This window comes from Pseudomonas sp. BTN1, from assembly GCF_001907715.1.
In the GTDB taxonomy this organism is placed as follows: Bacteria; Pseudomonadota; Gammaproteobacteria; order Pseudomonadales; family Pseudomonadaceae; genus Aquipseudomonas; species Aquipseudomonas paracarnis.
On the sequence record NZ_MPBM01000071.1, the window covers coordinates 56313 to 112770 of the forward strand.

Sequence of the window (56458 nt, forward strand, 5' to 3'; positions counted from 1 at the left end):
TCCTATGCAAAACCGCATGATGATCACTGGCGCCGGGTCTGGCCTGGGTCGCGAAATCGCTCTGCGCTGGGCCCGTGAAGGCTGGCAGTTGGCGTTGTCTGATGTCAGCGAGCCCGGTTTGCAGGAAACCCTCAAGCAGGTTCGCGAAGCCGGGGGGGATGGCTTTATCCAGCGCTGTGACGTGCGTGACTACAGCCAGCTCACGGCCTTCGCCCAGGCCTGTGAGGTGAAGCTCGGGGGCATCGATGTGATCGTCAATAACGCCGGCGTGGCCTCGGGCGGGTTCTTCGCTGAGCTGTCCCTGGAGGATTGGGACTGGCAGATCGCAATCAACCTGATGGGCGTCGTCAAAGGCTGCAAGGCGTTCCTGCCGCTGTTGGAAAAGAGCAAGGGTCGGATCATCAACATCGCGTCAATGGCAGCGCTGATGCAAGGCCCGGCCATGAGCAACTACAACGTGGCCAAGGCGGGCGTGGTGGCGTTGTCCGAGAGCCTGTTGGTGGAGCTCAAGCAACAGGAAGTGGGCGTGCATGTGGTGTGCCCGTCGTTTTTCCAGACCAACCTGCTCGACTCGTTCCGTGGGCCAACCCCAGCCATGAAGGCTCAAGTGGGCAAGTTGCTTGAGAGTTCGCCCATCTCGGCGGCGGATATTGCCGACTACATTTACCAGCGCGTGGCCGAAGGCGAATTCATGATCCTGCCCCACGAGCAAGGCCGCATGGCTTGGGCGTTGAAACAGAAAAATCCGCAGTTGCTGTATGACGAAATGACCCTGATGGCCGATAAGATGCGCGCCAAGGCGCAGGCTGTTAAGGCCTGATTTGGCTGGGGTCTGTCAGGCAAGTTACCTACCTGTGTAGGAGATGCCTGATTTGCCCGCAAGCCATTGTCGGTCCAGCGCGAAGGGGGCATGGTCGAGGTCCTGTTACTGGAAAAGGACTACCGCCATGCTGGTCTTAAGCCGTGCCATAGGCGAAGCCATCGCCATTGGCGATGACATCACCGTGCATATCCTTGACGTGAACGGCACTCATGTGAAGTTTGGCATCGAGGCGCCGATGGGCGTCAACGTGTACCGCTCCGAGGTGTACCGCAAGATTCTCAAAGGCGAGGGCCAGGCTACTCATCCCGTGCCGGTGCCCAACCCTTAGGCGCAGCTTTCAGTCGAACAGATGCTTGGGCACATCGTGCTTGAGCATCAACTGGCATTGCTCGCTCTCGGGGTCGAAGACGATCAGCGCCTGGCCTTTGGTCAGCGCCTGGCGCACGCGCAGCACGCGGGTTTCCAGGGGCGTGTCGTCGCCATTGTCGGTGCCGTCGCGGGTGACGAAGTCTTCGATGAGGCGGGTCAGGGTGTCGACTTCAAGTGCATCGTAGGGAATCAGCATACAAGCCTCAGGTGTCAGGTCCCGGCGATGCTACTGTGCCGGGACTTTTGTTGCCAGTATTCACTCACCCCGCGTCAGGACTTCTGGCCGACCAGGCTGTCCACCGACGGCACGCGGGTGTCGCTCTCCATTTGCGTTTCATGCTCGATCTGATGACTGAACCGATCCAGTGAGCCCTGGGCCGGTTGCGCATCGCTGGCAAATACCGGCGGGCTGAGGATGTAAGCGCCCAGCAAGCGGCTCAGGGCGGCGAGGCTGTCGATATGGGTACGCTCGTAACCATGGGTGGCGTCACAACCGAAGGCCAGTAATGCAGTGCGAATGTCATGGCCGGCGGTGACCGCCGAGTGCGCATCGCTGAAGTAATAGCGGAACAGATCGCGGCGTACCGGCAGGTCGTTGTCCGACGCCAGGCGCAGCAAGTGGCGGGACAGGTGATAGTCATAGGGCCCGCCGGAGTCCTGCATGGCCACGCTCACCGCATGTTCGCTGGAGTGCTGGCCGGGGGCGACCGGGGCGATATCGATGCCGACAAACTCACTCACATCCCAGGGCAGGGCGGCCGCTGCGCCACTGCCGGTTTCCTCGGTAATGGTGAACAGCGGGTGGCAGTCGATCAGCAAGGGTTCGCCACTGTCGATGATGGCCTTGAGCGCGGCGAGCAGGGCGGCGACGCCGGCCTTGTCGTCCAGGTGGCGAGCGCTGATATGCCCGCTCTCGGTGAACTCGGGCAGTGGGTCGAACGCCACGTAGTCACCCACACTGATTCCCAGGGAGTCGCAGTCGGCACGCGTGGCGCAGTAGGCGTCCAGGCGCAGCTCGACATGGTCCCAGCTCACCGGCATTTCATCCACGGCGGTGTTGAATGCGTGCCCGGAGGCCATCAGCGGTAATACGCTGCCGCGAATCACGCCGTTGTCGGTGAACAGGCTGACCCGGCTACCTTCGGCAAAGCGGCTCGACCAGCAGCCCACCGGCGCCAAGGTCAGGCGCCCGTTGTCCTTGATCGCACGCACGGCGGCGCCGATGGTGTCCAGGTGGGCGGAGACGGCGCGGTCAGGGCTGTTTTTCTGGCCCTTGAGGGTGGCGCGAATGGTGCCGCGCCGGGTCATTTCAAACGGGATGCCGAGTTCTTCCAGGCGCTCGGCGACGTAGCGCACGATGGTGTCGGTAAAGCCGGTGGGGCTGGGAATGGCGAGCATTTCCAGCAGCACTTTTTGCAGGTACGCGAGATCGGGTTCGGGAATGGTTCGGGTCATGGAAACTCCTGATGAGTTGAGGGCATCGATGGTTTCGATGAGGGGTAGAGCTTCGTTGCCTGTGCCGGCCTCTTCGCGAGCAAGCCCGCTCCCACATTGGAATGCGGTCAACTGTGGGAGCGGGCTTGCTCGCGAAGGCGCCGGTACAGGCGACACATCACTCAGGTAGCCGGCTGACTGTGTGGGAACAACAAATCCACAAACTTCTCAGCCGTGGGTTGCGGTTCATGGTTGGCCAGGCCGGCCCGTTCGTTGGCTTCGATAAACACATACTCTGGCTGGTCGGCCGCAGGTACCATCAGGTCCAGGCCGACCATAGGGATATCCAGGGCACGGGCCGCACGTACGGCTGCATCCACCAGTGTCGGGTGCAGGATCGCCGTGACATCTTCCAGGCAACCCCCGGTGTGCAGGTTGGCGGTGCGTCGCACGGCCAGTTGCACGCCACGGGGCAGGATGCTGTTGTAGTCGTAACCTGCGGCTTTGAGGGTGCGCTCGGTTTCTGCATCCAGCGGGATTTTGCTCTCGCCATCGGTGGCCGCCTGGCGACGACGGCTTTGCACCTGGATCAACGCGCGAATTGAATGTTGGCCGTCGCCGATCACTTCGGCAGGGCGACGAATCGCAGCCGCGACCACTTCAAAACCGATCACCAGAATCCGCAGGTCCAGGCCTTCGTGGAAGCTTTCCAGCAACACGCGGCTGTCGAACTGGCGCGCCGCTTCGATCGCCTGCTGCACGTCTTCGATGCTGCGCAGATCCACTGCGACGCCATGGCCTTGCTCGCCATCCAGCGGCTTGACCACGATGCGCTGGTGTTCGTCGAGAAACTCCAGGTTGTCGTCAGCACTGCCCGCCAACTGTTGCACCGGCACCTGCAGGCCCGCCGCCTTGAGCACCTTGTGGGTCAGGCTCTTGTCCTGGCACAGGGTCATGCTGATGGCGCTGGTCAGGTCGCTCAGGGACTCACGACAACGCACGCGACGCCCGCCGTGGCTGAGGGTGAACAGGCCCGCATCGGCGTCGTCAACGTGCACATCAATACCGCGTCGGTGGGCTTCTTCGACAATGATGCGCGCGTAAGGGTTGAACTCCGCCTGAGGCCCCGGGCCCAGAAACAGCGGTTGATTGATGCCGTTCTTGCGCTTGATTGCAAAGGTGGTCAACGCCCGAAAGCCGAGCTTGGCGTAAAGGCTCTTGGCCTGGCGGTTATCGTGCAGCACCGACAAGTCCAGGTAGCTCAAGCCTCGGCTCATGAAGTGCTCCACCAAGTGGCGCACCAACACTTCACCGACGCCAGGGCGGGTGCATTGAGGGTCGACGGCCAAACACCAGAGGCTGCAACCGTTCTCCGGGTCGTGGAAGGCCTTGTGATGGTTGAGGCCCATCACGCTGCCAATCACCGCGCCGCTGTCTTCATCTTCGGCCAGCCAGTACACCGGGCCGCCTTGATGACGTGGGGTGAGGCGTTCCGGGTCGATGGGCAGCATCCCGCGGCCCTGGTACAAGTGGTTGACCGCTTGCCAGTCGGCCTCACTCTGTACCCGGCGAATACGAAAGCCGCGAAATACACGGGTGGCCGGGCGGTAGTCGGTGAACCACAGGCGCAGGGTGTCGGACGGGTCGAGGAACAGTTGCTGCGGGTCAATGCCCAGGATTTGCTGGGGCGCTGCCACGTACAGGGCGATATCGCGCTCCCCGGGCTGCTCGTTGAGCAGTTCCTGGGCCAGGCTTGCCGGGTCGGGAAAGGTGTGGCCGATCAACAAACGGCCCCAGCCGCAATGCACGGCAATCGGGTCGGCGGCCAGTGCGCTGCCATCTTCGGCCAGGCGCGCTTGCAGGCGCTCGTAGGTCGGCGCCTGGCCCTTGAGTAAGCGTTGGCTGTAAGCCGCGGCATTCGGTTTCATGGATCAGATTCCTTGTTCGCTCAGCCACAGGTTCAGCGCTGCCAGCTGCCACAGCTTGGAGCCGCGCAGCGGGGTCAATTGGCCTTGTGGGTCGGTGAGCAAGCGGTCGAGCATGGCCGGGTTGAACAGCCAGCGGTCCTGGCTCGGGTCCAGCAGCAACTCGCGCACCCAGTTCAAGGTGTCGCCCTGCAGATGCTTGAGGCCGGGCACGGGGAAGTAGCCTTTCTTGCGGTCGATGACTTCGCTGGGGATCACCCGGCGCGCCGCTTCCTTGAGCACCTGTTTGCCGCCGTCGGGCAGCTTGAACTGGGCCGGCACACGGGCCGACAGTTCTACCAGGCGGTAGTCGAGGAACGGTGTGCGCGCTTCCAGGCCCCAGGCCATGGTCATGTTGTCGACGCGTTTGACCGGGTCGTCCACCAGCATCACCGTGCTGTCCAGACGCAGGGCCTTGTCCACCGCCGCGTCGGCGCCCGGCATTGCAAAGTGCTCGCGCACGAAATCGCCGGCAGCGTCGTTGGCGGTCAGCCATTGGGGCGCGACGGTCGCCGCGTAGTCGTCGTAGCTGCGGTCGAAAAACGCCTCGCGGTAGGCCGCGTACGGGTCGCTGGCACCGTCCACTTGCGGGTACCAGTGGTAACCGGCGAACAGTTCATCGGCGCCCTGGCCGCTCTGCACCACTTTGCAATCCTTGGCCACTTCCCGCGACAGCAGGTAGAAGGCGATGCAGTCATGGCTGACCATCGGCTCGCTCATGGCGCGGAAGGCTGCTGGCAGTTGCTCGATGATCTCGCTTTCGGCGATGCGCAGTTGGTGGTGATGGGTGCCGTAGTGTTTGGCGATCAGGTCTGAGTACTGGAACTCATCGCCACGTTCGCCGCCGGCGTCTTCAAAGCCGATGGAGAAGGTCGACAAATCCTCCACGCCCACTTCACGCAGCAGGCCGACGAGCATGCTCGAATCGACGCCGCCTGACAGCAGCACACCCACATCCACCGCCGCACGTTGGCGGATGGCCACGGCTTCGCGGGTGCTGTCGAGCACGCGGTCGGTCCAGTCTTCCAGGGTCAGGTGTTTTTCGTCCTCATGGGGGCCGTAGGGCAGGGTCCACCAGGTTTTCTGTTCAGTCTTGCCGCTGGCGTCGATGCGCATCCAACTGGCGGGCGGCAGCTTTTCGATGCCGGCCAACAGCGTGCGCGGCGCGGGGACCACGGCGTGGAAATTCAGGTAGTGGTTGAGGGCGACCGGATCGAGGATCGGGTTGATATCCCCACCCTTGAGCAACGCTGGCAACGCCGAGGCGAAACGCAGGCGCTGGCCGGTGCGCGACAGGTACAAGGGCTTCACACCGAGACGGTCACGAGCGATGAACAGACGCTGGGCATCACGCTCCCAGATGGCGAAAGCGAACATGCCGTTGAGCTTGGGCAGCAGCGCTTCGCCCCAGGCGTGATAACCCTTGAGCAACACTTCGGTGTCGCCACCGGAATAGAAGGCGTAACCCAGGGCTTCCAGCTCTTGGCGCAGCTCCGGGAAATTATAGATAGCGCCATTGAACGCCAGGGACAGCCCCAGATGGGCGTCGACCATCGGTTGGGCAGAGCCGTCCGACAGGTCCATGATCTTCAGGCGGCGGTGGCCCAGTGCAATCGGCCCTTGGGCATGAAAGCCCCAGGCGTCGGGGCCTCGGGGGGCGAGGTGATGGGTGATGCGTTCTACGGCTGCCAGGTCGGCAGGTTGATGATCAAAGCGTAACTCGCCAGCTAGTCCACACATAAGTTCCTTACCGGTTTTTCCGTTGGGGAGGGGTCAACACTCAATACGCCCAAAAGGGCGCGTACCCAGAAACTGACCCAGTGCTATGCGTGGAGTTTTAGACCGATAAGTTATAAGCCAGATCGCCGCCTTGCCTTTAATCCGGCTTTTTTTGTGCAGCGCCCTGGCCTCGCACCAGCGCGCGCAGGGCAAATCGATTGGGGTGGCAAGCCTCGGCCACGCTGGTGGGCACGGGCAGGGGCTCATCACTCAGCCACGCAGCCAATAGTTCGCCGCACAACGGCGCGGTGATCAATCCACGCGAGCCATGGCCGCTGTTGAGAAACAGCCCCGGCAGCCACGGACATGGCGTTTGCGGCACTTGCCGCGCGTCTTTGCCCAGTACCGCATAAGCCTGCTCAAACGCCGCATGGTCAGCCAGTGGCCCAACGATGGGCAGGTAGTCGGGGCTGGTACAACGAAACGCGGCACGGCCCTCCAGCTGTTCGGGTGTCAAGCGATCAGCACCCAGGCGTTGCAGCAGGTCGGTAGAAATCTCACCCAGCATCTGCAGGTTGCCATGGTGTTCGGCGGGCGTGGGCGTGAGGTCTTGATTGTTGAAGTCGAAACTCGCGCCCAGGGTGTGTTCGCCAAGCCGGGCCGGCGCGACGTAGCCTTCGGCACAGACCACCGTGGCCAGCGCTTTACTCGCGCAGGTTTGCGCCAGCCGAGTGATCTGCCCACGGATGCGCTTGAGCGGTATGTCTGCACTGAAGGGGAAACGCTTGATCTCCGCAGCCCCGGCGAGCACCACGACACTGGCGCTGGCCAATACGCGGTCACCGGCGCGGGCTTGCCATTGGTCGTCGAGCCGGCGCAGTTCCAGGGCCTCGTGGTGGGTGAGCACTTCAATCAGTGGATGTTTCGCCTGCCACTGGCACAGCGCGGGCGGATGCACCCAACCGCCCTGTGGAAAAAACAACCCGCCGTGGGCCAGTTCGATTCCCGCCTTTTGCTGCGCTTGCTCGCGGTCCAGCAGATGCAGCAGGTCCGGAGCAAAGGCGTTGGCCAATTGAGCCTGACGCTGGATCTCTTTGGCGTCAAACGCCAGTTGCAACACGCCACAGCCGTCCCAATCGACACCTCGGTGCAAATGTTCCAGCAGGCGTCGGGTGTGGCCAAAACCGCTGACTATCAGTTGGGACAAGGCCGTGCCATGGGCCGAAAGCTTGAGGTACAACACACCCTGTGGGTTGCCCGAAGCTTCCTGTGCCAGGCCGGCATGGCGCTCCAGAAGGCTGACACGCCAACCCCGGGCGGCCAGGCTGGCGGCGGTCGCGCAACCGGCCAGGCCACCGCCGATGACCAGGGCATGACGTTCTCCCTCGATGGCGGGTGGCCGGGCGAACCAGGGTTTACGTGGGGCCGGCGCGGGTAAGTCGGCGGGCCAACCGACAAACTCCCCACGCAGGATCTCCCACTTATGGCCGATGCCTGGCGTGCGTTTCATCTTGAACCCGGCGGCATTGATCAACCGCCTTACCCAGCCGGTGCTGGTGAAGGTGCTGATGGTCGAGCCCGGTGCCGCCAGGCGCGCCAGTTGGGCGAACAGCTCAGCGGTCCACATGTCGGGGTTTTTCGCCGGGGCGAACCCGTCGAGAAACCACGCATCGACCTGGGCGTCCAGTTGCGGCAATTGTTCCAGCGCATCACCGATCAACAGGGTCAGGGTCACGCGGCCATTGTCCAATACCAGGCGCTGAAAACCCTGGTGGATGGCAATGTATTGCGCCAGCAATTGCTCGGCCAAGGGTTGCAGTTCGGGCCAGAGGGCGAGGGCGCGTTGCAGGTCGGCATGGCTGAGGGGGTATTTTTCCACGCTGACAAAGTGCAGCCGCGCACCGGCGACTGCGTGCTGTTCGAACAACTGCCAGGCGCAGAGGAAGTTCAAACCGGTGCCGAAGCCGGTCTCGCCAATCACCAGGCGCCCACCTGTTGGCAAGGCGGCGAAGCGTTCCTGCAAGCGGTTCTGCTCCAGGAACACGTAGCGGGTTTCTTCCAGGCCCGACTGGTCGGAGAAATACACGTCGTCGAATACCCGCGAATGCGGGCGGCCTTGGTCATCCCAGTCGAGCTGGGCGTGGGTGATGGGGTTCATGGCGGCTCATAAAATGAAAGCGGGCAAAGGCAAGGCGGCCATTCTAGCCGATCAACCGGCGTTGAATTGATCCATGGCAAGGCTGGGTTGTATTTCCTTGCGCGTGTCGGGGCCCAATCCGCTAGTCTTGAGCCATCTTGAAACGGAGCTGCCCATGTTCGAATCCGCCGAAATCGGTCACGCCATCGACAAAGACACCTACGACGCCGAAGTGCCGGCCTTGCGTGAAGCCTTGCTGGAAGTTCAGTACGAGCTGCAACAGCAGAAACGCTTCCCGGTGATCATCCTCATCAACGGCATCGAGGGGGCGGGCAAGGGTGAAACCGTCAAGCTGCTCAATGAATGGATGGACCCGCGCCTGATCGAAGTGCGCACCTTCGACCAGCAGACCGACGAAGAACTGGCGCGTCCACCGGCCTGGCGCTACTGGCGGCAACTGCCGGCCAAGGGCCGCATGGGCATTTTCTTCGGCAACTGGTACAGCCAGATGCTGCAAGGCCGCGTGCATGGGCAGATCAAGGATGCGCGCCTGGACCAGGCCATCGCCGGCGCCGAACGTCTGGAAAAGATGCTCTGCGATGAAGGTGCGCTGATCTTCAAGTTCTGGTTCCACCTGTCCAAAAAACAGATGAAGGCGCGCCTCAAGGCCCTGGCCGACGACCCGCTGCACAGCTGGCGCATCAGCCCATTGGACTGGCAGCAGTCCAAGACCTACGACAAGTTTGTGCATTTCGGTGAGCGTGTACTGCGCCGCACCAGCCGCGATTACGCGCCGTGGCATGTGATCGAAGGCGTCGACCCCCATTACCGTGGGCTGACCGTGGGCAAGATCCTGCTGGATGGGCTGCAAAGTGCCCTGAAGCAGGCCAAGGTCAAGGCCAGCGGCATGAACCCGGCGCCGTTGCTTGCCTCGGTGGACCAAAAGAGCCTGCTCGACAGCCTCGACATGACCCTGCGCCTGGACAAGGATGATTACGAAGAACAACTGATTACCGAGCAGGCGCGCTTCTCTGGGCTGATGCGCGACAAACGCATGCGCAAGCACGCGTTGGTGAGTGTATTCGAGGGCAACGACGCGGCAGGCAAGGGCGGGGCGATCCGCCGTGTGGCGGCAGCACTGGACCCACGCCAGTACCACATCGTGCCGATTGCCGCGCCCAGCGAAGACGAACGGGCCCAGCCTTATCTGTGGCGGTTCTGGCAGAAGATCCCGGCGCGCGGCATGTTCACCGTGTTTGACCGCTCCTGGTACGGTCGCGTGCTGGTGGAGCGCATCGAAGGCTTCTGTACCCCAGCGGACTGGATGCGCGCCTATGGCGAGATCAATGACTTCGAAGAGCAACTGCGCGATGCGGGCGTGATCGTGGTCAAGTTCTGGCTGGCCATCGACAAGGAGACGCAGCTGGAACGCTTCCAGGCCCGTGAAGAAATCCCCTTCAAGCGCTTCAAGATTACTGAAGACGACTGGCGCAATCGCGACAAGTGGGACGACTACCGCGCGGCGGTGGGCGACATGGTTGACCGCACCAGCACCGAGGTGGCGCCTTGGACCCTGGTAGAAGCCAACGACAAACGCTGGGCGCGGGTCAAGGTGCTGCGCACCATCAACCGTGCGCTGGAAGAGGCGTTTGATAAAAGCGACAAGCACGACAAAAAGAAAAAGAAATAGCCTGTAGGAGCGAGCTTGCTCGCGAAAAACGTCAACGATAACGCGTGCTTCCTGAGTGAACGCGGCGCCTATTAGTTTTTCGCGAGCAAGCTCGCTCCTACAGAGAACCATAGAGGCCCCATGCTTTTGCATCCACGCAGTGAATGATCATCGCAGTCGGCCCGGCCCGGCTCTATCCTCGACCCACAACCACAAGATTGAGGTAGCCCATGCGTGAAGTAGTGATCGTCGACAGCGTGCGAACCGGCCTGGCCAAGTCCTTTCGCGGCAAGTTCAACCAGACCCGCCCCGATGACATGGCGGCCCATTGTGTCAATGCGCTGCTGGCCCGCAACGGTATCGACCCTGCGACGGTAGAAGACTGCATCGTCGGTGCCGGCTCCAACGAAGGCGCCCAGGGCTATAACATCGGGCGTAACGTGGCGGTGCTCTCGCAACTGGGCACCGGTACGGCGGGCATGACCCTCAACCGCTTCTGTTCGTCGGGCTTGCAGGCGATTGCCATTGCCGCCAACCAGATCGCTTCGGGCTGCAGCGACATCATTGTTGCCGGTGGCGTGGAGTCCATCAGCCTGACCATGAAGAGCGTCAACACCGATAACCTGATCAACCCGCTGCTTAAGGAACAGGTGCCGGGCATTTACTTGCCCATGGGCCAGACCGCCGAAATCGTTGCGCGCCGCTATCACGTCAGCCGCGAAGACCAGGATCTTTACGCGCTGCAAAGCCAGCAGCGCACCGCCCAGGCCCAGGCTGATGGCTTGTTCAACGATGAAATCGTGCCGATGGCGGTCAAGTACAAGGTGGAGGACAAGAACACTGGCGCGGTGCAGATCCTGGATGGCGTGGTCGACCGTGACGACTGCAACCGCCCGGACACCACCCTGGCCAGCCTCAGCGGCCTGAAGCCGGTATTTGCCGAGGATGGCTCGGTAACGGCAGGTAACTCCTCGCAGCTTTCCGACGGTGCGTCGATGACCCTGGTGATGAGCATGGAAAAAGCCTTGGCATTGGGGCTCAAGCCCAAGGCGTTCTTCCGTGGCTTTACCGTGGCCGGTTGCGAGCCGGATGAAATGGGCATTGGCCCGGTGTTCTCGGTGCCCAAGTTGCTCAAGGCCAAGGGTTTGCAGGTGGCGGATATCGACGTGTGGGAACTCAATGAAGCCTTTGCTTCCCAGTGCCTTTACGCACGCAATCGCTTGGAGATCGATAATGCCAAATACAATGTCAACGGCGGCTCGATTTCCATCGGGCACCCGTTCGGCATGACCGGCTCGCGGCAGGTGGGGCACCTGGTGCGCGAGCTGCAACGGCGCAACCTGCGTTACGGGATTGTCACCATGTGCGTGGGGGGCGGGATGGGCGCCACCGGACTCTTCGAAGCCGTACGCTGAGTCGGGTTGGAATACGGCCAATGTGGGAGCTGGCTTGCCTGCGATAGCGGTGGGCCAGCGACAGATTGGGCACAAATAAACCGCCATCGCAGGCAAGCCAGCTCCCCCATTCAAGACTGTGACGTATCCGAACTCAGTGACTTGCCCCTAGAATGCCTGTTCCACTTCCTCTGGCATCTGGGGCATTCATGCACATTTCTTCCGGCCGCTGGGTCTACGGTTTTTTCCTGACCCTGCTGACCGCGTTTCTGTGGGGCATTCTTCCGATCAAGCTCAAGCAAGTGTTGCAGGTGATGGATCCGATCACTGTGACTTGGTTTCGCCTCATGGTAGCGGGCACGTGCCTGTTCGTTTACCTGGCCGCCACCAAACGCCTGCCCAGCCGCAAAGTGCTTGGCCCCAAGGGTGGGTGGCTGGTGGGCATGGCGGTGTGTGGCCTGGTGGGCAACTACGTGTTGTACCTGGTGGGCCTGAAAATGCTCAGCCCGGGCACGGCGCAGTTGGTGGTGCAGATGGGGCCGATCTTTCTGATGGTAGCCAGTGTGTTTGTGTTCAAGGAGCGCTTCAGCCTGGGGCAGGGAGTGGGGTTGTTGGTGCTGATCGCAGGCTTTGGTTTGTTCTTCAACCAACGTCTGGTGGAATTGCTGACGTCCATGGGCACCTACACCGCCGGTGTGCTGACGATCCTGCTCGCCACCACCATCTGGGTGTTCTATGCACTGGGTCAGAAGCAGTTGCTGACGGTGTGGAATTCGCTGCAGGTGATGATGGTGATCTATCTGTCGTGCGCGCTGTTGCTCACCCCTTGGGCACATCCGCTGGAGGCGTTGCAGTTGAGCCCGCTGCAAGGCTGGCTGCTGCTGGCGTGCTGCATGAATACGCTGGTGGCCTACGGCGCATTTGCCGAAGCCCTGGCGCATTGGGAAGCCTCGCGGGTCAGTGCGACCCTGGCGTTGACGCCGTTGGTGACCTTTGTGGCGGTGGCAGTGTCGGCCTGGCTGTGGCCGGACTATGTGCAAGCCGAAGAGATCAATGCCTTGGGGTATGTGGGGGCGCTAGTGGTGGTGACGGGCTCGGCGATGGTGGCGCTGGCGCCTTCGCTGCTCGCCGGGCTCAGGGCCCGGCGGCTGCGGATGTCAGTTTAAGCGCCGAGCATGTTTTCCGGGCGTACCCACTGGTCAAACTCGGCATCGGTAAGATAGCCGAGTTCCAGTGCAGCCTCACGCAGTGTCAGCCCTTCGGCGTAAGCCTTCTTGGCGATCTCGGCCGACTTGTCGTAGCCGATATGCGGGTTGAGTGCAGTGACCAGCATCAGCCCACGCTCCAGGTGCTGGGCCATTTGCTCGGCGTCGGGTTCGAGGCCGGCAATGCAATGCTCCTGGAAATTGTTGCAGCCATCGGCCAGCAGGCGAATCGACTCCAGCAGGTTGTGGATGATCACCGGTTTGTACACGTTCAACTGCAAGTGCCCTTGGCTGGCGGCCATGCCGATGGTCACGTCGTTGCCCAGTACCTGGCAGGCCAGCATCGACAGCGCTTCGCACTGGGTCGGGTTGACCTTGCCGGGCATGATCGAACTGCCCGGTTCGTTGGCCGGCAACTTGACTTCGGCCAGCCCGGCGCGAGGGCCCGAACCCAGCAGGCGCAGGTCGTTGGCGATTTTCATCAGCGCCACGGCCAGAGTTTTCAGCGCGCCGTGCAGGGTCACCAGCGGCTCATGGCCGGAGAGGGCGGCGAATTTGTTCGGCGCGGTCACAAAGGGTAAACCCGACAACGCGGCCAGTTCGGAAGCAATCGCCTCGCCAAAGCCATGAGGGGCATTGAGGCCGGTGCCGACGGCAGTGCCGCCCTGGGCCAGCTCGCACACCGCGGGCAGGGCGCTGCGGATCGCACGCTCGGCGTAATCGAGCTGGGCGATAAACGCCGAAAGCTCCTGGCCGAAGGTGATCGGCGTGGCATCCATCATGTGGGTACGGCCGGTCTTGACCAGCTTCATATGCCGCGCGGCCAATTCCGCCAGGCCACCGGATAAGGTGGCGATCGCTGGCAGCAGTTGCTTGTTCACCGCTTGCACCGCAGCAATGCTCATGGCAGTAGGGAAGCAGTCGTTGGAACTCTGGGAACGGTTGACGTGATCGTTGGGGTGCACCGGGCTCTTGCCGCCGCGGTTGTTGCCGGCCAGTTCGTTGGCGCGGCCAGCGATCACTTCGTTGGCGTTCATGTTGCTCTGGGTGCCACTGCCGGTCTGCCAGACCACCAGCGGGAACTGGTCGTCGTGCTGGCCGTCCAGAACCTCGTCGGCAGCTTGCTCGATCAGGCGGGCAATATCGGCGGGCAGGTCGCCGTTACGGTCGTTGACCCGCGCCGCAGCCTTCTTGATCAAGGCCAAGGCATGCAATACCGCCAGCGGCATGCGCTGCTCGCCAATCGCGAAATTGACCAGCGAACGTTGGGTTTGCGCGCCCCAATAGGCGTCATCAGGGACCTGTACTTCCCCTAGGCTGTCGGTTTCGATACGGCTCATCGGTCACCCTCCTTATCCAGTCGTGATTGGTCAGTTTAGGCCCTGGCGGCCAGCGTGGGTTCCCTAAAAGCGCATTTGTGCCCTCGTGCCCCGTGAAACCAGGGCTTGCCGAGGGGTGGGGTTGAGCCGCGAGGTTTTTTAGGCGCAGAATGGTCGCCCTTGGGGTCTTACCTCGCCTGCTAGAAAAGGAAACTCGATGACTCGTCTTCGTGCCATCTGTACCGCGGTTGCTCTGGTTTGCGCCAGCGGCCAGGTTCTTGCCGATACCGCCAGCCACAACGCCAGTGCCGAAGCCTTCCTTACCCTGGCCCATGCTGACAAGCTGGGGACCCCGGTGTACATGCAAGTGCAGCAAATGTTCGCCCAGCGTTTCGAACAGACCAAGGCGCCTGCCGCCAAGCAGTCCGTACTGGACAGCTACCAGGCCAAGGCCAACGCCGCTCTGGACCAGGCCATCGGCTGGCCGAAGCTCAAGCCCGACATGGTCAAGCTCTACACCACCAACTTCAGCGAATCCGAGCTCAAGGACCTGGTAGCGTTCTACCAGTCGCCACTTGGCAAGAAAGTCCTGGAAAAAATGCCCCAGCTGACCCAGCAGTCGGCCCAGATGACCCAGGCCAAGCTGGAAAGCGCCGTACCGGTGGTGAACAAGCTGTTGGAAGACATGACCAACGAGCTGGCGCCAAAAGCCGCCGCACCGGCCAAGAAGAAGTAAGCAGGAATGACCATGCAACAGCGTATCGAAACGGCCCTTGCCGCCCTGGCCCCGGAGCATTTGAGCGTGCTGGATGAAAGCCACATGCACAGTCGTGGGTTGCAGACCCACTTCAAGGCCGTGCTGGTCAGCCAGCAGTTCGAGGGGCTTAACCGCGTCAAGCGCCACCAGAAGGTCTACGCCACCCTGGGTAGCCTGATGAGCGAATTTCATGCGCTGGCGCTGCATACCTATACGCCCGAAGAATGGGCGACAATCGGCGCAGCCCCGGCCTCGCCGACCTGCGCCGGCGGACATTGATGGGGTAACCCTGATAGAATCCGCAACGCGCCGCTTAGCCGGCGCGTTTTTTTTGCATCCGGTTCACCCCTTACGAGGGTAGCCACCTGGAGAGAACACCCATGACTCAACCGATTGTCGTGGCGGCACTGTACAAGTTCGTCACCCTCGAAGATTACGTCGCCCTGCGCGAGCCCCTGTTGCAGGCGATGGTCGATAACGGCATCAAAGGCACCTTGCTGATCGCCGAAGAAGGCATCAACGGCACCGTTTCCGGCAGCCGCGAAGGCATTGACGGCCTGATGGCCTGGCTCAAGAAAGACCCACGCATGGTCGACATCGACCACAAAGAGTCTTACTGCGACGACCAGCCGTTCTACCGCACCAAGGTCAAACTCAAGAAAGAGATCGTGACCCTGGGTGTCGAAGGCGTGGACCCGAACAAAAAGGTGGGTACCTACGTCGACCCGCAGGATTGGAACGCGCTGATCAGCGACCCGGAAGTATTGTTGATCGACACCCGTAACGACTACGAAGTGTCCATCGGCACCTTTGAAGGCGCAATCGACCCGAAAACCACCAGTTTTCGCGAATTTCCCGACTACATCAAAGCCCACTTCGACCCGGCCAAGCACAAGAAGGTCGCCATGTTCTGCACTGGCGGCATTCGCTGTGAGAAGGCGTCGAGCTACATGCTCAGCGAAGGCTTCGATGAGGTCTACCACCTCAAGGGCGGTATCCTGAAGTACCTCGAAGAGGTGCCCCAGGAAGAAACCAAATGGCAGGGCGACTGCTTTGTGTTCGACAATCGCGTGACCGTGCGCCACGACTTGAGCGAAGGCGACTACGATCAATGTCATGCCTGTCGCACACCGGTGAGCGTAGAAGACCGCGCCTCCGAGCATTATGTGGCCGGCATCAGTTGCCCCCATTGCTGGGATAAGCTGCCGGAGAAGACCCGTCGCAGTGCGATCGACCGCCAGAAGCAGATCGAACTGGCCAAGGCCCGCAACATGCCGCACCCGATTGGTTACAACTACAAGCAAACCCCTTCCGAGGCCTGAGCCATGTCTGCGCGCCTGCTCTATGTAATGGACCCGATGTGTTCCTGGTGCTGGGGCTTTGCCCCGGTGGCACAAGCGCTGGTGGAGCAGGCCCAGGCGGCCGGCGTGGACGTGCACCTGGTGGTGGGCGGCTTGCGCACCGGCAGCGGCGCGGCGCTGGAGCCGACTACCCGGCGCTACATCCTTGAACACTGGCAGGCCGTCACCGACGCCACCGGCCAGCCGTTCAAGCGAGAAGGCGCATTGCCCGACGGGTTTGTCTATGACACCGAGCCTGCGTGCCGCGCTATCGTCACCGCACGCAGCCTGGCGCCGGATTGCGCCTGGAAGCTGCTGGGGCTGATCCAGCGTGCGTTCTATGTCGAAGGCCGGGACGTGACGCTCGCCCCTGTGCTGGTGGAGCTGGCCGAACAGGCCGGTATTCCACGTATCGAGTTTGCCGGCGAGTTCGACCGTGCCGATCAGCACGCGGCCACGGCGGCCGATTTCACCTGGGTGCAGGACCTGGGCATTGCCGGGTTTCCGACCCTGCTGGCCGAGCGCAACGGCCAGTTGGCTTTGCTGACCAATGGTTACCAGCCGCTGTCCGAGCTGTCGCCGTTACTCGCTCGATGGTTGGAGCGAGCTGCCTGTGTATGAACAGCCTCCACGCACCGACCGCCTGACCTGGGCGGAAATTCGCCGCCTGGCCCTGCGTCACAAAAAATCCCTGTGGGTCGCCAACAGTGTCGCCGTGCTCGCCACCCTGTGCAGCGTGCCTATCCCGCTGTTGTTGCCGTTGCTGGTCGACGAAGTGCTACTGGGCCATGGCGATGCCGCCCTCAAGGTGATGAACCACGCGTTGCCCCTGGGCTGGCAAAAAGCGGCTGGCTATATCGGCCTGATGCTCTTGGTCACCCTGGCCCTGCGTTGCGGCGCGTTGGTGTTCAACGTGGTGCAGGCGCGGCTGTTTGCGCGCTTGGCCAAGGACATCGTGTACCGCATCCGCGTGCGCCTGATCGAGCGTCTCAAGCGCATCTCCCTGGGTGAGTACGAAAGCCTGGGCAGCGGTACGGTCACCACCCACTTGGTGACCGACCTGGACACCCTGGACAAATTCGTCGGCGAAACCCTCAGCCGCTTCCTGGTGGCGATGCTGACCCTGGTCGGCACCTCGGCGATCCTGGTGTGGATGCATTGGCAACTGGCGTTGTTGATCCTGTTGTTCAACCCGTTGGTGATCTACGCCACGGTGCAGTTGGGCAAGCGCGTCAAGCACCTCAAGAAGCTGGAAAACGACAGTACTTCACGCTTTACCCAGGCGCTGACCGAAACCCTCGATGCCATACAGGAAGTACGTGCTGGCAACCGCCAGGGCTTTTTCCTCGGGCGGCTGGGCCAGCGTGCCCAGGAAGTGCGTGACTACGCCATTCATTCCCAATGGAAAACCGACGCGTCGAGCCGCGCCAGTGGCTTGCTGTTCCAGTTCGGTATCGACATCTTCCGCGCCGCGGCCATGCTCACCGTGCTGTTTTCCGACCTGTCCATCGGCCAGATGCTCGCGGTGTTCAGTTACCTGTGGTTCATGATTGGCCCGGTGGAACAATTGCTGAACCTGCAATACGCCTATTACGCGGCAGGCGGCGCGCTGTCGCGCATCAACGAGCTGCTGGCGCGTGCCGATGAGCCGCAATACCCAGGCGGCGCAGACCCGTTCAGCGGGCGCGAGACGGTCGGCATCGAAGTGCGTGGCCTCGACTTCGGCTACGGCGAAGAGCTGGTACTCAACCAGTTGAACCTGGCCATCGCACCGGGTGAAAAGGTGGCAATTGTCGGCGCCAGCGGCGGCGGTAAAAGCACCCTGGTGCAACTGTTGCTGGGGCTCTACACGCCGCAGGCCGGCAGCATTCGTTTTGGCACTGCCACCCAGCAGGAGATCGGCCTGGAGACCATCCGCGAAAACGTCGCGGTGGTGCTGCAACATCCTGCGCTGTTCAACGATACCGTGCGCGCCAACCTGACCATGGGCCGCACCCGCACCGATCAAGCCTGCTGGCAGGCGCTGGAAATCGCCCAACTGGATGCTACTGTCAAGGCATTGCCCTTGGGCCTGGACAGCGTGGTCGGGCGTTCGGGCGTGCGCTTTTCCGGTGGCCAGCGGCAACGCCTGGCCATTGCCCGCATGGTGCTCGCCGAGCCTAAAGTGGTGATTCTGGACGAGGCCACCTCCGCATTGGACGCGGCGACCGAGTACAACCTGCACCAGGCACTGGCGCGGTTTCTCAGCGGGCGTACTACACTGATCATCGCCCACCGGCTGTCTGCGGTGAAGCAGGCTGACCGAGTGCTGGTGTTCGATGGCGGGCACATTGCCGAGGATGGTGACCATCAGCAGTTGATTGCCGATGGCGGGCTGTACGCCAAACTGTACGGACACTTGCAACAAGTGCGTTGATTTAGCTTAGGCTGTGCTATCGGGAGCGGATTTTCGCGTGCGTATCAAGCTGTGCATGTGTAAGGGACTTCATGAAGCAAAAGCGGACTCTCGGAACGCCACGCCTGCTGGGTATTGTCTGGCCCTTTATCGCCGTCGTGTTGTTCCAGGCATTGTTAGGCTGCGTCAGTCTCTACGTGCTTTCGGCAGTGCGGGGCTATGTGGCGGGCGAAAGCCTGTGGTCCAAGGGCCAGAAGGATGCCATCTACTACCTGACCCTCTACGCCGATAACCGCAACGACGCCACCTACCTCAAATACCAGCAGGCCATTGCCGTGCCCCAGGGTGGGCATGAATTGCGCATTGCTCTGGACCGTCCCACCCCCGATACGGACGCGGCCCGCTTGGGCATTCTCAAGGGCGGTAATCATCCGGACGACGTTTCCAGCCTGATCTGGCTATACCTCAACTTCCGTCATTTCAGCTACCTGGAAAAAGCCATTGAGCTGTGGACGGTGGGCGACGGCTACCTCGTGCAGCTCGATGAGCTGGCTCAGGAGATGCACGGCGCCATTACCTCCGGCTACGTCAGCAGTGACGATGTCCATCATTGGAAGGCGCGCATCACGGCCATCAATGAAGGGGTGACGCCCGCTGCCAAGGCGTTCAGCGATGCCCTGGGCGAAGGTTCGCGGATGATCCTGCGCCTGTTGTTGATCACCAACCTGGCGACTGCCTTGGGCCTGATCGTGTTGGCGCTGCTGCGCACCCACAAGTTGCTGGCCCAGCGTCATGCCTTTGCCGATGCGCTGCAAGCGGAGAAGGAGCGGGCGCAGATCACATTGGAGTCGATTGGCGACGGGGTGATTACCACCGACGTCGACGGGGCCATTGCCTATATGAACCCTGCAGCCGAAGCGTTGACCCACTGGCGCTCGGAGCAAGCCCAGGGCCTGCCGCTGGCGGCGCTGTTCAAGCTTTTGAATGAAAACGCCGAGCCCGACGGTTTCACACTGATTGAACACATCGTCAAAGGCCAGTTCAGCGGCGGCAGCGAGCATTCCAAGCTGATCCAGCGCCTGGACGGCAGCACCGTCTCGGTCACTCTGGTGGGCGCGCCGATCCGCAGTGCCGGCAAGGTCAGCGGTGCGGTCCTGGTGCTGCATGACATGACCCAGGAACGCCAGTACATCGCCAACCTTTCATGGCAGGCCACCCACGACGCGTTGACTGGCCTGGCTAACCGTCGCGAGTTCGAGTTCCGCCTTGAACAGGTGCTGCAACAGGTCGCGCGCCAGCAAAGTGGGCGACATGCCTTGATGTTCCTCGACCTCGACCAGTTCAAGCTGGTCAATGACACCTGTGGCCATGCCGCGGGCGATGAACTGCTGCGCCACATCTGCGCGTTGCTGCAGTCGGACCTGCGCGAGGGCGACACCCTGGCTCGGTTGGGCGGCGACGAGTTTGGTATCCTGCTGGAGAACTGCCCGGCGCCGGTGGCGGAAAAAATCGCCGAGAGCCTGCGCCACACTGTGCAGAGCTTGCACTTCGTGTGGAAGGGTCGGCCCTTCATGACCACCGTCAGCATCGGCCTGGTGCATATCTCGCAAACCCCGACCACCCTGGAAACCTCCCTGCGTGCCGCCGACATGGCGTGCTACATGGCCAAGGAAAAGGGGCGCAACCGGGTGCAGGTCTACCATGTCGACGACTCGGAGTTGTCTCTGCGGTTTGGCGAGATGGCCTGGGTACAGCGGCTGCATATTGCGCTTGAGGAAGACCGCTTTTGCCTTTACGCCCAGGAAATTGCGCCTTTGGGCCCTACCGACGCCGGCAGTGGGCACATCGAAATTCTCTTGCGCCTGCATGACGAAGCGGGGCGGATCATTTTGCCCAACAGTTTTATTCCGGCGGCCGAACGCTACGGGTTGATGACGTCCCTGGATCGTTGGGTAGTGGAAAACGTATTCAAGATTATCGCCCGTTGCATGCATGAGCGCCCGGGCCGCCCCATGGCCATGTGTGCGATTAATCTGTCAGGCATAACCATTGGCGATGATGACTTTTTAGGTTTTTTGCGTCAGAAATTCGATACTTACAACATTCCACCGGAAATGATTTGTTTTGAAATAACTGAAACCAGCGCTATAGCCAATTTGGGCAGCGCGATTCGGTTTATTAATGAACTCAAAGCGTTAGGGTGCCATTTCTCACTCGATGATTTTTGCGCCGGAATGTCCTCATTCGCATATTTGAAACATTTACCTGTAGACTTCCTGAAGATCGATGGAAGTTTCGTAAAGGATATGCTGGACGACCCGATTAACCGCGCCATGGTCGAAGTGATCAACCACATCGGCCACGTCATGGGTAAGCGCACGATTGCCGAGTTTGTTGAAACACCCCAGATCGAACAGGCTTTACTTGAGATAGGTGTGGATTACGCTCAGGGCTACCTGATTGAACGCCCGCAATTGTTTACCTTTGATAGCTTGCAGTGCCGACCTGAGCGGCCGCAGCCACTGTTATTCAAGGCGCCCGGCACTTTCCGCTGAAACATTTGCTGGTCTGTACAATCACACTTGAAAAGGAGCCCCACAGTGATCGACACATTCAACAGAACCGGCCCGCTTATGGAAGCCTCCAGTTACCCCGCCTGGGCGCAGCAATTGATCCAGGACTGTAGCGAGAGCAAGCGTCGGGTTGTCGAGCACGAACTGTATCAGCGCATGCGTGACAACGCCCTCAGCGCCAAGACCATGCGCCACTACCTGATTGGTGGTTGGCCGGTGGTGGAACAGTTTGCCTTGTACATGGCGCAGAACCTGACCAAGACCAAGTTTGCCCGTCATCCTGGGGAGGATATGGCGCGCCGTTGGCTCATGCGCAATATCCGCGTGGAGCTCAACCATGCCGACTATTGGGTCAATTGGGCGCGGGCTCACGGCGTCAGCCTTGAAGAACTGCAAGCGCAGGAGGTGCCGCCTGAGTTGCACGCCCTGAGTCATTGGTGCTGGCACACCAGCTCGGCGGATGCGTTGATCGTCGCGATTGCCGCCACCAACTACGCGATCGAGGGGGCGACGGGGGAGTGGTCCGCCGTGGTCTGCTCTACCGGTGTGTATGCTGCCGCCTTCCCTGAGGAAGATCGCAAGCGGGCGATGAAGTGGCTGAAGATGCACGCCCAGTACGATGACGCCCACCCTTGGGAAGCCCTGGAAATCATCTGCACGCTGGCCGGGACCAACCCGAGCAAGGCCCTGCAGGAAGAGTTGCGCCAGGCGGTATGCAAGAGCTACGACTACATGCACTTGTTCCTGGAAAGCTGCATGCGTCTAGAGCATACAGAGAAAGACAAGGCGCCAGCCGTTCGCGAGCGCCCTGTGCGCATCGCCAGCGAGGCGTAGCGGTAACTGTGGCGAGGGAGCAATCTCCCTCGCCACAATTGACTTTACCCCGCCATCGCCAAGCGGTTACGACCTTCGCGCTTGGCCACATACAACGCATTGTCGGCCCGACGCAGCAGGCTTTCAGCCGACTCGGCCGCCAGCAGCGTCGAGCAGCCGAGGCTCACGGTCAGTTCTATTCGCGTGCCCTCCACCCAGTAGTCCTGGGCTTGTGCCGCCTGGCGCAGGCGCTCTCCCACCATCCTCGCGGCATCGCGACCGGTGTTGGACAGCAGGATCAAAAACTCCTCCCCGCCAAACCGGAACACCATGTCCACGTTGCGCAGCTGGCGTTTGATCGCTCCGGCCACGGCGCGCAGCACGCTGTCGCCCGCGGCATGCCCATGGGTGTCGTTGATTTTCTTGAAGTGGTCGATGTCCAGCATCAACAACGACAGCGGGTGCAAATGCCGGCGTGCCATGTCGATTTCTCTCTGCAGCGTCTGGTCCATGGCCACACGGTTGCCGGTTTCGGTCAACGGGTCACGCAGGGCGCTGCGGGTGGCGGCGCGGTAGAGCAGGGCGTTGCGCATCGGATAAAGCAAGGTCACCAGCAGGAGTTCGAGCTGGCTCAGTTCTTCTTCAAGCAACCGCTGGTTGCGACGAAAGACCAGTTCCCCCAGATGCTCGCCTTCATGGCTCAGGGTGTAGCTGACGGAGTGATGACCCCGGTGGCCAAACTCCAGGCGCAGGTCGCTGGCGGCGTGACGGTATTGCAACGCGTCCAGCGGCACCAGGCGCTGAACCTCACGAAAGAACAGGCCCAAGATGCGCTCCGGCTCCAGGCTGGTCTGCAACTGCTGGTTAAGTTGCTGGCGAAGTTCAGCGAGGGTGGCGGGGCGGCGTGGGCGCAAGGATGGCTGGCCAAATCCCAGGCGTTGCAATTTGGCACTGTCAAAGTCAATTGCGTTGGTCTGGGTAGGGGTTTTCATAAGCGCGTGGCCTCTAAGCACTGGGCTGTCTTACAGGCGGGATGAGGGTGGCGAGTGCCAAGCGTCTTACTGATCCTTCAGTTCCGTAAAACATTGGAAACAGTTTAAACCGCTTTTCTTTGGGTTATAACCCCGGGGCACTGCCGCACGTCTTGTCATCGCCGAACCTGCTTGAACAGTACTGGAGCGAGATTCATGCCAAGTGTATTTGGTTGGTAAAAATCCTTATAAATCAATTAACTAATTTTTAAGTAAGAAAAGTCTGTTAAAGCATGGCGCCAGTTATTTGGCTGATTGGGGCCGGCATTACTGCCGGCCCGGTTAACCTTACTGTTTCGGTGGGGCGAGTTGTTTGTCGCAAATAAACAACGCTTCGGTTATCCGCACACAACGTACACTATCCCTCATCACTACTAGACCAAGGTGGTACGGTCGATCTGCGCGATGGAGGTGACCCCGGTCAGGGTCATGGCCACGCGCATTTCCTTGGCGAAGATGTCCAGCAGGTTCTCTACCCCATGCTGGCCCTCGGCGGCCAGCGCATAGGCGGTGGCACGCCCTAGCAGGCACGCCTTGGCACCCAGGGCTAGCATGCGCACCACGTCGAGCCCGGAGCGAATGCCCGAGTCCACCAGCACGGTCAGGTCATCGCCTACCGCTTCGGCAATCGGCGGCAACGCCTTGGCCGTGGAGAGCACCCCGTCGAGCTGGCGGCCGCCATGGTTGGAGACCACGATGCCGTCGGCCCCGAAACTCACCGCGTCCTTGGCGTCCTGCGGGTCGAGGATGCCCTTGATGATCATCGGGCCTTTCCAGAACTCGCGGATCCATTCCAGGTCTTTCCAACTGATCGATGGGTCGAAGTTGTTGGCCAGCCAGCCAATGTAGTCCTCCAGGTGGGTGGGTTTGCCCAGGTATTTGGAGATATTGCCCAAGTCGTGGGGGCGGCCCATCAAGCCCACATCGAAGGCCCATTGCGGCTTGGTCACTGCCTGCAACATGCGCCGCTGCGCCGCGTAGGGGCCGGACATGCCGGAGTGAGCGTCACGGTAGCGTGCGCCCGGTGTCGGCATGTCAACGGTGAACACCAGCGTTGTCACCCCGGCGGCCTGCGCCCGCTCCAGGGCGTTGCGCATGAAGCCGCGATCCTTGAGCACATACAGCTGGAACCAGATCGACTGCGGGCTTTGCGAGGCCACTTCCTCAATCGAACACACCGACACTGTCGACAGGCAAAAAGGGATGTTTTTGTTGGCCGCCGCCTTGGCTGCTTGCACTTCACCGCGTCGCGCATACATGCCGGTCAGCCCGACGGGGCTGAGGATGACCGGCATCGCCAGTTCCGTGCCGAACAAATGGGTGCTCAGGCTCAGGTTGTCGACATTGCGCAGGATGCGTTGGCGCAGGCTGATCTCGGCCAGGTCCGAACTGTTGGCGCGCAGCGTGTGCTCGGCGTAGGCGCCGCCGTCGATGTAATCGAACAGAAAGCGCGGCAACTTGCGCTTGGCCGCAGCGCGGTAGTCGGAAGCGGACGAGATGATCATCGACGGTGTCTCCACAGGGCAAAGTGCTACACCCTAAGCAAAGTTATGCCATGATGAAAACAACTTTTATCACTGCCATTCAGTCGTTACAGGAATACTGATGAACCTACGAACACTGCGTGCGTTTGTCGAAGTGGTGCGCCAGGGTGGGTTCTCCCAGGCGGCCGAAGTGGTTGCCCTGACCCAGTCCACCGTCAGCAAAGCGGTCAAGACCCTTGAGGACGAATTAGGCATGCCGCTGCTCAATCGCCTTGGCCACAAGAACGAACTCACCGCCGCCGGCGAAATTGCCTACCGCCGCGCCTTGGTAATGCTCGCCGAACGCACCGACCTGATGGCTGAAATCAACGACCTGCGCGGTCTCAAGCGCGGCGTGCTGCGCATCGGTCTGCCGCCGGTAGGGTGCGGCGTGCTGTTCGCGGCCATGTTTGCCACTTACCGCAGCCGCTACCCGGGCATCGACATCGAACTGACCGAATACGGCAGTAAAAGGCTGCGCGAATGCCTGGAAGCGGGGGAGGTTGACCTCGCCGCCTTGCTGCTACCGGTTGATGAAGGCTTCGACTACCAACCGGTGCGCAACGAGCCATTGATCGCCGTGTTGCCCATGGGCCACCCATTGGCCCGGCGCAAGCGCATCGACTTCACCGACCTGGCCGACTCGCCGTTCATCCTGTTCGAAGCCGGCTTTGCCCTCAACGCCAAGATCCTCAGCGCCTGCGAACGTAAAGGCGTGACACCCAAAGTCACCGCTCGCAGTGGGCAAATAGACTTTATCGTCGACCTGGTCACCGCCGGGCTGGGCGTCGCCTTCCTGCCCCGGATGCTGGCGCACAAACACCAACACCCCGGCATCGCCTTGATCCCCCTGGACGAACCCCACACCGATTGGCACATCGCCCTGGCCTGGCGCGCCAGCGCTCACCTGCCACCGGCAGCGCGGGCCTGGTTGGAACTGGCCAGGGAACCGTCGTATTCAAGCGAACAGGGGGGCGATTTGCGGAAAATTTCTGGGGACGCTTGACTTCTTCTTTTTAATCAGTAACATACGGCGCATTCCGCGATAGCTCAGTTGGTAGAGCAAATGACTGTTAATCATTGGGTCCCTGGTTCGAGTCCAGGTCGTGGAGCCAGATAGAGAAAAGCCTGCAGAGATGCAGGCTTTTTTTTGCTTGGGATTTGACCCAGCAATCCAGACGCTTAGCGCGCTTCCTATGACGCCATCAATGGGCATGATCCGCATGCTTATTTGAAGGCCGTGCTCACGCGCCTGCCGTTGCAGCGGGCGAGTGAGATTGAAGCGGCTTGGTCCTACGCGATTTTGATTACTACCTTACCAAAGGCGCCTCTGGCCAGATGTTCGTACGCTTCGCGTGCTTGATCAAATGGATACACGTGGTCGATTACCGGGCGAATCTTGTGCTCGTTCAAGAATTCGTTCATTCGGTCAAATGACGAGCGTGGAGCAACGGCTATGCCGCGAATCGTTGTTTGCCGGAAAATCATAGGCATCAGGTTCAAGGCGGAGGTCTGGCCTGTCAGAAAGCCGATCTGTGCAATACGTCCACCTGCCTTTGTCGCAGCAATCGATTGGTTGATGCCGTCCCCGCCCGCCACATCCAGCAGCAGATCCACTCCCTTGCCGTCAGTGAGCTTCAGAACTTCCTCTGCCCACTCAGGGGTGGTGCGATAATTCACACCCGCAACCGCGCCCAGTTTTTTTACAGCTTCCAGATTGCCATCACGGCTGGAGGTGACGATAACCTTGGCTCCCAAAGCGGTAGCAATTTGTGCTGCAAAAACAGAAACACCTCCAGAACCCTGAACCAAAACGGTTTGGCCGGCCTCTATCTGGCCATAGTCGACGAGCGCATACCACGCCGTCAGAGCAGCAATTGGAAGGGTCGCTGCTTCCTCATCAGACATATTGTCGGGGGCACGTACTGCGCTGTCTTCATGGATGATCATGTATTGCGCCAGACCACCAGGCAATGGCGAGCCGAAGCAGTAGTTGGGTTCATCTGGCCCAGGCATGCCGTCCAACCAACGGGAGTAGAGGTGTGAGTTGACCCGATCTCCGATAGCAAAGCGGCTGACACCTTCACCTACTGCCACGACAGTTCCCGCCGCATCGCTGACGGGGATCAGCGGCTTGGGCACCCTGTGAGGTTCATAGATGCCGTCAACGATGGCCTTGTCCCGGAAATTGAGTGATACAGCGCCTACTTTAACCAGCAGCTCACCCGCTCGGGGCACGGGGGTTTCCGTTTCGCCCTGCACGAGATTATCCAAGCCGAAATCTTTTAGAAGCCACGCTTTCATTTTCTGTCTCCAACAATTTTGAATGTGCAGGGGAGCAAAGCTCCTCCTTTACGCTGAGGACATTGTTAAGGTTTCGCGGCCCTGGATAAATGTGCAGAAAGCAACAGGATTGTTATCCTGATAAGCAACAATCATCCAGTTAACTCGCTTCCCGAGAAGAGACTTATGGAGCTTCTACAGTCGATGCAAGTATTCGCCAAGCTAGCGGAGTTGGGGAGCTTCACCAAAGTCGCTGAGGCAATGCAGGCCGGGCGACCGCACGTCACACGCACCATTCAGGATCTGGAAGCCTCGCTGGGTGTCCGTCTGTTCCAGCGCACTACGCGTAAAGTAAAACTGACTGCTGAGGGAGAGCGGTTTTACGAACGGGTCAAAGAGATTTTGGCAACCATCGCAGAAACCACTTCCATGTTTGACCGTAGTGGATCGACGTTGCGAGGGCGGCTTCGAATTGACATCCCGACTGCATTTTCCCAGCACAGCTTCATGGAAAACCTTAAGAGGTTTACCGAGGCATTTCCCGAAATAGAGCTTGTGCTAGGCGTGTCCGACCGTACGGTAGATCTCGTAGCCGAGGGCATCGACTGTGTATTGCGAATGGGTGAACTTCCGGATTCAAGCATGGTGGCTAGAGAAATTGGCACCGCCACCATGGTGACCTGTGCGTCTGCAGGTTATCTCCAAGCCTGCGGTGCACCCATAACCCTACAAGATCTAGTAGACCACCAATGTGTCAGCTTCCTTTCCGGTCAAAATAACAGACCGCTGCCTTGGCACTTCTCGGTAGACGGCGAAGATCGTCCACATACGCCTCGGCGTGGAATCACCGTGAATGAGTCGAATGCCTACGTTCAATGCGGTGTTGCAGGCTTCGGCATTGTTCAAGCGCCTGGAATCGCCGTTGAGACATTCCTCGCAAGCGGAGAACTGATCGAAGTGCTCAAGGCATTTCGTCCAAAGCCTCGCCTGGTTTCCGTGCTTTATCCAAGCAGAACGCATCTTGCGCCTCAGGTCGAGGCATTTGTGGATTGGCTGAAGGAACATTTTCCGGTGCTACACCCCAGCTGGTTCACAGCGCACTAACCATTGTTTTGTAGTGGGACTAGTCGTAACTGGCCAATGTTGATTTTGTCCAAGTCTGGCCTCCTAGCTTCCTGAGGGCGGCAAGGCGTCAGTTCTCCATAGGCGTAGGAACACCCATTCACCTGGTGCTAGCGAATGTGGCCGCGGAAGTATCAACGGCCTTTAATAATTCACTATTATAAAAAGCTATGATTCAGTGCATAGGTGTATACGCTAACTCAAAACCACCATTGATAACGAACTGAACGCCCATACAAACCAGTAGAAAACCAACGACGCGGGAAATTGCATCGATTCCTGACTCACCAAGCACTTTCATGATTCGCCCCGAACATCGTAAAGCTATCCAGAAAATAAGCGCAGTAATGATGAATACGGTTGCGGCTGCAAGGTGAATGACGAGTGGCAGGGTCTGGTAGGTCGACTGCAGGGTAGAGGCGGAGCTGATAAGCAACGCTATCGTGCCGGGGCCTGCTGCACCAGGAAGAGCTAAAGGTACAAATGACAGATCGCGGAAATGTGGGGTTGATTTCTCTTTCTCTGAAAGGAAATCTTTCTGAACCTCTGTTTCGTCAGGTGTCGTTGCTGGAAAAAGCATGGCGAAACCGATGTAGGTAACGATCAGGCCTCCGGCTATTCTCAAGCCGGGGACAGATATTCCGAATACCTGCATTACCAGGCTGCCTCCGTAGAAGCTGACAAACATAATCAGAGCTACATATAAGCTTGCCTTCAGGATTTGCCGGTTACGCTCTACTGTAGGCAGCTTTCCTCCAAGGCCTAGTAAAAGGGAGATGCTAGTTAGAGGATTGGCCATAGGAAGCAGGGCCAATAGTCCAATAAGAACATGATGAAAGTAATTGCCCATAGTGTTTTTACTCGGTTATGCAACGAATAGGAGGCTATAAGATTATTAAGGTCGTACGTCATCTGCCCTAACGAACCGATATCAAGTCAGGACTCAATCGGGGAAGTATTTTTTTGCCTCTTCCGTGGTATAGCGCAGAAAGATCTGCACCGCCTGCGGAATCAAGCGCCGTGACAGTAAAAAAGCATACAGCGACATGTTCTGGAGGGTATAGCCAGGTAAAACACGTACCAGTTTTCCGCTCTCTACGGCCTCATTGGCGCTGGGCAAATTGAACTGCGCGATGCCAAGTCCGCGCAGAGTAAGATCCATGCGCGCATCGTTCGGTGTGGCAAGCAGGATGGCTTGCACCGGCATCAGGTGTTTATGTCCTTGGGGGTCGATCAGCTCCCACTCGGGTTCTCCCTGACGTCCAAGGCAGGGCCATTGCAGGAGATCGTCCGGTACACGGGGAGGTTTCCTGCCGGCCAGTAACAGGGGAGAAGCGAATAACCCTTGTGGCATTGAACAGATTGGCCGAGCAACCAGCGACTTGTTAATCACTTCGGCGCGGCGATGACTGAAGTAGACATCCACTGGCTCTTCAATGGGGTTTGGCACGCGTGTGCTGGCCTCCACTTCAAAATGAATTTCGTGCTGTTCTTCCAGCATTCGAGCGATAGCCGGGTTGATAAACCAGTGCACAACCTCGGGCGATCCGACGACCCGGATACGTCCTCTAATTTTTCCATCATCCGACTTGATCGCGCTTTCAACCTCCTGAAGGCCTTCGAACAAGGGCGCGATTTCGCTATAGAGCCGCTCGCCCGGGTCCGTCAATCGCATAGAGGGCATCCGATTGAACAAGCGCAGACCCAGATGCTCCTCCAGCCGGGTCACGGCGCGACTGATGCTTGAAGTGTTCTGCCCAAGCCGTTCAGCCGCACGGCTGAAGTTCAATGTTTGCGCGGCAACGAGGAAGGTGTGGTATTCGCTCCACATGGCGTTGCTTTTATGCAATGTATAGTTGCTCCATATGGCATGGCTAAAATTAATAGGCTAACACTATCATCACCAAGTCTGAGAGCCATTTAGCGTATAGGAGTTCAACTGTGACCTCGATAAATCGTATTTTTGCCAGCCTAGTTGCCTTGATGGGGCTGGGGCTATTGTTAGGTGGAGCTTACCTCTTAACCCTTGGCGGATCGTTTTATTACGTGCTGGCCGGATGGGCTTATCTGAGCGCTGGCGTCATGCTTTGGCGTAGGCAAGTTTGTGGAGTATGGCTGCTGGTAGCGGTTGCCGTGCTGAGTGTTCCATGGGCGCTCTGGGAGTCAGGCACGTTCTATTGGGCGCTGTTTCCACGCCTGCTCGTACCGGCAGCGTTGGCGAGCATCGGCTTGCTCCTGTTATCCACTTGGTCGCCTGCGGACTCCCGGCGTCGGATACGCGGCCTGGGTGTACTAGCGCTATTAGGGACGGCTGTGTTCTTTGGGTTTGCCTTTACTCCACATGGTGTCGTCTCTCCTGTCTCGGGCACACCTTTTACTGCAGCAGCCACAAACACCACGCCTTCAAATTGGTCCGCATATGGCCGAACCACTGCGGGTACGCGCTACGCGCCCTTTACGCAGATCAACCGTGACAACGTTCAGGACCTGAAAGTGGCCTGGACGTATCGTACCGGCGCGAAGATCCAGTTGGACAAGGGCGCCGTGGATTCGAACACCCCATTGCAAATTGAAGATACGTTGTTCACTTGCACACCCGATGATCGCATTGCTGCCATCGATGCAGATACGGGGGTAGAACGTTGGAAATTCGATACCCATAGTGCATCTCCTATCTGGAACCGTTGCCGCGGCCTGGGTTACTACAAGCTCAAGGAGGCGCCGGCTGATGGCGTCTGTGCGGAACGAATCGTCAATTCCACCATCGATGCGCGCCTGATAGAACTAGATGCCAAGACCGGCAAGCAGTGCCCAGGTTTTGGCAGCGACGGCGTCGTCGACCTGAAGCAGGGCATGGGCGACGTTAAGCCTGGGTTCTACTTTCAGACTTCCGCGCCGCTGGTGGCGCGCGACTACATTATTATCAGTGGCTGGGTAGTTGATAACTACAGTCGCGGTGAGCCGTCAGGCGTGATCCGCGCCTTTGATGCCCGCACCGGCGCACTGGCATGGGCGTGGGACCTGGGCAACCCGGACATAACCGGTTTGCCACCGGCGGGGCAGACCTACACGCCCGGCACGCCCAACATGTGGACCGCCGCTGCCTATGACGACCAGTTGGGTCTTATCTATGCGCCGCTGGGAAATGCCACGCCGGACTTTTTCGGCATGGAGCGACCACCACACTCGGATGAATACAACTCTTCCCTTGTCGCCCTCGATATCATGACGGGCCGCCCGAAATGGAAATTCCAGACCGTCCATCACGACATCTGGGACTACGACTTGCCTTCTCAACCCGCGCTGGTCGATTTGCCTGACGGCCAAGGCGGAACCATCCCCGGGGTATTGCAAACCACCAAGCGTGGCCAGCTTTTCCTGCTAAATCGCGCCACCGGAGAGCCGATTGCGGACGTCGTCGAAAAGCCCGTGCCTACGGCCGGTGCGGTACCTGAAGAAAAGCTTTCGCCTACACAGCCTTATTCGGTAGGGATGCCGACTATCGGTGCCGAACACCTCACCGAGAAGAAGATGTGGGGGGCAACCATGTTCGACCAACTCATGTGCCGCATCATGTTCAAGCAACTGCGCTACGAGGGCGACTTCACGCCGATCGGTCTGACCAAGGCGCTGGATCAGCCCGGCAATATCGGAGGATTCAACTGGGGTAGCGTCTCCTACGACCCCGTTAATCATCTGGCTTATATGAACGATATCCGGGTGCCGAACATCTTTTGGCTGATGCCTCGTGATGAATTCAATACTTGGACAAAAACCCACCAGATCGAGGTGAGCGGACATGGGCCGTCACCGCAGTTGAAAACACCTTACGGTCAAGCCATTTATATCTGGATGTCATCCCTAGGGGTTCCGTGCAACCAGCCACCCTATGGGACCGTCACGGCGGTCGATCTGAATACGCACAAGGTGGCCTGGCAAGTGCCGGCTGGCACCACAGAGCAATTGGGGCCACTGGGTATCGCATCACACCTGCCCATGCCCATGGGCATGCCAACTTATGCAGGAACGATGACCACGGCAGGCGGCCTCGTATTCTTTGCCGGTTATCAGGACTACTACATCCGGGCATACGACGGGCAAAGTGGCAAACTCGTCTGGGAACATGAATTACCGGTCGGCGCCAGCGCCACGCCGATCTCCTACGTCTCGCCGACGACGGGCAAACAGTACGTTGTCATTTCCGTAGGCGGGGCAGCGCATTCTCCCGACACCGGTGACTATGTAATGGCCTTCAGCCTTCCGACATCCCAACCGTGAAGCGTCTGCAGCGACAGCAAAAGAAGGCGTTACCTGTACATGGCCAGCGCTGAATACGTGTTCAAAGCTGACGAGAAACCGGCGATGGCGGGCAGTCCTTATAAGCCCAGGCTGTCGCCGGCCAGGCGTGGCATATATTTTGTCGTAGGCTTATTCCTCGGGACCTGCACGACGCTGTGCAACGGCCTGGTGGCGAGCAATCTAGGCGTAATCTCTGGCTCTATTGGCGAGTACACGGCTCAGGTCTCGTGGTTGGTGGCAGTTTTTTTGGCGATCAATGCCAGCGCCAACCTGACCTTGGTCAAGGCCCGGATGCAGTTCGGAATCCCTTTGGTCACGGCAAGCATTGTCGGTACCTACATCGCTGCCTGTGTGCTGCAGTTACTGTGGCCCACTTTGACAGCTGCGGTCATTGCCACGGCGATCAACGGCTTGATGTGCGCGACGTTGATCGCCTTGAGTACCTATTATCTGATGCAGGCCATAGCCCCATCGGCCCAGCCGATGGCCCTGATTATCAGCGTAGGGCTTACCCAGATAGGATCGCCGGTGGCGCGCATGATTCCCGTGGAATTTCTCGCCTCGGAACATTGGCTGGGGCTGCACTTGTTGAATCTAGGCATTGGTATAGCGGTGTTGGGTGTGACGTTGGCGGTGCCTTTGCCACGCAGTGATAGGGCCAGCGTGTTTGCTGCCTCGGACGCAGTCGTGATTGTATTGCTGGTTTCATCCTTCCTGCTGTTTGCCGGTGTGCTTGGCCTCGGCCGGAGCTATTGGTGGACCGACGCGCCCTTTCTCGGCTGGATGCTGGTGGCGGCTATCTCGTTGCTGGTGACGGTGGTGTTCATTGAACGACGTCGGCGTCAGCCGCTGTTGCAATTGGAATGGCTGGGCAGTTTCGACTTGATGCGTTTTGTTGCGATTGCGCTGCTGGTTCGGCTATCGCTGGCCGAGCAGACTTTCGGCTCGGTAGGTTTGCTATCAATGGGCGGGCTCAATAACGATCAGTTGCGTGTCCTGTTTGCGTGCGTACTGGTGTCGATGCTGATGGGGATCGTCGTCGCTTGCCTGACGTTGTCGCCCAAACGTATCCCCTGGCAGGTCATGGTCGCGGCGTTGTTTATCGCAACGGGAGCGTATCTGGACTCGCAATCCACCAGCCTCACGCGTGCGCCGCAACTGTACCTGAGCCAGTGTTTGATTGGGTTCGGTGCGACGCTGTTCATCGGGCCTGCCTTGATCTTTGGCTTTCTCAAACTGTTCGCGAAGGGACCTCAGTACATGATCACGCTCGTGGTCCTGTACGGGGCGAGCCAGAGTATCGGCAGCCTGGCAGGGTCGGCTGTAATGGGCAGCTACGAGTTCATCAGAACCCAGTCCCATATCGCTAGCCTGGCGGACAGTGCGCCGATCACCAATCCCCTTGTCGTAGCGCGCCTCGGCATTGGCGAGGCGTTGCTTTCGAGTCATATAGCCGACCCGGAACAGCGCCAGAAACAGAGCAGCAAGCTGCTAGGACAAGCGTTGCAGCAACAGGCTAGCGTACTGGCATTCAATGACGTCTTTCGCATCGTGTCAGTGCTGGCTTTTGGCACCGCGATGTATGTGTTTTATCTGCAGATGTCGGCTTTTTTCCTCTCGCGCATCCGTCGCGAGCCTGAGAACGTAAATGACTGATTCCATGACTGTTCCATCGGATGTTGAACACACTGCTTTTCATTGGTCGCCCCCGCCCCGGGGCCGTTTGCAAGGCATCATCATGGTGCTGGCTGCGATTGGCGTTATTACGATCGTCCTGTACATCTGGAAGTTGCCGCCTTTTGACGCAGGTCTGCAACAGACAGATAACGCCTATGTGAGGGGGCGAACCACGGTGATTGCCCCTCAGGTCAGCGGCTATATCGTCCAGGTGGCCGGGCAAGATTTCGCGCAGGTCAAGCGAGGCGAGGTCCTTGTGCGTATTGACGATGAGGTCTATCAGGCGCAGGTAGATGAGGCGACGGCCAATCTTGGCGTCGCCAATGCCGACCTCTCCAACAACCAGCAGGCGCACGCTGCTCGCATGGCGGGCATCGAGAGTCATGTTGCAGCTATGGCCGGTGCGCAGGCGCGCTTATTGCGTGCCCGCGCTGACATGCAGCGCGCAAACGCGTTGGTCATGGATGGCGCCATTTCTACGCGCGAGCGCGACCAGGCACGAGCCGATTTCAGTCAAGCCCAGGCCGAGGTACAGCAGGCGGGTGCGCAAGAGTCGATTGCTCGGGAGGAGTTGCGTACCGTGGATGTCGGCCGTGAAGGTCTGGAAGCCCAGGTGCGGGTGGCACAGGCAAAACTGCGTGCGGCTCAGATTGATCTTAATCACACGGTCATCCAGGCGCCGGAGGATGGCGTGCTCGGAGAAGTGGGCGTGCGGTTGGGCCAATTCGTGACCCACGGCACACAATTGATGTCGGTAGTGCCCGCTGATCACTGGATAGTCGCGAACTACAAGGAGGCGCAGACTAAGGCTATTGCGCCCGGCCAGATCGCGACGCTCAGGATTGATGCGTTAGGAGGGGCGACGCTAACGGGGCATGTCGAGCGGCTCTCACCAGCGACGGGCTCGGAATTCGCGGTGCTCAAGCCGGACAATGCAACGGGCAATTTCGTCAAGGTACCGCAGCGTATCGGGGTGCGCATATCTGTTGATCCGGACCAGCCTTTCGAGTCCTCGCTGCGCCCGGGCATGTCGGTTGAGGTCGATGTCGATACGCGTCATCGGTGAGGAGGCGGGTAGGGGGCTATCAGCATTCAGTTGCCGTTGAGCCCTCTGGAGCGTATGGGCAGGTAGCAAATGACTGTTAATCATTGGGTCCCTGGTTCGAGTCCAGGTCGTGGAGCCAGATAGAGAAAAGCCTGCAGAAATGCAGGCTTTTTTACAAAGTGTTTCAACTGCCTCTCCTTTTGAACTAAATTAGTCGCTCTGTTGCAGTGCTACTGCGCAAGCCAGATGAGCTCCCGTGAACCAAGAAGGTAGCGCGTCACATGGGTATTAGTGGCACGCTTTTAATCTCCACGGATTCGGTCTATCGCTGCCGTATAGTCGAAATCGACAGTGATGCCATCGATGACCGCATGCAGTCGTCGATGCGGATGACCAGGTACAACCCAGAACTCGCTCGCAGGACCGCTCTGCTTTGTTGTACCCCATATCAAGCTGAGTTTTTCGATCGCTACAGGGTGCGCGACTCGGCCGAATGGTTCTCCCGAAAGGTAGCGGCGTAACTTGGTCTTGAGCTCAAATCGAGAGGGATAGTGATGGCGGCCTAGGTTAATAGGACCGTCTCCTATTATTTTATCCATGGGTGTCTGGGGCGCGCTATGGAGCTCCTGGATCTCACGGTGTTCTCTTAAGCGATTCCAGACGGTGTACCCCCTCTCGACATAATGTTTGATCCACTTAGTCTCGGCTTCTAGCGCCGCCATTTTAGAGTCACAAAACTCAATAGCCTTGAATGCAGGTACTTGGCCCTTTGCCAGAATTTGCGCGATTTTCGCTGCGGCTCGTTTTGTTTTTTCATGTGCGGTTCTTAGGTGGGCTTGCTGACGACGAGCAAAATTTCCGGTCTCGCCAACATAAAATGGCTCCTCAGTCTCAGGGTCCACGATTGCGTAAACGATGATTCGTTTCGGACTGGTGCCGTCTAGCGCTTTTTGAAAGGGTACGTCGCTCGATGCAGCTCCTAAGATTTCAGAGTTAAAGTGGTAGATGGGAGAGTGGCAGGAGTGTGGATTGCGTGTGTTCTGCCGGTACCATTCTTCTGCGAGCTCAAGTGATCTGAAGGCTCGATGATCAGCGCCCGGAAAGTGATCGATAGCAAGGCGGGCACCGCCTTCCCACTTGTTGAAAATGCCCGTCTGGCGGCCATGCACCACTGCGTAAAAACGAGGTTTTTTTGCCATGAGGAGCAACCTTCTTCAGTCTTCTTCCCTGTTTTACGTATAGCTATTCGTCCATCCATTGCCCTTGGACGAAATAGATGCTGTCCGGTAAAGGCGGATCAGCACGATCGACGATACGATGGCGAGCCTTGCCCCTGCAATTGATACTTCCCATGAGCCGGAATTATGAGATTTGGCTGGACGATAATGTTTAATGCCTCGCTCCTGAAGTTCTAGGTCTGCTACTGAACTCCACCTTAAAAGAGCATGCCGCGCCTGTGGTGAATGGCTCTAGCCACTGCCATAGCGGCGTCCAGCTCGCTCATTCCATGCACATTCATCAGTCTGAATCGCTAAGCTTTCTCTTCTGGCCCAGTCATCGCCATCGCCAGGTAAAGGCTCGGCGGTACCGCCCGAAACAGCACCTCCGTGGACTTCGACAGAATAACCCCCTCCGTGAGTTTCCCTGACTCCTTACGAGCTGAAAGCATCAGCGCTTTTTGAGCATCATTGAGTTCGCGGAACCGGGCGATTTTGTTGACCTCGTCAGGCGGCATGTCCAGACATATCCACCACTCAATCATGTTCAGCAACGGTTCTGCCGCTTTGAGTATTGGAGGGGCGGTTCAACGGTGACGCGCGCTACGGCCCGGTAACTGGCCGCAGCGCCGAGGTGAGGGGGAGAGATAGAGGGAAAGGGTTCAGCCGTGAATATGTTCAGCCGCATGCATGGCCAGGTAGGCATCCAGCTTCTTGTCGTTCAAACCCAAGGTGTCGAGAATTTGCGCCATGAAACTGACCGGCGCGCTGCCAGGAGCCGTGACCACACCCTGGTCGGCAACGGCGTACGGTACGTCCTGGTAATAATCTGCTCCGCGATAATGCACCTGCTTGAGGTTGTCAGCGGAATTGGAGGTGTGCTGCAAGTGATCCAGCACTCCAGCCTTGGCGAGTACGCGGGTACCGTCACAGATTCCCGCCACGACGATGTTCCTGGCGTGAGCCTCACGGACCAGCGCCTCGATGGCGGGGGCGTTGTCTGTTCTCCAGATCGGGCCTCCCGGCACAATCAGCAAGTCGACATCGTCCAGCCGAATGGCCTCGATGGCCAGGTCGGGAATGATGGTCATGCCTCCGGATGATGTTACTTGCTTGCCACCGGGAGCGGCAAAACAAGTCTCGAAGCCATAGTAGGCGCGGCCCGTGGAATTGATCAGCGCGGGCTCCCAGTCAGAAAAATTCTCGGTGAGAATAGTAACGGCACGTACCATTTGAGTGTCCTTCTCAAGTTTCCATGATAATCAGCAGCAACCTGCCCAGTAGGGTTGTCCTGGTGGGCATTGCCGTCGAGTGTACTCGCCAGCGGGGGTGATGGGTGGTGTGGTGGAGGATTGGCAGTATGTGTTTCAACTAACAATGACAGTGATCAACGCGGCGGTATATTCAGGCGTTAAAGGTTGAGAGGGTGTTCTGGTGCGCTGCACAGCTCGCCGTTGCGCAGCAAGTCTGCCTCCAGCGCAGCGGCTTTAGAGCGGCCCAGCGCCTGCACTGGGTAAGCATAAAGGCCGTGCATCTAAAACGTGCGCGGTGATTGAACTGCAGGCAGGAGGTAGTCGAACCGTTGCGCAAGGTTCCAGGCTGATAGCCGCTGCAGCTCATCGACATCGATCGACTCATCTTCCTGCGCGGGGTAGCACTCGTCACCACTGCGCCTGTCATCGGGATAGACCATAAAACCACCACGGCCGTCAGGGCAGTCGGGCAGATACACCGAGGACAGGTCGCGTTGCTCATCGAGGTGCGCATTCAAGCGCGCGATATAGATACCCATCGAAACCGCCACACCAATAACCAGCACCACGCAGGCGACCAACTGGCTGGCATAGTTGGCGCCCAGCTCATCACGACGCACGGGCGACATGACACGACCCTGTCTGCTCAACATTCTGGCCAACCAGAAACCAGCCATTGCCTCCCATGCGTACCAGCTGAGTTTGCTGTGGAAGGATGCCCACCATCAGCGCGAGGAAAATCACGGCTAACAGCACCCCTTTGATCATCGAATACAGGTTCATGACGGTGACGAGCTCTGGATAAGAAGAGCCTTAGCCTAAGCAGCACCAGGTTAACGCCAGGTAAACATCGGGGGATAAAGCCCGACTTCCGCTATTCTTCACACCGCTGCGCACTGCCTGCCCGAGGGGTTTTTTCCGTGCATATTCATCTGCTGCTGGTCGAGGACAATCTGGACCTGGCTACCACCGTCATCGAGTACCTGGAGATCAGCGGCATCGTCTGCGATCACGTCAGTAATGGTCAGACCGGACTTAACCTGGCCCTCAATCAGCATTACGACGTTATTCTCCTGGATATCATGCTGCCGCGACTGGATGGCCAGCAGGTATGCGATCGGTTGCGCCAGCAAGGCATCCAGACGCCGATCCTGATGCTGACCTCGCTGGACGCGTTATCCGACAAGCTCGCCAGTTTTGCCGCTGGCGCCGACGACTACCTGGTCAAGCCGTTCGAACTGGCCGAACTGGTCGCCAGGATTCGTGCCCTGAGCCTGCGTCGCAGCGGCCAGACCAGTCGGCTGCAAGTGGACGACCTGGTGATGGAACTGACCACGCGTAAAGTCAGCCGGGCAGGGCAGGAGCTGCATTTGTCGCCCATCTGTTGGACCTTGTTGGAAAACCTGATGCGCGCAAGTCCTCAACCGGTCTCTCGGGAGCGCCTGGAGGCGAAGATCTGGGGCGATGAGCCGCCCGACAGTAATTCGCTCAAAGTACATATGCATCGGCTGCGCAAGACGGTAGACAAACCCTTTGGCCGGCCGTTGATTCATACCCTGGCGGGTGTCGGCATTCAGGTAAAACCCCATGCGTAACGGCCTGAGTCTGAAGTGGGTAATCAGCGGCAGTTTCCTGTGTCTGATTGCGGTGGTGCTGGTGATCTACAGCAAGCTGCTGCCTGAATTCACCGTGCGCGGCCTGTTCTACACGGCCAGCGCGATGATGGAGGAGGAAGCTCAGTATTTTCTCCGGCACTACAAACAGGACCCGACCACGCCGACGCCGCACAATTACTTCTACACCAGCGTCATCGGCAAGGAGGCGTTGCCGCAGGACGTGCGCGAGTTGCTCACGACATCGCCGAGCCTGTCCTTCGGCGCGGTGAATATCTTTGGCGATCTCTATTCCGATGACGACGACGAGCCCTTCCAGATCATCCTCGAACAACCCCTGGGTGACGGCAAAATCCTCTACATGTACGACATCGATCACGATAAGGAAGCAGGGGGAGAGGTCGAGACGCCGTTGTCTGACGCCTATTTCGATCAGGTCATAGAGAGTGTCAAGTTCATCAGCCTGGCGGTCTTCGTGCCGGCGCTGATCATCATCGCCTTGCTGGTCTGGTGGCTGGTTCGGCCGCTGGGGCGCCTGGTGCAATGGTCCGGCACACTCAAAGACCCTGAGGCACTGACCGGCACACGGCCGGGTTTCAGTTTCAAGGAGTTCAACATGCTGGCTGATGCCCTGGCCAAAAGTGTTGAGCAGGTGCAGGCCGCCAGCCAGCGCGAAGGCCGCCTGTTGCGCTACACCAGCCATGAACTGCGCACGCCCCTGGCGGTGCTCAAGGCCACTATCGAATTGTTGGCCCTGCAATCGGGCGGTGTGCTGCCACCCTCATTGCAGCGCATAGAACGCTCGGTGTTGAATATGCAACTGATCGCCGAGACATTGCTGTGGATGAGTCGCGAGCGTCCAGAGCCGCTGCCGGAAGAAGACGTTGACCTGAGCGAGCTGGTGGGCGACCTGATTGAAAAACACCGCTACCTGATCGGTCACCGGGATATTGAGCTGAGCATCGACATCCACAACGAACCTTGCCGACTGCCCCCTACGGCGTGTCGTATCGTGATCGGCAACTTCCTGCGCAATGCGCTGCAATACGCGGAAGAGGGCACGGTGGATATCAGTTTCAAATACCCCCGGCTGGTGATTGCCAATTACATCAACGAGGCCAAGCCGCGGCAGGAATCCGACGACTATGGATATGGTCTTGGGTTGCAGTTGATGCGGCAATTGTGCGCAAAGCTGGGCTGGCAGATTGAGGTGATCCGTGAGCAACAGAGGTTTACGGTCATTCTTGATTTTACGAGCGGGCGGGCTGTCGAGTCAGAACGTTAAGGCTGATAGCGCCTCACAGAAGCGCCAACCGGGTTAGGAACGGTTTTATAGCTGCGCCTCAGCATGCAGTCCCCGCTTCCCGGGCGCCAGTGCATAACCACTGACACGCAAGAAGGGCTAAGGCGTTACAACGTCTGCACAATCACCTGGCTTTTCAAATCGTTGACCATGCCTTCAATCGCCGGCTGCATGGCCGCAAAATCCTCCGGCGTGCAGAGAATCTCTGGCTTGCTAAACACATATTGGCGCGTGATCAGCACCGTATTGGCCTTCTTCACATAGGTCGAGCGGTAGTCGAAGCCCGCCTGTTTCACCGACACCGCCTTGGGCACCGCGAGGATCTTCACCTTGGCGGGGAACTCCAGGCGCGCTACTTCTGATATCTCACTCGAAAGGCAGGAGAAGTTCTGAGTGCGTTCCTTTTCAGCCATCAAGGAAAACACGCTCTGGCCAATACCGCCGGCCAGGCTGGATAGGGTAGGCACCCCAGTGGGGCCCGGCAGGTTCACCAGGTTGCTGGTGTGGCCATTGATCGCGAACTTGAAGGTATTGGCAGTACTGTCCAAAGCGTCAGTTTCGATCACGCCGCTACCGGATTGCCCAAACATGCTCAGGACCTGTTGCACCAACTGATTACGGTCGGCTGGCTGCATGGCCTTGAGCATGAAGCGGTTAAGCTCCGCGCCCCAACCGTCGATGGTGGAGTCATTGGTAAAGTCTGCAGCGCCTTTGGTGTTGACCTTGAACACCATGGTTGTGTCCACTTTGCCAGGCTGGCGGGACGGTGTCTGCTTACGCTCACCGGTCTGTGTCAGTAATACCGGTTTGCCGAGTTCGGGCAGAGGCAGGTAGCCAGCGGCGATGGGTGTCGCGGTGGAGTCCAGGTACAGATCGAGGCTGGGTACATAAGTGATTACATGGTTGAGCACGCCCAGGGTCGGCACCTGGGGCAGTACGTAGGCGTTGCCGGCGTTGATCAGTGCGGGCGAGCTTTCAATGGCGACGGCTTTGAGCAGCGCTTCAAGCAGGGCTACATGGTCTTTGCAGTCGCCATAACGGTTATCCAGCACCGCCTGCGCTGAATGCGGCACCACGCCACCGGCACCGACGTACACGGCCACATAGCGAATGTTCTTGCGTACCCAGTCACTCAGCACCAAGGCCTTGCTGCGTGGGTTGTCGAGGTTGGCGGTGAGTTCCTTGGCCAGTTGGGTCATGGCCGGGGTCACTTCTACCTGTGCGCGTGCGGCGTAGGCCTGGGCAAACTGTTTGTAGTCGGTGAACGTCGATACGGCCAGCAGTTGCCCGTAGTCGGTGTAGGCAACGGAGCCATCTTCCACGCGATTTTTCTTGGTTTGTTCCACGTCCCAGCGGTACACCGTTCGCCCGTTGGCGTTGACTGGCGTGGACGCTTTGAAACCCCATGAGTCGGCGTACAGCTTCATTTCGGCGGGCATGTCGTAGCTCAGGCGCACCTGCTCATTCTGGTAGAAATCCGGCGAGAAAAGGTCTTCGAACTGCCCCGCAAACAACGGCGTATTACGATGGCGCTGGTACCGCAGAACCATGCGATCGCCCACTTGCAGCTCCGGGAAGATCACCACTTTGACCCGCGAGTCCTGAAACATCGGCGCCTGGGCAGACTCCAGTTCCTGCTGCTCCTTGATCCGGTCTGGTGTTACCACGACTTTGCGGCCATCGGATTTGAGCGTGTAGGCCTCGACAATATCCAGAGTTTCCAGGGTGCGATTGTAGGTCACAGAGCGCTGGGCGTTGGAGGTGATCGCGCGCTCTTCATTGATCCGCATAACCCGTTCGACATCCAGCACAAAGCTACCGTCGGGGTTCACGACGTAGGACTGGATGTTTTTTTCGTGGGTCAGGGAAAGGTCGGTGTAATCGGCACGGGCTGGCGTCGTCAACAGCGCGCAGACCGTGACTGCCAGCACACCGAACAGGCGTAACGAAGAGAGCGGGAGGCTTTGCATAGAGATCCTTCTGAGCTAGGGGGCGCCATTTCACCGGCCGTGTGTTCCTGAATAAGCCGATGGATAGGACTCGCAAGTGCTTCGCCTACTCAATTGGCTGACGTTCAGGGGTTATGAAGATTTTTTAGGTTTCTCTCGCACGCTATGTGTGCCGAGACTTCCCATTGAGTAAGACGTTTTCGAAGGATTTTATTTAGCGCTGGTTAATCAGAAAGTTAAAAGCTTTGATCCGTGTCTCTTGGGAGAAGAGGTATTTTTTTGACGGCCGATGATCTTTTCCCGTCCTCTTATTTGATATGCCGATAAGGCGTTGGCCATTGATACCTTCGCCCTGGAAAAGACTGGTTCAGCTCGCCGTTGGCGGTATTGCCGATGCGCAATTGATGCCGCACGTCGCCGGCGATACCACCACCGCAATCCGCACCGCTTCGCAGTGCATCGTCGACCGCACCAGGCGTCCAGTCACGCATTGCAGATGCCGCATAGCTGATACTGCCTGGGCCGGCCGAATACCTAAGCGAGCTTCACATTCATGGTGATGTGAGCGGTGAAGACCTTGACGCCACCCGCATCGAAAATCTCGACCGGCACGATCTTGTCCCCCGCAGTCTGCCAATCGATAGCACTGCCATCGGCAACAGCGCGGATATCGGTTTTCGCCTTGGCCAGGTATTCCACGGTCATACCCTTGGGAATCCAGCGTGCGCCTGCGGGAATCGACGCGTCGGTCATCATGCCGCCGGCCAGTTCGGCGGCGTTGCACAGCGCGATGGCATGCACCGAGGCCAGGTGGTTGGTGATTTCCTTGCGAAACGGCACGGTGACCACCGCACGGTTGGGTTTGAGCTCCGCGATCTCGGGAGTGATGGTGCTGAAGTAGGGCGCCATTTGGCACGCCAGGTTGCTGAATGCGGCGGGGCCTACGCTATTGAACATGCTCAGGGCTTGGCTCATCGGAATATCCTCAAGGGGTAGTTACAGAATAATATTCTGTAGCGGAACAATATTCTGTAAATTCCATGACTGTCAACCTGAGCTTTCTCTGCTGGGCGCTCAGCCTATAAACTGTTTCGATTTGGCGTTCTCCCATGCACTCCATCGATCTCATTGAGCGCACCTTCCCCGGCAGGCGCAGCGACCTCAAACGCACCATCCTGCGTGAGGCGCTGGCCTGTTTTAACGAGGCAGGCATCGAGGCGACCAACATCGAGACCATTCGTGCGCGCTGCGACACCAGTGTGGGGGCTATCTATCACCACTTCGGCAACAAGGAAGGGCTGGTCGCCGCGCTGTTCTTCGCTGCGCTGGAAGACCAGGCCGCCCTGCGTGACCACTACCTGCAAGCGGCGGATACGGCCCATGCCGGTGTGGTCGGCCTGGTGTACAGCTACGTTGAGTGGGTCACCGCCCAGCCGGACTGGGCGCGGTTTGTTTTCCAGAGCCGTTTCGCCGTGTCCAGCGGGCCGTTCAAGGACGAGTTGATTGCCCGCAACAAGCAGCGCAACCAGCAGTTGAAGGAGTGGATGGGCGGGGAAGGGCGCAAGGAGCACTTCAGTCATTTGCCCGCAGAACTTATCCCTTCGCTGATCATTGGCGCGGCCGAAAGCTACTCGCGTGCGTGGCTGTCGGCGAAGGTCAAAAAAAGCCCCTTTGAGTACCGCGAACTGCTGGCTGAAGCCGCGTGGAAGTCGATCAGCCTGGGTTAGTCAGTCCTCCATTCCCTGTGGGAGCTGTCGAGCTTCAGCGAGGCTGCGAAAGCGGTGGTTCAGGCGCTGAAGAGGTTGCCTGTGCCGCCGCCATCGCAGCCTCGCTGGGGCTCGACAGCTCCCGCATTTGGGCGGTGTTGCTGTCGAGAGTTGTGTTTGGCGCGATGGCCCTGCAAAGCGTGATTCCACATACACCGCCGATCCCCTGTGGGAGCTGTCGAGCTTCAGCGAGGCTGCGAAAGCGCTGGCTCAGGCGATGAAGAGGTTGCCTGTGCCGCCGCCTTCGCAGCCTCGCTGGGGCTCGACAGCTCCCGCATTTGGGCGGTGTTGCTGTCGAGAGTTGTGTTTGGCGCAATGGCCCTGCAAACCGATATTCCACATACACCGCCGATCTCCTGTGGGAGCTGTCGAGCTTTAGCGAGGCTGCGAAAGCGGTGGTTCAGGCGCTGAAGATTTTGCCTGTGCCGCCGCCATCGCAGCCTCGCTGGGGCTCGACAGCTCCCACATTTGGGCGGTGTTGCTGTCGAGAGTTGTGTTTGGCGCGATGGCCCTGCAAACCGATATTCCACATACACCGCCGATCTCCTGTGGGAGCTGTCGAGCTTCAGCGAGGCTGCGAAAGCGGTAGTTCAAACGATGATCCTTTCGGTAATGCCCCACCTGATCAAATTCCTTCTGAGGCTATACTTGCCTCCTTCCAACCAATCGAGAACCCCATGAGCACCTCTCTTTCCCTGACGCCTGCGCGCAAGCCGCTCGCGCCACTGATTGCCTTTATCATCCTGGTGGCGGGCGCGCTGTTCCTGCAAAACATGGTAGGCGCACGCCAGGTGTTGCTGCTGGTGGTCGGCGCCGCGCTGGGCCTGACGCTGTATCACGCAGCCTTCGGTTTTACCTCGGCCTGGCGCGTGTTTATCAATGATCGGCGCGGCGCCGGCTTGCGTGCGCAAATGGTGATGCTGGCTGTGGCGGTGCTGTTGTTTTTCCCGGCGTTGGGCGCGGGCACTTTGTTCGGTCAGCCGGTCGTGGGGCTGGTGGCGCCGGCCGGTGTGTCGGTGGTGTTCGGGGCGTTCATCTTCGGGATCGGCATGCAGCTGGGTGGTGGTTGTGCGTCGGGTACTTTGTTCACCGTGGGCGGCGGTAATGCCCGGATGTTGGTGACGCTGCTGTTCTTTATCTGCGGCTCGTTGATCGCCACCCACCATGTCGACTGGTGGTTTGCACTGCCATCGTTCCCGGCGGTTTCCATTGTCAAAAGTTTCGGTGTGCTGCCGGCGCTGGTCTTGAGCCTGGCGGTGTTCGCGCTGATTGCAGTGGTGACAGTGCGCCTGGAAAAGCGCCGTCACGGCCAGCTTGAACAAGGCGTGCAAAGCGAGCACCAAGGGCTACGCCGCTTCCTGCGCGGACCCTGGCCGCTGGTGTGGGGCGCGATTGGCCTGGCGCTGCTCAACTACGCCACCCTCGCCCTGGCCGGACGGCCGTGGGGCATCACCTCGGCGTTCGCGCTGTGGGGCGCCAAGGTGGCGAGCGGGCTGGGCGTGGATGTCGCCAGTTGGGCATTCTGGCAGATGCCGGGCAATGCCAAGGCCCTGGCTGCACCGGTGTGGGAAGACATCACCAGCGTCATGGACATCGGCATTGTCCTCGGCGCGTTGCTGGCCGCAGGCCTGGCCGGGCGTTTCGCGCCCAGCCTGAACATCCCGCTGCGCTCGTTGATCGCGGCGGTGATCGGCGGCCTGATGCTCGGCTATGGGTCGCGCCTGGCCTATGGCTGCAACATCGGCGCGTACTTCAGTGGCATCGCCTCGGGCAGCCTGCATGGCTGGGTGTGGCTGGTGGCGGCCTTTATCGGCAACGGCGTGGGCGTACGTTTACGGCCCTTCTTCTTTGCGGGTGAACGGCCCCAGGTGGCATTGAGTGGCTGCTGAGCAGTCCACGCACATTATTCGCCTGGCGCGCGCGCAAGATGCCGGTTTGTTGCCCGCCATCGAGCAGTGCGCAGCCCAGGCATTTGGCGCAATCGAAGGGCTGGCTTGGCTGGCGGATGCGGCGTCGATCAGCATCGAACGCCATCGGCAATGGATCGCGCTATCGACCTGTTGGGTGGTGGTTGATGACCACGATCACCCTCAAGGCTTCCTCAGCGCAGAACGCTTTGGTGACGACCTGCATATCCATGAAGTGTCGGTTGCCCAGCCGCTGCAAGGCCAGGGCTGGGGGCGCCGATTGGTGGAAACGGCGATAGAGCATGCCCGCGCCCAACACCTGCGTGCGGTGACGCTGACCACCTTCAAGCATGTACCCTGGAATGCTCCGTTCTACCGGCGCCTGGGCTTTGCGCCTCACGTTGATTCGCGTCTGGAAACGATCCTGGCGGATGAGTACGCCCATGGCTTCGAACCCGGCAGCCGTTGTGCCATGGCGTGCCCGGTGACATGTCCGAATCCGTCCTGAAGTAGTCTGCCTTGCGTCTGTCGCGCACTGTGGGTGGTCCTTACCATGGCGTGCATCGTTTACCCACTGATGCAAGCCACAAGGACCGTCCATGACCCATAAAGCCCTGATCGTGATCGACGCCCAACATTCCTTCCGCCATTCAACCTACTGGTCCGAAAACGACCTGCCCGACTATCTGGAAAAACAGCAGGCCCTCATCGATGGTTGTGTTCAGCGCGGCATCCCGGTGGTACAAGTCTTCCATGTTGAAGACCAGGGGCATTTCTCCATGCAATCGGGCAACGTCAGGGCATTGAGCGAGCTGTCGATCAATCCACAGTTGGTGATCCACAAGCGTTACCACAGCGCCTTCGCCGGTACGCCCCTGGCCGCTCGCCTCACGGAGATGGACGTCACCACGCTGATCATCAGTGGCATCCGGACCGAGCAATGCTGCGAGACCACCACGCGGCAGGCGTCGGACAGCGGCTTCAAGGTGGACTTTGTCAGTGAAGCGACATTGACGTTCCCCATGACCCACCTGCGTAGCGGCCGGGAGTACACCTCTGCGCAAATCCGCGAACGCACGGAGCTGGTGCTGGAAGAGCGTTTTGCGCGCATCGTCACGGTCGAACAGGCCTTGGAAGGATGAACCTGTGAGCGTACCGGTGCTGTTCGTGCTGTTGCCCAATGTGCTGATGCTCGACCTGGCGGGGCCTGCTGAAGTGTTGCGCCTGGCCGCGCAAGCCGAGGACCCGGCGGCGGTGGATTTCGACCTGCAGTACGTCAGCCCGGTGGAGTCGCTGCACAGCTCCATCGGCTTGCCACTGACCGGGCTGGCGCCCCTGCCGCAGACTCTGGCGCCCGGCACGCTGGTGGTGCTGGTGGGCTCCACGATGAACGTATCAAAGGCTCACCAAAAGGCTTTCGAGTCGGCCAGCCAGCAGCTCACCCTGTGGTTGCAAAACGTGTTCGCGCCCTCGGCCGAACGCCTGGTGTGCGTGTGTGCCGGCGCGTTGAGCGCCGCCAGGGCCGGGCTGCTCGATGGGCGCCAATGCACCACGCACCATTCGCTGTGCGCCACCTTGCAAGCCCTCGCACCCAAGGCCCGGGTCCTGGAAAACCGGCTGTACGTCACCGACGGCCCGGTCAGTTGCAGCGCCGGTATCACGGCGGGTATCGACCTGATGCTGCACCTGGTTGCCGAACTGGCCGGGCCACGCTTGGCCTGCGCCGTGGCGCGGGACATGGTGGTGTACCTGCGCCGCAGCGGCAGCGACCCGCAGCTATCGCCTTGGGTGACCGGGCGCAATCACCTGCACCCAGCGCTCCACCGTGTGCAGGACGCCATCGCCGCCGCCCCCTGCGAGGCCTGGACACTCACCCGCATGGCAAGCCTGGCCTGCACCAGCAGCCGACACCTGGCGCGCCTGTTCCAGGAACATGTGCAGATCAGCCCACTGGATTACCTGCATCGCCTGCGCCTGGCGGTGGCGCGGGAACTGCTGGCCGAGTCGGCCCTGGACATTGAAGCCATCGCCGAGCGCGCAGGCTTTGGCTCGGCGCGGCATCTGCGGCGTATCTGGGGCAAATACGAAGCGGCAACCCCTTCAGCCATGCGCCTTACTCAGCAGGCGTCTCGCCAGCCGTAACCGGCTCTTGGCCGGCCTCGGTCGCCAGCTTCAAGCGGTCCGCCTTGCTGATGTATTTGTCTTTGCTTTTTGGCGCCAGCTTGGCGCTGGCCTTTTTCGCTTTGGCTTTGAAGAGCTGCTGAAGTTTTTTCTGGCGGTTCATGTTCCGTTGCCTGAAGGGGAAAGGCGCGGATGATACTACCGGTTCAGCGCGCCAGGAACTCGCTGATCAGTGTGATCACCTGCTGCTGGATCACGGGCCGTGGCCGCGCGCCTTTGCCGTCCTGGCAAATGATGCTGTCGCCGGGCACATCAGCGTCAAGCAACGCTGCCGCGCCCGGTTTGCACTGAGACATAAAACTGAAGTGGTTGGCGTCCTGGATCTCCACGTACTGAGTCGACGTTTTTGGCAGCCGCTTGGCCATGTCAGCCGATTCCATTTGCGCCGGCAAATCCGCTGACGGCACACCGGCAGCGATTACCAACGCCGGCACCGGCAATGCCGCTAGGCTCGCATCGGTAAAGCCGCGCGACAGGCCCAAGTCCAGAGACACCACAGCGGTCACGCGCTTGTCGCTCAAGTCCGCGGCCACTTGAGCCTTCCCGCTCGGCGTACCTTCAGGGTTCATCTCACGGTAAGCCTTGCACGCCACCAACGTCGGATGGGCGTCGCAGTCCCGGGCAAACAACGCCGGGTCAAAACGCGCCCCCGCGCTCTCCATGACCGTCCAGCCCCCCAGGGAATGGCCTATCACCGCGATCCGGCCGCTGTCCACCGCGCCAAATGGCGTGGGCTGTACCAGCAGCGCATCAATGGCCCGGCTCAAATCCTTGGGCCGTTGCCACAACTGCGCGGCGGCTTGCGCGCTGCGATCCTGGCTGGTGGTGCCAGGGTGATTCACTGCCGCCACGATATACCCCTGCCGGGCCAGCGCACTGGCCAGCCACGCCTGCTTGCCCCAGTTGCCACCATAGCCGTGGGAGAGCACCACCACCGGATGTTTGCCGGGTGTCGGTGCGGCATCAGGCACCGCAAGCACACCGATGAACACCAGGTTGTCAGCGATCAGCTTGGGTTGGGCGGTGCTGGTGGAGGGGTACCACACGGCCATTTCCAGTGGGCGAATGTTGTGAGTGTCAGGGATGGTGGTGGTTTGGAAACCGATGGGGTCGTTGGCGAGTGCAGGCCCAGTCAGGCTGATCAGGAGCAGGGCGGCGAGGGGGGCTTTCATTGTTTTTATCGTCCTTGAAATGAAGGACGCAGCATGACCTGAAACGAGCGGTTCAGGTAGAGGGGAGGCGGTCACCCGCCCCCCCAATAATCAATCAGCTCCTTATAAACGCCAGCAAATCCGCATTAATCGTATCGGCATGGGTAGTAGGCATGCCATGCGGGAAGCCCGGGTAGATTTTCAGCGTGCTGTTTTTCAACAATTTGGCGGACAGCACCCCGGCATTTTCATGGGGGACGATCTGATCATCGTCGCCATGCATGACCAATACGGGAATCTGGATGCTCTTCAGGTCTTCGGTGAAATCGGTCTGGGAAAACGCCACGATCCCGTCATAGTGCGCCTTGGCACAGCCCATCATGCCTTGCCGCCACCAGTTCAGGATGATGCCCTCGGACGGCTTGGCGCCTGGGCGGTTATAGCCGTAGAAAGGTCCGGCGGGAACGTCCTGATAGAACTGTGCGCGGTTGGCTTTCAGTTGCGCCTGCAAGTCGTCGAACACTGACTTGGGCAGGCCGCCAGGATTGCTCGGGGTCTGGACCATCAACGGTGGCACGGCGCTGATGATGGCGGCCTTCGAGACGCGGTCTTCGCCGTGGCGGGCGATGTAATGAACCACTTCACCGCCGCCGGTGGAGTGACCGACATGCACCGCGGTTTGTACGCCCAGATGCTCGACCACGGCCGCGACGTCGTCGGCATAGTGGTCCATATCGTGCCCGTCCCAAACCTGGCTGGAACGCCCGTGGCCACGTCGGTCGTGGGCAACGACCCGGTAGCCTTCGCCCAGGAAAAACAGCATTTGCGCGTCCCAATCATCTGCGCTCAGTGGCCAGCCATGATGAAAGAAAATGACCTGGGCATCGCGTGGGCCCCAGTCCTTGTAGAAAATTTCAACACCGTCTCGCGTGGTGACGTAGCCCATGTTCGCCTCTCCCAAATGAAATGATGGCCTGATCGAATCGCGATCATGGCGCTGGATTGACCCACTGCAGCCCATTCGTGTCTGGCAAGCGTGCCGTCTACGAATCGCCGCCTTGGCCGCCCAATGACTTTAGGTTTAAAGTCAACTTTAAGGTCAATGGTTTTTTGTGGGTGGTACATGAGAATAGGCGAGTTGGCAAAAATCAGCGGGTTGGCGGCCTCACGCATCCGTTTCTACGAAGCGAGCGGCCTGATCCAATCGGTTGAGCGTAAATCCAACGGCTATCGGGACTATGCACCCGGCACCGAGGCGGTGTTGGAGATCATCAAGGGTGCCCAGGCAGCCGGTTTCTCTCTGGAAGAAATCCGGCAGTTAATGCCCAGAAGTGCCGGTGGTTGGCAGCATGACGAGCTGCTCAGCGGGCTCAAGCACAAGGTCGAGGAAATCGAGGTGCTGCAACAACGGCTGGCCCAGAACAAGGCTCAGTTGCTGAACGTCATCAAGGGCATCGAAGGCAAGCCCGAGGGCATGGCCTGTGCGGAGAATGCGCAGATGCTGATTAACCGTCTGCGCGAGGAAGGGGGCGCTCCAGCCTCATCCACAAGAAAAAGCGCCCGCCGGGCCCCGAGGGCCTGACCGGCGCACAAGGGTCAGCGTTCGCCAATCAGGTTGGCGAGCGGCTCTGGCGCATAGAGTGCGCTCTGGAACTCGGGTACGTATTCGTACTTCAGCATTTTCCCCAGCTTGAGGTCGCGCAGGTAATTGGACAGGCTGCCATCGCCCAGCGTGAGGGTGGCTGAGTCTGCGTCACGGCTGGAGCCATGGCTGAGCTGGCGGGAAACCGCGTACCCGTAGGCCAGTTGGCCGTGGTGATCGAGATTGGTGAAACTGCTGGTGACCAGGTCCGCATCATGGGACAGTTTCTCAAGCTTTTTGGCCTTGAACGACACGTCCAGCTTGCCGGTCTGGCTGTCGGTAATGTCATACACCACCGAGTGCCCATCCTCTTTGCGATCAATGCCAGTCAGCCATTTCGGCAGGTTGTAACCGACCACGCCGCGCACCCGCGCCAGCTCGGTATTCACCGGCAGCTTGAGCACATAGCCCCAAAAATCCTGCGACATCGACTGGCCCACCAGCGTGAAGGGGCCCAGGTTGGCTTTGCCAGGTTTGTTAGTGATGATCGACACGGCGACTTCGTTATAGGCGTCGTTATCGCAATGCTCATAGGTGTACGCAGTAAACGCGATCAGTCCGCGACCCGGCCAGACTTGCAAGGGTTGCACGGCGGCCAGTACCTGCGGTGGCATCAACGCCCGAAGCTTATCGATGTCAGCCGTATAGACCGCTGTTACCCGACTGTTCTGATAGTAAAAATTGGGCGAGTAGGATTCAAAACCGATGTCGACCTTGTGCTTTTGCAACCCTTTGAACCAGCTTAAATCAACCTCTGGTAATTCTGCTGCAACCACCGACAACGGCGGGTTGGAGCGAAAGCGGTCGTACAAGCCGCCCTTGACGACGGGCACCTGCTGGCCGGCGATATCGATGTGGGTTGTGTCGTTGGGGCTGGGCATCTCGGGCGTTCCCGCCAACGCAAGGTTGGCAAAAGGGGTGAGCAGCAATCCGGTTAAAACGGCGCTTGGAATGTTCAATCGGTCTTCTCCAGGGAGGGGCTACGGGTGGGGCCTAGGCTCTATCGTTCGTGGGACAGCTCGGTTATCACGGCGAGTGCGACGGCCCTGGGCGATTGCGGGTTCTGGCCCGTGATCAGGCGGCCATCGGTGATGACAAATGAGGTGAACGGCACCCAGCCCTTGCGGTAACGCGCCCCTTGGCTCAGCAGCCGGTCTTCAAGCAAGAACGGCACCTCACGCTTCATGCCCGACAGCAGTTCTTCGCGGTTGGAGAAGCCGGTGATGTTTTTACCCTTGATGATCGCGTTGCCCTGTTCATCCTTCAGGTCCAGCAGGCCCGCCACACCGTGGCACACGGCCGAGACGATGCCGCCCTGGTTGTAAATGGTTTGGGCGACACGTTGCAGGTCGAGGTTGCCGGGGAAGTCCCACATGACACCGTGGCCGCCGGTGAAGTAGATCGCGCGAAATTGCGACGGATCGACATTGGCGATGGGCAGCGTGTTTTGCAGCCGGGCGCGAAAGGCTGGGGACTGCAACTGCTCACGCGCCGGCTTGTCCATGTACAGCCAACCGAGGCTGCGCTCGTCCAGGGGCACAGCGCCACCTTTGGGGCTGGCAAACACCGTCGTATAGCCAGCGGCTTCCACAACCTCGGTGAAATGCGTCAGCTCAGTCAGCCAGAGGCCCGTGGTATCGGCCCTTGAGGGGTAGCTGGCGTGGTTGGTCATGATCACCAGGATCTGGCGATTGTTCGCAGCGGCCGTGGAAGGGCCGGGTTCAGCCTGTGCAAATGTCATAAGCGCGCCACCTATCGCTACCAACGCAAAAGAAATAAGGGTTTTGAGCATGATCCAGGGTCCAGTAATCCTGCCGGTTGGTGCATGCTCACCTTAAACCTCGCTTTAAGGTCAACCCCTGCTTTGGCAAAAAAAAACCGAGTCGTCTTGGGGCGTGACGGCTCGGCTTCTTTTTTGGGCGTGTTGAACGTTTAGCCAGCTGCTACAGCCGCCTCGCGCTCCATCAACTTATCGACCAACAGCATTCCCAGCTCACTTAACTGATGAATTGCCAACGCGACGTCGCGCTGTTTACCGGTCAGTTCATCTGACAGGTCGAGCAGCAGGGCGGTTACTGAGGAAAAGGTTTCATAGCTATTGGCGACGAGCATTTCGTTGCTGGCATCGTCGGCAACGCTGAACAGCGGTGTCGAGGGTGGAGGAGGGGGCTCGGCGTTGGGGTTGAGGGCGTGATCGATCGCACGACGGGCTGCCTGATCAAGCTTCAGGTTTGGATCGTTTGGAGGGTTGGGCGTGACTTTGTACATATGCGTAATTCCTGAATGGGGCCGACACCGTTTCGCTACTAAACGAAAGGGTGGCAGCTGTACGCAGGTTAGTAGACCGGGGAATTACACAAAGCCGGCGCGCCCGAAGGCGCCCTACGCACAGCCACCATCAGGCACAGACAGGAACGTCTGATAGATGAAGCTCATGCACTAAGTGTAATTGACCCTCGGGCTACTAAACCCGATCACTGAGTTGTCAGCGACCGAGCCACCTTAGAGACGCCCATCCAAGCGCACAAGCCGGCGGATTCTGACGCAACTGTAGGCAATGGAGCAAGGTGGTGCAGCTTGCTGTAGGACGGGTCTACATCAACGCCGGCCCACTCACTCACTCCCTGTAGGAGCGAGCTTGCGAAAAACCATAGGCGCCGCGTTCATTCTGGATGAACACATTATCTTTACGTTCTTCGCGAGCAAGCTCGCTCCTACAGAGAGGATGCCTCAGTCGCGACGCAACGTTTCGGTCTTGAGGACACAAGCGCTAATAGTATTGCTCGGCTGCCTGCGCGGCGGCTGGACTAGGATTTTTTCTGGCGGTGCACACCGACATTAAAAATTCACTGGCATCTACAAGGAGTAGCCAGTAGGCTACATTTGAATCTGTGACCAATACGATCGGCAGGACGCCCGAGTTCGATACATGGCTCGACGGTATGAAGGATGTGTGGGGTAAGACGGCTGTACTGATCCGCCTGGATCGAGCCGAAGAAAACAATTTTGGCGATTGCCAGCCTGTAGGCGATGGCATGAGTGAAATGCGTGTGTTTGTCGGGCCCGGCTACAGGATTTACTTTGTGCGCACGGGCATCACCGCTTACCTGATGCTGTGGGGAGGCGATAAAACCGACCAGAAACGAGGAATCAAGCGGGCAAAAGAGATTCTCGATGCCCTGAGAGGTCAATGACATGAGTAAGTCGACATTCAAACCAGAGGACATGCCGATCCTCGAGCTGGATACATCAGGCACCAGCGCCTATGAGGCTTCACGTTTCCTTGATAGCCCGCAAACCATCAGTGCCTATCTTGCGCAAAGCATGGCGTGCCATGACCCGCAAGTCCTTATGAAGGCGCTGGCCGAGGTTGCCAAGGCCCAGGGAGTGAACAAGGTTGCCGAAGCGGCGGGGGTGAATCGGGAGAGTCTGTATAAAACCCTGAAAGGCGGCTCAAAGACGCGTTATGAGACGGTCCAGAAGCTGATGCTGGCATTGGGGGTGGAACTGACGGTGCGACCGATTACCGCGACTACCGCTAAAAAAACGGCTGTCATCGGCAAAACCTGATGGACCAAACAGAGGACGGTTTTGATGAAAATAGATACGTCCCTTTTTTTCGACAGAGCGCCCATCCCTTACGAAGGGGATAAAGCCATTTACGAGAGAAGCGTGTTGATATGCGCCTGGTCTTGTAGGAAATCGACCTCTAGTAGCGTAAGGCTTTCTCTATAATACTGGTTGTATATCCAGTATTTGCGGGTCTGCGCGCTCACGAAACGAAAATGAGTGAAAAATGGGCCTGTGGCAAAAAAAAGCAACTCCGTTAGGTTGAGGTCCTCTCCTTCAAGAAAGGGAGAGTTCTTAATCAAGTGAATGGAGTCACAACATGAACAAACCACAAACCCAGACACCTCTTCGCCATGGTCGTGTCACATCCCCTTCCAGCCGTGGCGCAGTTGCCGTGGATCTTGGCCTGCTGGAAACCTGGCAGGTCAACGAAATGGAAGGCGGCAAGAACTTCCCGGCACTGACGGCCGGTCCGTTCCCGGCGCCTTATCAAACCGACAGTGACAGCGTCACCCCACCCGCCGACGGCGTCATCCTCAGCGGTGGCAAGACCGATGCCCGTGACTGCATCAACTTCACCCACGAGGAAATGGCCAAGAAACTTGGCCGCGCCTTCACCTGGCCGTTGCTCAATGTCGAGCCGGGTCAGACCTTCAAGGTCACCTGGGCATACACCGCGCCGCACACCACCCGTGGCTATCGCTGGCTGATCACCAAGGATGGCTGGGATCCGCAACAGCGCATCACCCGCGCGCAACTGGAAACCCAGCCGTTCGCTGAAGACTTCTATACCCAGGTGCCGTACTACAGCCATGCAGGCGAACTGAAGGCCAAGGTCAATCATGAAGTGAAACTGCCGGCCAACAAGAAGGGCCAGCATGTGATTGTGTTGATGTGGATCGTCGCCAACACCGGCAACGCCTTCTATCAAGCCTTCGATGTGGACTTCAAATAAGCCCGCACCGTTAAACCCACACGTTCTGAAGGATTAGAACATGTCAAAGATTGACTTTACCTCACTGCAATCGCCGCTCAACGATGCCGCTTCGCTGATGCCGAGCATTGCCGGCAAAAAGATCCTCATGGGCTTCTGGCACAACTGGCCTGCCGGCCCGAGCGATGGCTACCAGCGTGGCCAGTTCGCCAATATCAGCCTGGTGGATGTGCCAAAGGATTACAACGTGGTGGCCGTGGCCTTCATGAAGGGCAACGGTATCCCAACCTTCAAACCGTACAAGCTGTCCGACGCCGAGTTCCGTCGCCAGGTGGGCGTGCTGAACAGCCAGGGCAGGGCGGTGCTGATTTCCCTTGGCGGCGCCGATGCACACATCGAACTGCATAAAGGCAACGAACAGCCGCTGGCCAGCGAAATTATCCGCCTGGTGGAAACCTATGGCTTTGATGGCCTGGATATTGATCTTGAACAGAGCGCGATTGATTTCGCCGACAACAAGACTGTCCTGCCCGCCGCCTTGAAACTGGTCAAGGACCACTACGCGGCTCAAGGCAAACACTTCATCATCAGCATGGCGCCGGAGTTTCCGTACCTCACCACCGCCGGCAAATACGTCGGTTACATCCAGGCGCTGGAAGGCTATTACGACTTCATCGCCCCGCAGTATTACAACCAGGGTGGCGACGGCATTTGGGTGCAGGAGGTCAACAGCGGCAACGGCGCCTGGATTGCCCAGAACAACGACGCGCTGAAGGAGGACTTCCTGTTTTACCTCACCGAAAGTCTGGTGAGCGGAACGCGCGGGTTTACCAAGATCCCGGCAGACAAGTTCGTCATTGGCCTGCCTGCGAACGTCGATGCGGCTGCCACCGGTTATGTGATCAACCCAACAGCCGTGACCAATACATTCAAGCGTTTGCACGACAAAGGATTGTCGATCAAGGGCCTGATGACCTGGTCGGTGAATTGGGACAACGGGATCAGCAAAGACCATGTGCCCTACAACTGGGAATTCAGCCGCCGTTATGGGCCGATGATCAATGGCACTGCTCTCTCTGGC

The 56458-nt window shown here is 59.3% G+C and carries 52 protein-coding genes, 2 tRNA genes and 3 pseudogenes; 32 read left to right on the forward strand and 25 right to left on the reverse strand.

The window, feature by feature from the left end; genetic code table 11:
- Positions 1-4 precede the first annotated feature (4 nt).
- Both BMH52_RS26155 and csrA read left to right on the forward strand, forming a co-directional pair.
- Complete coding sequence (locus tag BMH52_RS26155) at positions 5-820, forward strand: SDR family oxidoreductase (protein ID WP_054896320.1); 816 nt, start codon at positions 5-7, stop codon at positions 818-820.
- Positions 821-947: 127 nt separating this feature from the next.
- Positions 948-1151: a carbon storage regulator CsrA gene (csrA, locus tag BMH52_RS26160; RefSeq protein WP_072433735.1), complete on the forward strand. Its 204-nt coding sequence runs from the start codon at positions 948-950 to the stop codon at positions 1149-1151.
- A 9-nt stretch (positions 1152-1160) separates the two neighbouring features.
- On the opposite strand, the gene BMH52_RS26165 is transcribed toward csrA, so the two are convergent.
- The 5 genes from BMH52_RS26165 to mnmC form a co-directional block, all read right to left on the reverse strand.
- Positions 1161-1388, reverse strand: a complete 228-nt coding sequence (locus tag BMH52_RS26165) for a YheU family protein (protein ID WP_003192759.1) — start codon at positions 1386-1388, stop codon at positions 1161-1163.
- 74 nt (positions 1389-1462) lie between these two features.
- Entirely contained in the window at positions 1463-2647 is a 1185-nt protein-coding gene (locus tag BMH52_RS26170) for an osmoprotectant NAGGN system M42 family peptidase (protein WP_020302247.1), read from the reverse strand.
- A 161-nt stretch (positions 2648-2808) separates the two neighbouring features.
- A complete protein-coding gene (gene ngg / locus BMH52_RS26175) occupies positions 2809-4554 on the reverse strand; it encodes an N-acetylglutaminylglutamine synthetase (protein ID WP_073845528.1) in 1746 nt (581 codons plus the stop codon).
- 3 nt (positions 4555-4557) lie between these two features.
- Entirely contained in the window at positions 4558-6330 is a 1773-nt protein-coding gene (locus BMH52_RS26180) for an N-acetylglutaminylglutamine amidotransferase (RefSeq protein ID WP_073845530.1), read from the reverse strand.
- 136 nt (positions 6331-6466) lie between these two features.
- Positions 6467-8467, reverse strand: a complete 2001-nt coding sequence (gene mnmC / locus BMH52_RS26185) for a bifunctional tRNA (5-methylaminomethyl-2-thiouridine)(34)-methyltransferase MnmD/FAD-dependent 5-carboxymethylaminomethyl-2-thiouridine(34) oxidoreductase MnmC (RefSeq protein WP_073845532.1) — start codon at positions 8465-8467, stop codon at positions 6467-6469.
- 154 nt (positions 8468-8621) lie between these two features.
- Between mnmC and pap the strand changes: the two genes are divergently transcribed.
- The 3 genes from pap to BMH52_RS26200 all read left to right on the forward strand — a co-directional run bounded on the left by pap (position 8622) and on the right by BMH52_RS26200 (position 12675).
- On the forward strand, positions 8622-10136 hold the full coding sequence (gene pap / locus BMH52_RS26190; RefSeq protein ID WP_014719262.1) for a polyphosphate:AMP phosphotransferase: 1515 nt from the start codon (positions 8622-8624) through the stop codon (positions 10134-10136).
- Positions 10137-10345: 209 nt separating this feature from the next.
- On the forward strand, positions 10346-11530 hold the full coding sequence (locus BMH52_RS26195) for a thiolase family protein (RefSeq protein WP_073845534.1): 1185 nt from the start codon (positions 10346-10348) through the stop codon (positions 11528-11530).
- A 188-nt stretch (positions 11531-11718) separates the two neighbouring features.
- The gene (locus tag BMH52_RS26200; protein ID WP_073845536.1) at positions 11719-12675 is read left to right on the forward strand and encodes a DMT family transporter; all 957 of its coding nucleotides are present in this window, start codon (positions 11719-11721) and stop codon (positions 12673-12675) included.
- Here the strand turns inward: BMH52_RS26200 and BMH52_RS26205 are convergent.
- Positions 12672-14054: a class II fumarate hydratase gene (locus tag BMH52_RS26205; protein ID WP_014719259.1), complete on the reverse strand. Its 1383-nt coding sequence runs from the start codon at positions 14052-14054 to the stop codon at positions 12672-12674. The two genes, BMH52_RS26200 and BMH52_RS26205, sit on opposite strands and share 4 nt — an antisense overlap.
- A gap of 196 nt (positions 14055-14250) precedes the next feature.
- Between BMH52_RS26205 and BMH52_RS26210 the strand changes: the two genes are divergently transcribed.
- The 7 genes from BMH52_RS26210 (at position 14251) to BMH52_RS26240 (ending at position 21932) form a co-directional block, all read left to right on the forward strand.
- A complete protein-coding gene (locus BMH52_RS26210; RefSeq protein WP_014719258.1) occupies positions 14251-14769 on the forward strand; it encodes a DUF2059 domain-containing protein in 519 nt (172 codons plus the stop codon).
- 6 nt (positions 14770-14775) lie between these two features.
- The gene (locus tag BMH52_RS26215; protein WP_014719257.1) at positions 14776-15069 is read left to right on the forward strand and encodes a BolA family transcriptional regulator; all 294 of its coding nucleotides are present in this window, start codon (positions 14776-14778) and stop codon (positions 15067-15069) included.
- Positions 15070-15170: 101 nt separating this feature from the next.
- Positions 15171-16112, forward strand: a complete 942-nt coding sequence (locus tag BMH52_RS26220) for a rhodanese-related sulfurtransferase (protein ID WP_019817587.1) — start codon at positions 15171-15173, stop codon at positions 16110-16112.
- A gap of 3 nt (positions 16113-16115) precedes the next feature.
- Complete coding sequence (locus BMH52_RS26225; RefSeq protein WP_058410342.1) at positions 16116-16751, forward strand: DsbA family protein; 636 nt, start codon at positions 16116-16118, stop codon at positions 16749-16751.
- Positions 16744-18546, forward strand: a complete 1803-nt coding sequence (locus BMH52_RS26230) for an ABC transporter ATP-binding protein (RefSeq protein WP_072433742.1) — start codon at positions 16744-16746, stop codon at positions 18544-18546. Before BMH52_RS26225 ends, BMH52_RS26230 begins: the two co-directional genes overlap by 8 nt.
- A gap of 71 nt (positions 18547-18617) precedes the next feature.
- A complete protein-coding gene (locus BMH52_RS26235; protein WP_014719253.1) occupies positions 18618-21080 on the forward strand; it encodes an EAL domain-containing protein in 2463 nt (820 codons plus the stop codon).
- A 78-nt stretch (positions 21081-21158) separates the two neighbouring features.
- Entirely contained in the window at positions 21159-21932 is a 774-nt protein-coding gene (locus tag BMH52_RS26240) for a TenA family transcriptional regulator (RefSeq protein WP_178122936.1), read from the forward strand.
- 44 nt (positions 21933-21976) lie between these two features.
- Here BMH52_RS26240 and BMH52_RS26245 read toward each other — a convergent pair whose 3' ends face one another.
- Positions 21977-22903 (reverse strand): GGDEF domain-containing protein, encoded by a 927-nt coding sequence (locus BMH52_RS26245; protein ID WP_014719251.1) that lies wholly within the window; start codon positions 22901-22903, stop codon positions 21977-21979.
- A gap of 413 nt (positions 22904-23316) precedes the next feature.
- On the reverse strand, positions 23317-24447 hold the full coding sequence (gene lldD, locus BMH52_RS26250) for an FMN-dependent L-lactate dehydrogenase LldD (protein WP_014719250.1): 1131 nt from the start codon (positions 24445-24447) through the stop codon (positions 23317-23319).
- A gap of 100 nt (positions 24448-24547) precedes the next feature.
- On the opposite strand from lldD, the gene BMH52_RS26255 reads away from it, so the two are divergent.
- The 3 genes and pseudogenes from BMH52_RS26255 to BMH52_RS29790 form a co-directional block, all read left to right on the forward strand.
- Entirely contained in the window at positions 24548-25471 is a 924-nt protein-coding gene (locus tag BMH52_RS26255) for a LysR family transcriptional regulator (protein ID WP_073845538.1), read from the forward strand.
- Between the two features lie 33 nt (positions 25472-25504).
- Positions 25505-25580: transfer RNA gene (locus BMH52_RS26260), tRNA-Asn, on the forward strand.
- A gap of 89 nt (positions 25581-25669) precedes the next feature.
- Positions 25670-25828 (forward strand): annotated as a pseudogene (locus BMH52_RS29790) (transposase domain-containing protein); the annotation flags it as partial.
- Here BMH52_RS29790 and BMH52_RS26270 read toward each other — a convergent pair.
- Positions 25759-26769, reverse strand: a complete 1011-nt coding sequence (locus BMH52_RS26270; protein WP_072433744.1) for an NAD(P)-dependent alcohol dehydrogenase — start codon at positions 26767-26769, stop codon at positions 25759-25761. The pseudogene BMH52_RS29790 and the gene BMH52_RS26270 overlap by 70 nt on opposite strands.
- 183 nt (positions 26770-26952) lie before the next feature.
- On the opposite strand from BMH52_RS26270, the gene BMH52_RS26275 reads away from it, so the two are divergent.
- Positions 26953-27852: a LysR family transcriptional regulator gene (locus BMH52_RS26275; RefSeq protein WP_072434105.1), complete on the forward strand. Its 900-nt coding sequence runs from the start codon at positions 26953-26955 to the stop codon at positions 27850-27852.
- A gap of 193 nt (positions 27853-28045) precedes the next feature.
- Here the strand turns inward: BMH52_RS26275 and BMH52_RS26280 are convergent, their stop codons facing one another.
- Positions 28046-28720, reverse strand: a complete 675-nt coding sequence (locus tag BMH52_RS26280; protein WP_072433745.1) for a MarC family NAAT transporter — start codon at positions 28718-28720, stop codon at positions 28046-28048.
- A gap of 93 nt (positions 28721-28813) precedes the next feature.
- Positions 28814-29719, reverse strand: coding sequence for a LysR family transcriptional regulator (locus tag BMH52_RS26285; RefSeq protein WP_069868682.1), 906 nt, complete (start codon positions 29717-29719; stop codon positions 28814-28816).
- Positions 29720-29811: 92 nt separating this feature from the next.
- On the opposite strand from BMH52_RS26285, the gene BMH52_RS26290 reads away from it, so the two are divergent.
- The 4 genes from BMH52_RS26290 (at position 29812) to BMH52_RS26305 (ending at position 35030) form a co-directional block, all read left to right on the forward strand.
- Complete coding sequence (locus BMH52_RS26290; protein WP_034136059.1) at positions 29812-32148, forward strand: membrane-bound PQQ-dependent dehydrogenase, glucose/quinate/shikimate family; 2337 nt, start codon at positions 29812-29814, stop codon at positions 32146-32148.
- 39 nt (positions 32149-32187) lie between these two features.
- Complete coding sequence (locus BMH52_RS26295) at positions 32188-33825, forward strand: MFS transporter (RefSeq protein WP_072433746.1); 1638 nt, start codon at positions 32188-32190, stop codon at positions 33823-33825.
- Positions 33818-34912: an HlyD family secretion protein gene (locus tag BMH52_RS26300; protein WP_038450971.1), complete on the forward strand. Its 1095-nt coding sequence runs from the start codon at positions 33818-33820 to the stop codon at positions 34910-34912. Before BMH52_RS26295 ends, BMH52_RS26300 begins: the two co-directional genes overlap by 8 nt.
- Before the next feature lie 41 nt (positions 34913-34953).
- A tRNA-Asn gene (locus BMH52_RS26305) sits at positions 34954-35030 on the forward strand.
- Positions 35031-35193: 163 nt separating this feature from the next.
- Here the strand turns inward: BMH52_RS26305 and BMH52_RS26310 are convergent.
- From BMH52_RS26310 to BMH52_RS29360, 5 genes and pseudogenes are all read right to left on the reverse strand, one after another.
- Positions 35194-36090: a viroplasmin family protein gene (locus tag BMH52_RS26310; RefSeq protein ID WP_032903718.1), complete on the reverse strand. Its 897-nt coding sequence runs from the start codon at positions 36088-36090 to the stop codon at positions 35194-35196.
- A 236-nt stretch (positions 36091-36326) separates the two neighbouring features.
- A pseudogene (locus tag BMH52_RS26315) lies at positions 36327-36677 on the reverse strand (conjugative transfer ATPase); the annotation flags it as partial.
- 93 nt (positions 36678-36770) lie between these two features.
- Positions 36771-37340 (reverse strand): type 1 glutamine amidotransferase family protein, encoded by a 570-nt coding sequence (locus BMH52_RS26320; RefSeq protein WP_032903716.1) that lies wholly within the window; start codon positions 37338-37340, stop codon positions 36771-36773.
- Between the two features lie 302 nt (positions 37341-37642).
- Entirely contained in the window at positions 37643-37990 is a 348-nt protein-coding gene (locus BMH52_RS26325) for a hypothetical protein (RefSeq protein WP_072433747.1), read from the reverse strand.
- Positions 37971-38144 (reverse strand): hypothetical protein, encoded by a 174-nt coding sequence (locus BMH52_RS29360; protein WP_175556187.1) that lies wholly within the window; start codon positions 38142-38144, stop codon positions 37971-37973. Before BMH52_RS29360 ends, BMH52_RS26325 begins: the two co-directional genes overlap by 20 nt.
- A gap of 137 nt (positions 38145-38281) precedes the next feature.
- Between BMH52_RS29360 and BMH52_RS26330 the strand changes: the two genes are divergently transcribed.
- Both BMH52_RS26330 and BMH52_RS26335 read left to right on the forward strand, forming a co-directional pair.
- Positions 38282-38956 (forward strand): response regulator transcription factor, encoded by a 675-nt coding sequence (locus BMH52_RS26330; protein WP_019817535.1) that lies wholly within the window; start codon positions 38282-38284, stop codon positions 38954-38956.
- The gene (locus BMH52_RS26335; protein WP_014719226.1) at positions 38949-40259 is read left to right on the forward strand and encodes a HAMP domain-containing sensor histidine kinase; all 1311 of its coding nucleotides are present in this window, start codon (positions 38949-38951) and stop codon (positions 40257-40259) included. Before BMH52_RS26330 ends, BMH52_RS26335 begins: the two co-directional genes overlap by 8 nt.
- 125 nt (positions 40260-40384) lie before the next feature.
- On the opposite strand, the gene BMH52_RS26340 is transcribed toward BMH52_RS26335, so the two are convergent.
- The 3 genes from BMH52_RS26340 to BMH52_RS26345 all read right to left on the reverse strand — a co-directional run bounded on the left by BMH52_RS26340 (position 40385) and on the right by BMH52_RS26345 (position 43201).
- Positions 40385-42247, reverse strand: a complete 1863-nt coding sequence (locus BMH52_RS26340) for a DUF3857 and transglutaminase domain-containing protein (RefSeq protein WP_072433748.1) — start codon at positions 42245-42247, stop codon at positions 40385-40387.
- Positions 42248-42534: 287 nt separating this feature from the next.
- On the reverse strand, positions 42535-42717 hold the full coding sequence (locus tag BMH52_RS29090; RefSeq protein WP_139271590.1) for a hypothetical protein: 183 nt from the start codon (positions 42715-42717) through the stop codon (positions 42535-42537).
- Between the two features lie 43 nt (positions 42718-42760).
- A complete protein-coding gene (locus BMH52_RS26345; protein WP_072433749.1) occupies positions 42761-43201 on the reverse strand; it encodes a hotdog fold domain-containing protein in 441 nt (146 codons plus the stop codon).
- Positions 43202-43335: 134 nt separating this feature from the next.
- On the opposite strand from BMH52_RS26345, the gene BMH52_RS26350 reads away from it, so the two are divergent.
- The 5 genes from BMH52_RS26350 (at position 43336) to BMH52_RS26370 (ending at position 48041) form a co-directional block, all read left to right on the forward strand.
- Positions 43336-43953 carry a TetR/AcrR family transcriptional regulator gene (locus BMH52_RS26350; protein ID WP_014719222.1) on the forward strand — a complete coding sequence of 206 codons (618 nt, stop codon included), beginning with the start codon at positions 43336-43338 and terminating at the stop codon, positions 43951-43953.
- A gap of 716 nt (positions 43954-44669) precedes the next feature.
- Positions 44670-45881, forward strand: coding sequence for a YeeE/YedE family protein (locus BMH52_RS26355; protein WP_019817537.1), 1212 nt, complete (start codon positions 44670-44672; stop codon positions 45879-45881).
- Positions 45871-46407: a GNAT family N-acetyltransferase gene (locus BMH52_RS26360; RefSeq protein ID WP_072433750.1), complete on the forward strand. Its 537-nt coding sequence runs from the start codon at positions 45871-45873 to the stop codon at positions 46405-46407. Before BMH52_RS26355 ends, BMH52_RS26360 begins: the two co-directional genes overlap by 11 nt.
- Positions 46408-46498: 91 nt before the next feature.
- Positions 46499-47041 carry a cysteine hydrolase family protein gene (locus BMH52_RS26365; RefSeq protein ID WP_019817539.1) on the forward strand — a complete coding sequence of 181 codons (543 nt, stop codon included), beginning with the start codon at positions 46499-46501 and terminating at the stop codon, positions 47039-47041.
- Between the two features lie 4 nt (positions 47042-47045).
- The gene (locus tag BMH52_RS26370) at positions 47046-48041 is read left to right on the forward strand and encodes a GlxA family transcriptional regulator (protein ID WP_072433751.1); all 996 of its coding nucleotides are present in this window, start codon (positions 47046-47048) and stop codon (positions 48039-48041) included.
- On the opposite strand, the gene BMH52_RS26375 is transcribed toward BMH52_RS26370, so the two are convergent.
- The 3 genes from BMH52_RS26375 to BMH52_RS26385 form a co-directional block, all read right to left on the reverse strand.
- Complete coding sequence (locus BMH52_RS26375; protein WP_014719217.1) at positions 48013-48183, reverse strand: DUF2986 domain-containing protein; 171 nt, start codon at positions 48181-48183, stop codon at positions 48013-48015. The two genes, BMH52_RS26370 and BMH52_RS26375, sit on opposite strands and share 29 nt — an antisense overlap.
- 43 nt (positions 48184-48226) lie before the next feature.
- A complete protein-coding gene (locus BMH52_RS26380) occupies positions 48227-49252 on the reverse strand; it encodes an alpha/beta fold hydrolase (protein ID WP_072433752.1) in 1026 nt (341 codons plus the stop codon).
- 94 nt (positions 49253-49346) lie between these two features.
- Positions 49347-50177 (reverse strand): alpha/beta fold hydrolase, encoded by an 831-nt coding sequence (locus BMH52_RS26385; RefSeq protein ID WP_019817542.1) that lies wholly within the window; start codon positions 50175-50177, stop codon positions 49347-49349.
- Positions 50178-50354: 177 nt separating this feature from the next.
- Here BMH52_RS26385 and BMH52_RS26390 point away from each other — a divergent pair, with 177 nt between their 5' ends.
- Positions 50355-50813, forward strand: coding sequence for a MerR family transcriptional regulator (locus BMH52_RS26390; protein WP_014719214.1), 459 nt, complete (start codon positions 50355-50357; stop codon positions 50811-50813).
- Positions 50814-50827: 14 nt separating this feature from the next.
- On the opposite strand, the gene BMH52_RS26395 is transcribed toward BMH52_RS26390, so the two are convergent.
- The 3 genes from BMH52_RS26395 to BMH52_RS26405 all read right to left on the reverse strand — a co-directional run bounded on the left by BMH52_RS26395 (position 50828) and on the right by BMH52_RS26405 (position 53141).
- The gene (locus tag BMH52_RS26395; protein ID WP_019817544.1) at positions 50828-51754 is read right to left on the reverse strand and encodes an acetoacetate decarboxylase family protein; all 927 of its coding nucleotides are present in this window, start codon (positions 51752-51754) and stop codon (positions 50828-50830) included.
- Positions 51755-51873: 119 nt separating this feature from the next.
- Positions 51874-52614 (reverse strand): type 1 glutamine amidotransferase domain-containing protein, encoded by a 741-nt coding sequence (locus BMH52_RS26400; protein WP_019817545.1) that lies wholly within the window; start codon positions 52612-52614, stop codon positions 51874-51876.
- Positions 52615-52805: 191 nt separating this feature from the next.
- On the reverse strand, positions 52806-53141 hold the full coding sequence (locus tag BMH52_RS26405) for a DUF6124 family protein (RefSeq protein ID WP_019817546.1): 336 nt from the start codon (positions 53139-53141) through the stop codon (positions 52806-52808).
- A gap of 623 nt (positions 53142-53764) precedes the next feature.
- On the opposite strand from BMH52_RS26405, the gene BMH52_RS26410 reads away from it, so the two are divergent.
- The 4 genes and pseudogenes from BMH52_RS26410 to BMH52_RS26430 all read left to right on the forward strand — a co-directional run.
- Positions 53765-54067, forward strand: coding sequence for a type II toxin-antitoxin system RelE/ParE family toxin (locus BMH52_RS26410; RefSeq protein ID WP_054896297.1), 303 nt, complete (start codon positions 53765-53767; stop codon positions 54065-54067).
- Between the two features lies 1 nt (position 54068).
- On the forward strand, positions 54069-54443 hold the full coding sequence (locus BMH52_RS26415; RefSeq protein WP_054896296.1) for an addiction module antidote protein: 375 nt from the start codon (positions 54069-54071) through the stop codon (positions 54441-54443).
- Between the two features lie 319 nt (positions 54444-54762).
- On the forward strand, positions 54763-55398 hold the full coding sequence (locus tag BMH52_RS26425) for a lytic polysaccharide monooxygenase auxiliary activity family 9 protein (RefSeq protein ID WP_072433754.1): 636 nt from the start codon (positions 54763-54765) through the stop codon (positions 55396-55398).
- 40 nt (positions 55399-55438) lie between these two features.
- Positions 55439-56440, forward strand: a pseudogene (locus tag BMH52_RS26430) (chitinase); the annotation flags it as partial.
- Between the last annotated feature and the right edge of the window lie 18 nt (positions 56441-56458).

Coding starts and splice junctions, on each gene's coding strand:
- BMH52_RS26390 (WP_014719214.1), top strand. CDS start 50,355: ATGAGAATAGGCGAGTTGGCAAAAATCAGCGGGTTGGCGGCCTCACGC.
- BMH52_RS26210 (WP_014719258.1), top strand. CDS start 14,251: ATGACTCGTCTTCGTGCCATCTGTACCGCGGTTGCTCTGGTTTGCGCC.
- BMH52_RS26200 (WP_073845536.1), top strand. CDS start 11,719: ATGCACATTTCTTCCGGCCGCTGGGTCTACGGTTTTTTCCTGACCCTG.
- BMH52_RS26325 (WP_072433747.1), bottom strand. CDS start 37,990: ATGTCGCCCGTGCGTCGTGATGAGCTGGGCGCCAACTATGCCAGCCAG.
- BMH52_RS26205 (WP_014719259.1), bottom strand. CDS start 14,054: ATGAGCCGTATCGAAACCGACAGCCTAGGGGAAGTACAGGTCCCTGAT.
- BMH52_RS26295 (WP_072433746.1), top strand. CDS start 32,188: ATGGCCAGCGCTGAATACGTGTTCAAAGCTGACGAGAAACCGGCGATG.
- BMH52_RS26215 (WP_014719257.1), top strand. CDS start 14,776: ATGACCATGCAACAGCGTATCGAAACGGCCCTTGCCGCCCTGGCCCCG.
- BMH52_RS26350 (WP_014719222.1), top strand. CDS start 43,336: ATGCACTCCATCGATCTCATTGAGCGCACCTTCCCCGGCAGGCGCAGC.
- BMH52_RS26340 (WP_072433748.1), bottom strand. CDS start 42,247: ATGCAAAGCCTCCCGCTCTCTTCGTTACGCCTGTTCGGTGTGCTGGCA.
- BMH52_RS26425 (WP_072433754.1), top strand. CDS start 54,763: ATGAACAAACCACAAACCCAGACACCTCTTCGCCATGGTCGTGTCACA.
- pap (WP_014719262.1), top strand. CDS start 8,622: ATGTTCGAATCCGCCGAAATCGGTCACGCCATCGACAAAGACACCTAC.
- BMH52_RS26220 (WP_019817587.1), top strand. CDS start 15,171: ATGACTCAACCGATTGTCGTGGCGGCACTGTACAAGTTCGTCACCCTC.
- BMH52_RS26400 (WP_019817545.1), bottom strand. CDS start 52,614: ATGACATTTGCACAGGCTGAACCCGGCCCTTCCACGGCCGCTGCGAAC.
- BMH52_RS26155 (WP_054896320.1), top strand. CDS start 5: ATGCAAAACCGCATGATGATCACTGGCGCCGGGTCTGGCCTGGGTCGC.
- BMH52_RS26255 (WP_073845538.1), top strand. CDS start 24,548: ATGAACCTACGAACACTGCGTGCGTTTGTCGAAGTGGTGCGCCAGGGT.
- BMH52_RS26170 (WP_020302247.1), bottom strand. CDS start 2,647: ATGACCCGAACCATTCCCGAACCCGATCTCGCGTACCTGCAAAAAGTG.
- BMH52_RS26335 (WP_014719226.1), top strand. CDS start 38,949: ATGCGTAACGGCCTGAGTCTGAAGTGGGTAATCAGCGGCAGTTTCCTG.
- BMH52_RS26240 (WP_178122936.1), top strand. CDS start 21,159: ATGGAAGCCTCCAGTTACCCCGCCTGGGCGCAGCAATTGATCCAGGAC.
- mnmC (WP_073845532.1), bottom strand. CDS start 8,467: ATGAACCCCATCACCCACGCCCAGCTCGACTGGGATGACCAAGGCCGC.
- BMH52_RS26415 (WP_054896296.1), top strand. CDS start 54,069: ATGAGTAAGTCGACATTCAAACCAGAGGACATGCCGATCCTCGAGCTG.
- ngg (WP_073845528.1), bottom strand. CDS start 4,554: ATGAAACCGAATGCCGCGGCTTACAGCCAACGCTTACTCAAGGGCCAG.
- BMH52_RS26345 (WP_072433749.1), bottom strand. CDS start 43,201: ATGAGCCAAGCCCTGAGCATGTTCAATAGCGTAGGCCCCGCCGCATTC.
- BMH52_RS26245 (WP_014719251.1), bottom strand. CDS start 22,903: ATGAAAACCCCTACCCAGACCAACGCAATTGACTTTGACAGTGCCAAA.
- BMH52_RS26405 (WP_019817546.1), bottom strand. CDS start 53,141: ATGTACAAAGTCACGCCCAACCCTCCAAACGATCCAAACCTGAAGCTT.
- BMH52_RS26395 (WP_019817544.1), bottom strand. CDS start 51,754: ATGCCCAGCCCCAACGACACAACCCACATCGATATCGCCGGCCAGCAG.
- BMH52_RS26355 (WP_019817537.1), top strand. CDS start 44,670: ATGAGCACCTCTCTTTCCCTGACGCCTGCGCGCAAGCCGCTCGCGCCA.
- BMH52_RS26300 (WP_038450971.1), top strand. CDS start 33,818: ATGACTGATTCCATGACTGTTCCATCGGATGTTGAACACACTGCTTTT.
- BMH52_RS26235 (WP_014719253.1), top strand. CDS start 18,618: ATGAAGCAAAAGCGGACTCTCGGAACGCCACGCCTGCTGGGTATTGTC.
- BMH52_RS26310 (WP_032903718.1), bottom strand. CDS start 36,090: ATGGCAAAAAAACCTCGTTTTTACGCAGTGGTGCATGGCCGCCAGACG.
- BMH52_RS26320 (WP_032903716.1), bottom strand. CDS start 37,340: ATGGTACGTGCCGTTACTATTCTCACCGAGAATTTTTCTGACTGGGAG.
- BMH52_RS26375 (WP_014719217.1), bottom strand. CDS start 48,183: ATGAACCGCCAGAAAAAACTTCAGCAGCTCTTCAAAGCCAAAGCGAAA.
- BMH52_RS26225 (WP_058410342.1), top strand. CDS start 16,116: ATGTCTGCGCGCCTGCTCTATGTAATGGACCCGATGTGTTCCTGGTGC.
- BMH52_RS29090 (WP_139271590.1), bottom strand. CDS start 42,717: ATGCGTGACTGGACGCCTGGTGCGGTCGACGATGCACTGCGAAGCGGT.
- BMH52_RS26275 (WP_072434105.1), top strand. CDS start 26,953: ATGCAAGTATTCGCCAAGCTAGCGGAGTTGGGGAGCTTCACCAAAGTC.
- csrA (WP_072433735.1), top strand. CDS start 948: ATGCTGGTCTTAAGCCGTGCCATAGGCGAAGCCATCGCCATTGGCGAT.
- BMH52_RS26380 (WP_072433752.1), bottom strand. CDS start 49,252: ATGAAAGCCCCCCTCGCCGCCCTGCTCCTGATCAGCCTGACTGGGCCT.
- BMH52_RS26280 (WP_072433745.1), bottom strand. CDS start 28,720: ATGGGCAATTACTTTCATCATGTTCTTATTGGACTATTGGCCCTGCTT.
- BMH52_RS26165 (WP_003192759.1), bottom strand. CDS start 1,388: ATGCTGATTCCCTACGATGCACTTGAAGTCGACACCCTGACCCGCCTC.
- BMH52_RS26195 (WP_073845534.1), top strand. CDS start 10,346: ATGCGTGAAGTAGTGATCGTCGACAGCGTGCGAACCGGCCTGGCCAAG.
- lldD (WP_014719250.1), bottom strand. CDS start 24,447: ATGATCATCTCGTCCGCTTCCGACTACCGCGCTGCGGCCAAGCGCAAG.
- BMH52_RS26365 (WP_019817539.1), top strand. CDS start 46,499: ATGACCCATAAAGCCCTGATCGTGATCGACGCCCAACATTCCTTCCGC.
- BMH52_RS26270 (WP_072433744.1), bottom strand. CDS start 26,769: ATGAAAGCGTGGCTTCTAAAAGATTTCGGCTTGGATAATCTCGTGCAG.
- BMH52_RS26385 (WP_019817542.1), bottom strand. CDS start 50,177: ATGGGCTACGTCACCACGCGAGACGGTGTTGAAATTTTCTACAAGGAC.
- BMH52_RS29360 (WP_175556187.1), bottom strand. CDS start 38,144: ATGAACCTGTATTCGATGATCAAAGGGGTGCTGTTAGCCGTGATTTTC.
- BMH52_RS26180 (WP_073845530.1), bottom strand. CDS start 6,330: ATGTGTGGACTAGCTGGCGAGTTACGCTTTGATCATCAACCTGCCGAC.